Annotated in this window: 54 protein-coding genes (2 of these 54 only partly in view); 28 read left to right on the top strand and 26 right to left on the bottom strand. The window is 66.1% G+C overall.

Annotated features, from left to right (window positions below):
- A protein-coding gene (locus CFB49_RS28695; protein WP_089493000.1) for a cation:dicarboxylate symporter family transporter crosses the window boundary here: on the bottom strand, window positions 1–499 show its start. It extends 833 nt beyond the left edge of the window; only the first 499 of its 1,332 coding nucleotides appear in the window; it begins with the start codon at window positions 497–499; its stop codon lies beyond the left edge, outside the window.
- A gap of 262 nt (window positions 500–761) precedes the next feature.
- Between CFB49_RS28695 and CFB49_RS28690 the strand changes: the two genes are divergently transcribed.
- The 4 genes from CFB49_RS28690 to CFB49_RS28675 all read left to right on the top strand — a co-directional run bounded on the left by CFB49_RS28690 (window position 762) and on the right by CFB49_RS28675 (window position 4,481).
- Entirely contained in the window at window positions 762–1,706 is a 945-nt protein-coding gene (locus CFB49_RS28690) for a LysR family transcriptional regulator (RefSeq protein WP_089437351.1), read from the top strand.
- Between the two features lie 819 nt (window positions 1,707–2,525).
- On the top strand, window positions 2,526–3,239 hold the full coding sequence (locus CFB49_RS28685) for a PadR family transcriptional regulator (RefSeq protein ID WP_069619684.1): 714 nt from the start codon (window positions 2,526–2,528) through the stop codon (window positions 3,237–3,239).
- A gap of 38 nt (window positions 3,240–3,277) precedes the next feature.
- A complete protein-coding gene (locus CFB49_RS28680) occupies window positions 3,278–4,099 on the top strand; it encodes a siderophore-interacting protein (RefSeq protein WP_069619647.1) in 822 nt (273 codons plus the stop codon).
- A 148-nt stretch (window positions 4,100–4,247) separates the two neighbouring features.
- Complete coding sequence (locus CFB49_RS28675) at window positions 4,248–4,481, top strand: hypothetical protein (protein ID WP_069619648.1); 234 nt, start codon at window positions 4,248–4,250, stop codon at window positions 4,479–4,481.
- Between the two features lie 24 nt (window positions 4,482–4,505).
- Here CFB49_RS28675 and CFB49_RS28670 read toward each other — a convergent pair whose 3' ends face one another.
- Complete coding sequence (locus CFB49_RS28670; RefSeq protein WP_089492999.1) at window positions 4,506–5,087, bottom strand: phosphatase PAP2 family protein; 582 nt, start codon at window positions 5,085–5,087, stop codon at window positions 4,506–4,508.
- 436 nt (window positions 5,088–5,523) lie between these two features.
- On the opposite strand from CFB49_RS28670, the gene CFB49_RS28660 reads away from it, so the two are divergent.
- The 4 genes from CFB49_RS28660 to CFB49_RS28645 all read left to right on the top strand — a co-directional run bounded on the left by CFB49_RS28660 (window position 5,524) and on the right by CFB49_RS28645 (window position 8,967).
- The gene (locus tag CFB49_RS28660) at window positions 5,524–6,264 is read left to right on the top strand and encodes an acetoacetate decarboxylase (RefSeq protein WP_050017224.1); all 741 of its coding nucleotides are present in this window, start codon (window positions 5,524–5,526) and stop codon (window positions 6,262–6,264) included.
- A 52-nt stretch (window positions 6,265–6,316) separates the two neighbouring features.
- Window positions 6,317–7,102: a 3-hydroxybutyrate dehydrogenase gene (locus tag CFB49_RS28655; RefSeq protein WP_069619650.1), complete on the top strand. Its 786-nt coding sequence runs from the start codon at window positions 6,317–6,319 to the stop codon at window positions 7,100–7,102.
- A gap of 122 nt (window positions 7,103–7,224) precedes the next feature.
- Window positions 7,225–8,442, top strand: a complete 1,218-nt coding sequence (locus tag CFB49_RS28650; protein ID WP_069619651.1) for a patatin-like phospholipase family protein — start codon at window positions 7,225–7,227, stop codon at window positions 8,440–8,442.
- Between the two features lie 60 nt (window positions 8,443–8,502).
- Window positions 8,503–8,967: a hypothetical protein gene (locus CFB49_RS28645; RefSeq protein ID WP_089437346.1), complete on the top strand. Its 465-nt coding sequence runs from the start codon at window positions 8,503–8,505 to the stop codon at window positions 8,965–8,967.
- A gap of 50 nt (window positions 8,968–9,017) precedes the next feature.
- On the opposite strand, the gene CFB49_RS28640 is transcribed toward CFB49_RS28645, so the two are convergent.
- Window positions 9,018–9,902 carry a LysR family transcriptional regulator gene (locus CFB49_RS28640; RefSeq protein WP_069619653.1) on the bottom strand — a complete coding sequence of 295 codons (885 nt, stop codon included), beginning with the start codon at window positions 9,900–9,902 and terminating at the stop codon, window positions 9,018–9,020.
- A gap of 120 nt (window positions 9,903–10,022) precedes the next feature.
- On the opposite strand from CFB49_RS28640, the gene argC reads away from it, so the two are divergent.
- Complete coding sequence (gene argC / locus CFB49_RS28635) at window positions 10,023–10,964, top strand: N-acetyl-gamma-glutamyl-phosphate reductase (RefSeq protein WP_089492997.1); 942 nt, start codon at window positions 10,023–10,025, stop codon at window positions 10,962–10,964.
- Between the two features lie 65 nt (window positions 10,965–11,029).
- On the opposite strand, the gene CFB49_RS28630 is transcribed toward argC, so the two are convergent.
- On the bottom strand, window positions 11,030–11,953 hold the full coding sequence (locus tag CFB49_RS28630; RefSeq protein WP_069619655.1) for a LysR substrate-binding domain-containing protein: 924 nt from the start codon (window positions 11,951–11,953) through the stop codon (window positions 11,030–11,032).
- 115 nt (window positions 11,954–12,068) lie between these two features.
- On the opposite strand from CFB49_RS28630, the gene CFB49_RS28625 reads away from it, so the two are divergent.
- Window positions 12,069–13,154 (top strand): tartrate dehydrogenase, encoded by a 1,086-nt coding sequence (locus tag CFB49_RS28625; RefSeq protein WP_089492996.1) that lies wholly within the window; start codon window positions 12,069–12,071, stop codon window positions 13,152–13,154.
- A 42-nt stretch (window positions 13,155–13,196) separates the two neighbouring features.
- Here the strand turns inward: CFB49_RS28625 and CFB49_RS36505 are convergent, their stop codons facing one another.
- Window positions 13,197–13,388 carry a hypothetical protein gene (locus CFB49_RS36505; RefSeq protein ID WP_069619657.1) on the bottom strand — a complete coding sequence of 64 codons (192 nt, stop codon included), beginning with the start codon at window positions 13,386–13,388 and terminating at the stop codon, window positions 13,197–13,199.
- Between CFB49_RS36505 and CFB49_RS28620 the strand changes: the two genes are divergently transcribed.
- Entirely contained in the window at window positions 13,388–13,612 is a 225-nt protein-coding gene (locus CFB49_RS28620; protein WP_179234957.1) for a hypothetical protein, read from the top strand. The two genes, CFB49_RS36505 and CFB49_RS28620, sit on opposite strands and share 1 nt — an antisense overlap.
- Before the next feature lie 13 nt (window positions 13,613–13,625).
- On the opposite strand, the gene CFB49_RS28615 is transcribed toward CFB49_RS28620, so the two are convergent.
- On the bottom strand, window positions 13,626–14,105 hold the full coding sequence (locus tag CFB49_RS28615; RefSeq protein ID WP_050013484.1) for a nuclear transport factor 2 family protein: 480 nt from the start codon (window positions 14,103–14,105) through the stop codon (window positions 13,626–13,628).
- A gap of 64 nt (window positions 14,106–14,169) precedes the next feature.
- Entirely contained in the window at window positions 14,170–14,775 is a 606-nt protein-coding gene (locus CFB49_RS28610; protein WP_089492995.1) for a TetR/AcrR family transcriptional regulator, read from the bottom strand.
- A 169-nt stretch (window positions 14,776–14,944) separates the two neighbouring features.
- Here CFB49_RS28610 and CFB49_RS28605 point away from each other — a divergent pair, with 169 nt between their 5' ends.
- The gene (locus tag CFB49_RS28605; RefSeq protein WP_089492994.1) at window positions 14,945–15,592 is read left to right on the top strand and encodes a GNAT family N-acetyltransferase; all 648 of its coding nucleotides are present in this window, start codon (window positions 14,945–14,947) and stop codon (window positions 15,590–15,592) included.
- Entirely contained in the window at window positions 15,589–16,005 is a 417-nt protein-coding gene (locus CFB49_RS28600) for a hypothetical protein (RefSeq protein WP_089492993.1), read from the top strand. The genes CFB49_RS28605 and CFB49_RS28600 overlap by 4 nt, the downstream gene beginning before the upstream one ends.
- Window positions 16,006–16,374: 369 nt before the next feature.
- On the opposite strand, the gene tdh is transcribed toward CFB49_RS28600, so the two are convergent.
- Together tdh and CFB49_RS28590 are read right to left on the bottom strand one after the other, a co-directional pair.
- Window positions 16,375–17,403 (bottom strand): L-threonine 3-dehydrogenase, encoded by a 1,029-nt coding sequence (gene tdh, locus CFB49_RS28595; protein WP_011548747.1) that lies wholly within the window; start codon window positions 17,401–17,403, stop codon window positions 16,375–16,377.
- Window positions 17,404–17,416: 13 nt separating this feature from the next.
- Window positions 17,417–18,616 carry a glycine C-acetyltransferase gene (locus CFB49_RS28590; RefSeq protein ID WP_089437343.1) on the bottom strand — a complete coding sequence of 400 codons (1,200 nt, stop codon included), beginning with the start codon at window positions 18,614–18,616 and terminating at the stop codon, window positions 17,417–17,419.
- Between the two features lie 158 nt (window positions 18,617–18,774).
- Between CFB49_RS28590 and CFB49_RS28585 the strand changes: the two genes are divergently transcribed.
- From CFB49_RS28585 to CFB49_RS28575, 3 genes are all read left to right on the top strand, one after another.
- Entirely contained in the window at window positions 18,775–19,386 is a 612-nt protein-coding gene (locus CFB49_RS28585; RefSeq protein ID WP_089492992.1) for a helix-turn-helix domain-containing protein, read from the top strand.
- 141 nt (window positions 19,387–19,527) lie between these two features.
- Window positions 19,528–19,905: a DUF2471 family protein gene (locus CFB49_RS28580; RefSeq protein ID WP_089492991.1), complete on the top strand. Its 378-nt coding sequence runs from the start codon at window positions 19,528–19,530 to the stop codon at window positions 19,903–19,905.
- A gap of 102 nt (window positions 19,906–20,007) precedes the next feature.
- Window positions 20,008–21,030, top strand: coding sequence for a tyrosine-type recombinase/integrase (locus CFB49_RS28575; RefSeq protein WP_089492990.1), 1,023 nt, complete (start codon window positions 20,008–20,010; stop codon window positions 21,028–21,030).
- A gap of 136 nt (window positions 21,031–21,166) precedes the next feature.
- On the opposite strand, the gene CFB49_RS28570 is transcribed toward CFB49_RS28575, so the two are convergent.
- Window positions 21,167–22,348 (bottom strand): DNA-binding protein, encoded by a 1,182-nt coding sequence (locus CFB49_RS28570; RefSeq protein ID WP_089492989.1) that lies wholly within the window; start codon window positions 22,346–22,348, stop codon window positions 21,167–21,169.
- 1,822 nt (window positions 22,349–24,170) lie between these two features.
- On the opposite strand from CFB49_RS28570, the gene CFB49_RS28560 reads away from it, so the two are divergent.
- Window positions 24,171–25,538, top strand: a complete 1,368-nt coding sequence (locus CFB49_RS28560; protein ID WP_006480193.1) for a replication initiation protein — start codon at window positions 24,171–24,173, stop codon at window positions 25,536–25,538.
- Between the two features lie 93 nt (window positions 25,539–25,631).
- On the opposite strand, the gene CFB49_RS28555 is transcribed toward CFB49_RS28560, so the two are convergent.
- Both CFB49_RS28555 and parA read right to left on the bottom strand, forming a co-directional pair.
- A complete protein-coding gene (locus CFB49_RS28555) occupies window positions 25,632–26,693 on the bottom strand; it encodes a ParB/RepB/Spo0J family partition protein (protein WP_069619668.1) in 1,062 nt (353 codons plus the stop codon).
- Between the two features lie 23 nt (window positions 26,694–26,716).
- Window positions 26,717–27,379, bottom strand: coding sequence for a ParA family partition ATPase (parA, locus tag CFB49_RS28550; protein WP_006480195.1), 663 nt, complete (start codon window positions 27,377–27,379; stop codon window positions 26,717–26,719).
- A gap of 986 nt (window positions 27,380–28,365) precedes the next feature.
- Here parA and arsC point away from each other — a divergent pair.
- Window positions 28,366–28,722, top strand: coding sequence for an arsenate reductase (glutaredoxin) (arsC, locus tag CFB49_RS28545; RefSeq protein ID WP_089437526.1), 357 nt, complete (start codon window positions 28,366–28,368; stop codon window positions 28,720–28,722).
- 138 nt (window positions 28,723–28,860) lie between these two features.
- On the opposite strand, the gene CFB49_RS28540 is transcribed toward arsC, so the two are convergent.
- Both CFB49_RS28540 and CFB49_RS28535 read right to left on the bottom strand, forming a co-directional pair.
- Entirely contained in the window at window positions 28,861–29,079 is a 219-nt protein-coding gene (locus CFB49_RS28540) for a zf-HC2 domain-containing protein (protein ID WP_069619670.1), read from the bottom strand.
- Window positions 29,057–29,656, bottom strand: coding sequence for an RNA polymerase factor sigma-70 (locus tag CFB49_RS28535; protein WP_050013473.1), 600 nt, complete (start codon window positions 29,654–29,656; stop codon window positions 29,057–29,059). Before CFB49_RS28535 ends, CFB49_RS28540 begins: the two co-directional genes overlap by 23 nt.
- A 372-nt stretch (window positions 29,657–30,028) precedes the next feature.
- Between CFB49_RS28535 and CFB49_RS28530 the strand changes: the two genes are divergently transcribed.
- A complete protein-coding gene (locus tag CFB49_RS28530) occupies window positions 30,029–30,583 on the top strand; it encodes an NADPH-dependent FMN reductase (RefSeq protein ID WP_069619671.1) in 555 nt (184 codons plus the stop codon).
- A gap of 64 nt (window positions 30,584–30,647) precedes the next feature.
- On the opposite strand, the gene CFB49_RS28525 is transcribed toward CFB49_RS28530, so the two are convergent.
- Window positions 30,648–32,897, bottom strand: a complete 2,250-nt coding sequence (locus CFB49_RS28525; RefSeq protein WP_089492988.1) for a hybrid sensor histidine kinase/response regulator — start codon at window positions 32,895–32,897, stop codon at window positions 30,648–30,650.
- A 468-nt stretch (window positions 32,898–33,365) separates the two neighbouring features.
- On the opposite strand from CFB49_RS28525, the gene CFB49_RS28520 reads away from it, so the two are divergent.
- The 3 genes from CFB49_RS28520 to CFB49_RS28510 are packed head-to-tail and all read left to right on the top strand — an operon-like array spanning window position 33,366 to window position 35,291.
- Complete coding sequence (locus tag CFB49_RS28520) at window positions 33,366–33,734, top strand: response regulator (RefSeq protein ID WP_050013470.1); 369 nt, start codon at window positions 33,366–33,368, stop codon at window positions 33,732–33,734.
- Window positions 33,727–34,353 carry a chemotaxis protein CheC gene (locus tag CFB49_RS28515; RefSeq protein ID WP_050013469.1) on the top strand — a complete coding sequence of 209 codons (627 nt, stop codon included), beginning with the start codon at window positions 33,727–33,729 and terminating at the stop codon, window positions 34,351–34,353. Before CFB49_RS28520 ends, CFB49_RS28515 begins: the two co-directional genes overlap by 8 nt.
- Window positions 34,350–35,291, top strand: a complete 942-nt coding sequence (locus CFB49_RS28510) for a GGDEF domain-containing protein (protein ID WP_069619673.1) — start codon at window positions 34,350–34,352, stop codon at window positions 35,289–35,291. The genes CFB49_RS28515 and CFB49_RS28510 overlap by 4 nt, the downstream gene beginning before the upstream one ends.
- Window positions 35,292–35,306: 15 nt before the next feature.
- Here the strand turns inward: CFB49_RS28510 and CFB49_RS28505 are convergent, their stop codons facing one another.
- On the bottom strand, window positions 35,307–36,191 hold the full coding sequence (locus CFB49_RS28505; protein WP_089437339.1) for an alpha/beta fold hydrolase: 885 nt from the start codon (window positions 36,189–36,191) through the stop codon (window positions 35,307–35,309).
- 191 nt (window positions 36,192–36,382) lie between these two features.
- On the opposite strand from CFB49_RS28505, the gene CFB49_RS28500 reads away from it, so the two are divergent.
- The 5 genes from CFB49_RS28500 (at window position 36,383) to CFB49_RS28475 (ending at window position 41,787) form a co-directional block, all read left to right on the top strand.
- Entirely contained in the window at window positions 36,383–36,715 is a 333-nt protein-coding gene (locus tag CFB49_RS28500; protein WP_069619675.1) for a hypothetical protein, read from the top strand.
- Between the two features lie 259 nt (window positions 36,716–36,974).
- Window positions 36,975–37,823: a presqualene diphosphate synthase HpnD gene (gene hpnD, locus CFB49_RS28490; protein ID WP_069619676.1), complete on the top strand. Its 849-nt coding sequence runs from the start codon at window positions 36,975–36,977 to the stop codon at window positions 37,821–37,823.
- Window positions 37,824–37,836: 13 nt separating this feature from the next.
- Complete coding sequence (hpnE, locus tag CFB49_RS28485) at window positions 37,837–39,090, top strand: hydroxysqualene dehydroxylase HpnE (RefSeq protein WP_089437338.1); 1,254 nt, start codon at window positions 37,837–37,839, stop codon at window positions 39,088–39,090.
- Window positions 39,091–39,102: 12 nt separating this feature from the next.
- Window positions 39,103–41,076: a squalene--hopene cyclase gene (gene shc / locus CFB49_RS28480; protein ID WP_089492987.1), complete on the top strand. Its 1,974-nt coding sequence runs from the start codon at window positions 39,103–39,105 to the stop codon at window positions 41,074–41,076.
- A gap of 3 nt (window positions 41,077–41,079) precedes the next feature.
- Window positions 41,080–41,787 (top strand): phosphorylase, encoded by a 708-nt coding sequence (locus CFB49_RS28475; protein WP_089492986.1) that lies wholly within the window; start codon window positions 41,080–41,082, stop codon window positions 41,785–41,787.
- A 116-nt stretch (window positions 41,788–41,903) separates the two neighbouring features.
- On the opposite strand, the gene CFB49_RS28470 is transcribed toward CFB49_RS28475, so the two are convergent.
- Entirely contained in the window at window positions 41,904–42,923 is a 1,020-nt protein-coding gene (locus CFB49_RS28470; RefSeq protein ID WP_089492985.1) for an MlaA family lipoprotein, read from the bottom strand.
- The gene (locus tag CFB49_RS28465; protein ID WP_089437335.1) at window positions 42,916–45,549 is read right to left on the bottom strand and encodes an MMPL family transporter; all 2,634 of its coding nucleotides are present in this window, start codon (window positions 45,547–45,549) and stop codon (window positions 42,916–42,918) included. The genes CFB49_RS28470 and CFB49_RS28465 overlap by 8 nt, the downstream gene beginning before the upstream one ends.
- Window positions 45,550–45,875: 326 nt before the next feature.
- Between CFB49_RS28465 and CFB49_RS28460 the strand changes: the two genes are divergently transcribed.
- Entirely contained in the window at window positions 45,876–46,472 is a 597-nt protein-coding gene (locus tag CFB49_RS28460) for an MlaC/ttg2D family ABC transporter substrate-binding protein (RefSeq protein ID WP_069619683.1), read from the top strand.
- A gap of 378 nt (window positions 46,473–46,850) precedes the next feature.
- Here the strand turns inward: CFB49_RS28460 and CFB49_RS28450 are convergent, their stop codons facing one another.
- From CFB49_RS28450 to glcF, 8 genes are all read right to left on the bottom strand, one after another.
- Window positions 46,851–47,444 (bottom strand): type VI secretion system amidase effector protein Tae4, encoded by a 594-nt coding sequence (locus CFB49_RS28450; RefSeq protein WP_069621736.1) that lies wholly within the window; start codon window positions 47,442–47,444, stop codon window positions 46,851–46,853.
- Window positions 47,444–47,980, bottom strand: coding sequence for a hypothetical protein (locus CFB49_RS28445; protein WP_089492983.1), 537 nt, complete (start codon window positions 47,978–47,980; stop codon window positions 47,444–47,446). The genes CFB49_RS28450 and CFB49_RS28445 overlap by 1 nt, the downstream gene beginning before the upstream one ends.
- A 202-nt stretch (window positions 47,981–48,182) precedes the next feature.
- Window positions 48,183–48,827 carry a response regulator gene (locus CFB49_RS28440; protein ID WP_069621734.1) on the bottom strand — a complete coding sequence of 215 codons (645 nt, stop codon included), beginning with the start codon at window positions 48,825–48,827 and terminating at the stop codon, window positions 48,183–48,185.
- A 31-nt stretch (window positions 48,828–48,858) separates the two neighbouring features.
- Window positions 48,859–50,244: a cache domain-containing protein gene (locus CFB49_RS28435; protein ID WP_069621733.1), complete on the bottom strand. Its 1,386-nt coding sequence runs from the start codon at window positions 50,242–50,244 to the stop codon at window positions 48,859–48,861.
- A 161-nt stretch (window positions 50,245–50,405) separates the two neighbouring features.
- Window positions 50,406–51,971 (bottom strand): sensor domain-containing diguanylate cyclase, encoded by a 1,566-nt coding sequence (locus CFB49_RS28430; RefSeq protein WP_069621732.1) that lies wholly within the window; start codon window positions 51,969–51,971, stop codon window positions 50,406–50,408.
- 562 nt (window positions 51,972–52,533) lie between these two features.
- Window positions 52,534–54,708 carry a malate synthase G gene (locus CFB49_RS28425; RefSeq protein ID WP_089492982.1) on the bottom strand — a complete coding sequence of 725 codons (2,175 nt, stop codon included), beginning with the start codon at window positions 54,706–54,708 and terminating at the stop codon, window positions 52,534–52,536.
- 236 nt (window positions 54,709–54,944) lie between these two features.
- Window positions 54,945–55,349, bottom strand: a complete 405-nt coding sequence (locus CFB49_RS28420) for a GlcG/HbpS family heme-binding protein (protein ID WP_089492981.1) — start codon at window positions 55,347–55,349, stop codon at window positions 54,945–54,947.
- A 22-nt stretch (window positions 55,350–55,371) separates the two neighbouring features.
- A protein-coding gene (gene glcF / locus CFB49_RS28415; RefSeq protein ID WP_089492980.1) for a glycolate oxidase subunit GlcF crosses the window boundary here: on the bottom strand, window positions 55,372–55,683 show its 3' end. The gene runs 909 nt beyond the window's last position; 312 of the gene's 1,221 nt are visible here — the last part of the coding sequence; its start codon lies beyond the right edge, outside the window; its stop codon occupies window positions 55,372–55,374.

Below are 55,683 nucleotides of genomic sequence, written 5' to 3'. Positions count from 1 at the left end.
CGCCGACCGATACGTTCAACGCGAGCCCGGCCAGGATCGAGATGATCAGCACCTGCACGATGTCGCCTTTCGCGAACGCATCGACGAGCGTATGCGGAATGAGGCTCAGCAGATACGTGACGGCGGAGATCTCGCCCGCGTTCGACGTCGTCTTCAGCGCTTCGGCGCTCTCGGCGATGTTCGCGGCATGGAGGCCCGCGCCCGGCGGGAACACGTTGACCATCACGAAGCCGAGCACCATCGCGATCGTGCTGACCACCTCGAAGTAGACGAGCGATTTCACGCCCATTCGACCGAGCATCCGGAGGTCCTTCACGTGGGCCATTCCCTGGACCAGCGTGCAGAAGATGATCGGCGCGAGCATCATCTTCAACAGCGCGATGAACCCCTGCCCGAACGGCTTCATCGCGATCGCTGCCTTGGGCGCCAGCAGGCCCAGTACGATCGCGCACGTCAGCCCGATCAATACCTGGACGTGAAGTTTCTTCAAGCTTTTCATCAGTATTCCTTCCTATGTCGTTGTCGCTGATTCGTCGGGCGAGCGGAAAAACGCTCAGCAGCGTCGCGGCGAAGCGACGCGGCGGTGCCGCGAACGAGGCGAACGAGGAATGGAATGGCTGCGAGAACGGGATGGCATGGTGTCTCCAGAATCGTTATAGGTCGATTTGCTATTTGTTCTCAGCATAGAATCCGCCGACTTCTTTGACAAAGACCTTATGAACATGTATTTCTATGCCACGACGGCATAGCTCAAAAACGACATGGACATTCGAGAACTGCGCAGCTTCATCCACGTCGCCCGCGCCGGCAGCTTCAGCCGCGCGGCCGCGGAGCTGTATATCGCGCAACCGGCGCTGAGCCGGCAGATCGCCAAGCTGGAGGAGGAAATCGGCGTGGCGCTCTTCACGCGCTACGGCCGCGGCGTGCGCTTGACGGCCGCGGGTTCGCGCCTGCTCGAGCATGCCGAAATGATCACGCGGATGGTCAGCGAAACGGCGGACCAGGTACGGGCCAGCGCCGATGCCGAGCGCGGCTATCTCGCGGTCGGCCTGCCGCCGACGATCGGCCGGCTGATCGGCACCGATCTCGTGCGCGACTTTCACGCGCACTGGCCCGGCGTATCGCTCCATGTTCGCGAGGGGCTCAGCAACTCGCTGCAGGAATGGGTGCTCGACCGCCGCGTCGATCTGGCGGTGGTCTACAACCAGCCGCCGCTCGATGCGTTCGATATCGTGCCGCTCTTCAGCGAGCCGCTGATCCTCGTCGCGCCGCCCGATTCGGTGCTGGCGACCCGAAATATGCAGATTCGCGATCTCGCGAACGTGCCGCTGATCCTGCCCGGGCTGCCGCACAGCAACCGGCGGCTGATCGATCAGGCCGCCGTTCAGCACGGGGTCCGGCTGCGCGTCGAATTCGAAATCGACAGCGTCGCGCTGACCAAGCAGCTCGTTCGCGCGGGCGTCGGCTATTCGCTGCTCACGTATGTCGCGATCCAGGAAGAACTGGCGCGCGGCGAACTGAAAGCAATCGCGATCGAGCGCCCGGCGATTCGCTCGACGGTATCGATCAGCACGTTGCGCGAAAATCGTCCGTCGCGCCTCGTCGACGCGTGGATCCGTTTGCTCAAGGACACACTGTTCCGCTTTACGCGCGACCAGACCTGGAGCGATCAGGTCGTGTGGCTCGCGGCCGACGCCAATGACTAGCCGGCCGATCACGGACGGCCCCCATTCAGGCGAAGTATTCCGACACTCTCCAATTCCCCTCATCCCGAGCAACTGCCACCATGCGTGAACCATGCCCCTCGCGTTCGTCCGACACGACCGAACGCCCCTCGACTTCGACGGTGTCGAACCGCTCGCTGGAGCTGAGGCAAACTACTACAGGCAACTCAGAAATGCTGCCGACGTGCCTGCATTAACTTAAACCAACCGGCCTCCACGATTCCCGGTGCGGTTCAGCATTCCATCCAAGGCGCTAGCAAAGCTTCCCGAGACGCAGCAGGCGCAGATGCGGAACCTCTACGTGGCAATGTCACGTCCAACGAGCCTGCTATGTCTTGCGGCAAACGAGAGTCGTGTCCCGCACAAGGTATGCGATGCCCTTGCTAAAAAGGGCTGGCAGATCCAAACAGTGGCTTGAATTCCCTCATGGGACAGGCACATCAGCAGCATGGTCTAGGGGACCCAGTCCTACGGAACAAGGGTCCCCAAAGCCATACCTCCCCGCTGCATCACTCTTACCGCGTTATGAACCAGCCGCGAATCTAATACAGCCGTGGCCATGGACCGTCTCGTTGTCGAAAACCGAACGAATCGGGATAGCACGCGATGTCGACGCTTTAATAGCTGTTGACTAATGATTCGATGAATCAATATGTGAGAAAAAGCTCACAATCATTGAGACCCTACAGTCGCAAGCCGTCGGTCACAACGCCTCCCCATCCCGCCCCCAAATAATCCCCTTGACGCCCTATCTTCCGAAATATATCTTTAGATATGTTTTACGACACACAGGATACGATCATGCGACACAACCACTTCCGCGGCCATGCCCGATGCGACGGTCATGGTGCGCATGCCCGCCCGGACTGGTTCGCCGGTCTCTGGCACGCGATCGGCCGCCACCGTCGCGGCGGCCACGATGCATTCGGTGGCGGCCCGTTCGGCGGCCGGGGCGGGCGCGGCGGCTTTGGCGATTTCGGCGACGACGCGATGCCGCGCGGCCGCCAGTTCAGCTCCGACGATCTTCAGTTGCTCCTGCTCGCGCTGGTGGCCGAGCAACCAAGCCACGGCTACGAACTGATCAAGGCGCTCGACACGCGCTCGAACGGTTTCTACAGCCCGAGCCCCGGCATGGTGTATCCGGCGCTCACGTATCTCGACGAAGTCGGCTTCGTCGCGTCGCAGGCGGAAGGCAATCGCAAGCGCTATGCGCTGACCGACGCCGGCCGCGTGCATCTCGATGCCCAGCGCGAACGCGTCGACACGCTGTTCGCGCGCCTCACGCATCTCGCTCGCAAGATGGAATTCATGCGCCGCGCGTTCGCCGGGGAATCGGCGGGCGCCGACGCGCAGGACGAATCGCAGGCCGGCTGGCTGCCGGAGTTCGTCGAGGCGCGTCTCGCGCTCAAGCGCGCGCTGCTGCACAAGAGCGCCGCCGATGCCGACGAACAGCGCCGCATCGCGGCCATCATGCGCCGCGCGACGGCTGAAATCGAAGGCGGCGCCGGCGCGTGATCCGCGCCGCCCCGTCACAACCCAAGGAGAACGGATCGATGCAGAACACGTCCGAACGCACCGTCACCCGCGTGCGCCACACCCTCAAGTTCCGGCTGCTGCAGGTGCTGCGCGTGCATACCGTGACGCCGCATCTGCTGCGCGTCACGCTCGGCGGCGCCGATCTCGCGGATTTCGAATCCGCGTCGTTCGACGATCACGTGAAGGTCTTTTTCCCGCCGCCGGGCGCGGAGCGGCCCGCACTGCCGACGCTCGGCGCGAACGGCCCCGAGTTTCCGGAAGGCGAAGCGAAGCCGGCCGCGCGCGACTTCACGCCGCGCCGCTTCGATCGCGCCGCCTGCGAGCTCGATCTGGAATTCGTGCTGAACCACCCTGGCCCCGCATCGCAATGGGCCGCGCAAGCGCGTGTCGGCCAATGGCTCGGCATCGGCGGTCCGCGCGGATCATTCGTGGTCCCGACCGATTTCGACTGGCATCTGCTGATCGGCGACGATACGGCACTGCCGGCCATCGCGCGACGCCTCGAGGAACTGCCGGCCGGTGCGCGCGCGGCGGTCGTGCTGGAAGTCGCGGATCGCACCGCGCAGATCTCGTTCGAGACGCGCGCCGACGTGCATGAAGTCTGGCGCTTCCGCGCCGAAGCCGACACGGCGAACGGCGACGCGCTGGTGAATGCCGTCCGCGATCTGCCGCTGCCGTCGTCCGGCGACGGTTACGTGTGGGCGGCCGGCGAAGCGCTGTCGATGCGCGCGGTGCGCCAGCACCTGACCGGCGAACGCGGCATCGACAAGTCGCGCATCCGCGCGGCGGCCTACTGGAAGCGCGGCGCGGCGGCCGTGCACGAAACGCTGGAAGACTGAGCGGAGGCGCCCGGTTGCCGGGCGATTGACACAATCGTGGCGCCCACGCAGCAGCAGGCTTGGCACCGGCATCGCGGCTGGTATATATCTGTGTCTGCGCGCCGCTGTCGGGCGACAGCCGCCGCAGCCCGCCCAGGAGCGCCCGGTCATGACAAAAGAAAGCCACGCTTCGCCTTTCCTTCGCCACCTGAAGATCGCCGGCTATTGCGGCCTCGCCGCGGTAGTCGTCGCGCTGTTCGTCGCGATGTGCGCGATCCTGACGGAAAGCGCCCTCGACCGCGATACCGCGCGGCATCCGGCCGATACACCCGAACTGCGCGACGCGGCCGGCGGCCCGTCCGCGTCGGTCGAATCGGCCCGCACACCCGGCTCGTCCGGCTGACGGCGGCCTGCCGCTTCCTTCCGCTTACGGCGCCTGCCGGCGCCCCATCACGACCGCGTGCACCGAATCGCCGAGCCGTTCGAGCAGCGCGGTCACGCGTTGCCCGTACAGGTGCGCGGCCAGCGCGCCGACCGTGCCGACCAGCACGCCGCCCGCCATGTCGAACGGCCAGTGCACACCCGCATAGACGCGTCCCCATGCGATCGCCACGGCCATCGCGGCCGTCACGAAGCCGGTGACCCGCGTCGTGCCGCCGAGCAACAGGCCGACCGCCATGCTCCATGCGAACGTCATGTGATCGCTTGGAAACGAGCTGTCCGGCGCGTGCGGAATCAACTGCGTACCGACGCCGGCCGTGAACGGGCGCGGCGAGAACCAGACATGCCCGAGCGCTTGCGCGACCCCGAGCGCCACACAGACGCCGACGCCGGCTTCGATCGCCTGGCGCCGCGCGGGGCGTGCACCGAAGGCCCAGGTCAGCAGCAACATCGCGGGCAGCGCATAGACGAGCCAGTCGGCGGCGAAGATCGCGAGGCGGGCAACGCCCGGGTGCGGCGCAACCCCGGCGTTGATGGCGGAAAAGAGGGCGAGATTGAGGTTCTGCATGAATCCGGTTGCGTGAGGCATAAACGATCGGCCGGTTGCCCGGCCGGAGACGAACGATGCTAGGACGTGACCGCTTAGGCGGTGCTTTAAAGACGACAGCCGACCGGACAAGGCCCGCGCGGCGAACGCACTTAGAACCTGCACTGCAACACAAGTTCACGCAATTGTCATATTCCCGCGTCCGCGCCTCCCGCAAAAGCTCACCACGCCTCCCGTAAAGACTCACCTTTTTCACATGATGGCGTCATCGACACGTGCGACGCTGGCGCTGCCGGGGGCCGACAGCGCCGTTTTACACCGTTCGTCTCAATATTTACGCGTCAAATAATTCGAAATCGGCAACAATTAATTCCATATGCGGCATCGCACAACGGCAACGCACAGGCATACGATTACGACCACTCATCCACGAAGCGATCAACAACAAGGAGTCCGCATGAAACCCAGCGATGTCCGATCGAAAGCGTTTGCGATGCCGTTGACCAGCCCTGCGTTCCCGATGGGCCCGTACCGTTTCGTCGATCGTGAGTTTCTGATCATCACGTACCGCACCGATCCGGACCGCCTTCGTGAAATCGTCCCCGAGCCGCTGCAAATCACCGAGCCGCTCGTGCATTACGAATTCATCCGCATGGCCGATTCGACCGGCTTCGGCGATTACACCGAAAGCGGCCAGGTGATCCCCGTCGAGTACGACGGGCAGCCGGGCGGCTATACGCTCGCGATGTATCTCGACGATCACCCGCCGATCGCCGGCGGCCGCGAGCTGTGGGGCTTCCCGAAGAAGCTCGCGTCGCCCACGCTGCACGTGAACACCGATCACCTCCTCGGTACGCTCGACTACGGCAAGGTGCGCGTCGCGACCGGCACGATGGGCTACAAGCACAAGGAACTCGACATCGACGAGCAGACGAAACGGCTCGCCGGCCCCAATTTCCTGCTGAAGATCATCCCGCACGTCGACGGCACCGCGCGCGTGTGCGAACTGGTGCGCTATTACATGCAGGACATCAAGATGAAGGGCGCATGGACGGGCCCCGCATCGCTCGAGCTGGCGCCGCACGCGCTCGCGCCGGTGGCCGACCTGCCCGTGCTCGAGATCGTCGAAGCCCGGCACATCGTCGCAGATTTGACATTGGGCCTCGGCGAAGTCGTCTACGATTACCTGGCCCAGTAATACGTCCGCAGTCCTTTCTCCCTGTCAATCCTTTCACCACGGGAATTCGAACATGAGCAACCTGAATGGCAAGACCGCAGTCGTCACGGGCGCCGCGAGCGGCATCGGCAAGGAAATCGCGCTGGAGCTGGCCAAGGCAGGCGCGGCCGTCGCGATCGCCGACCTGAACCAGGACGGCGCGAACGCGGTCGCCGACGAGATCAACAAGGCAGGCGGCAAGGCGATCGGCGTCGCGATGGACGTGACCAACGAGGACGCCGTGAACAGCGGCATCGACAAGGTGGCCGAGGCGTTCGGCTCGGTCGACATCCTCGTGTCGAACGCGGGCATCCAGATCGTCAACCCGATCGAGAACTATTCGTTCTCCGACTGGAAGAAGATGCAGGCGATCCATGTGGACGGCGCGTTCCTGACGACGAAGGCCGCGCTCAAGCACATGTACAAGGACGATCGCGGCGGCGTCGTGATCTACATGGGCTCGGTGCACTCGCACGAGGCGTCGCCGCTGAAGTCCGCGTATGTGACGGCCAAGCACGGGCTGCTCGGTCTCGCGCGCGTACTGGCGAAGGAAGGCGCGAAGCACAACGTGCGCTCGCACGTCGTGTGCCCGGGCTTCGTGCGCACGCCGCTGGTCGACAAGCAGATTCCGGAGCAGGCGAAGGAGCTCGGCATCAGCGAAGAGGACGTGATCAAGAAGGTGATGCTCGGCAACACGGTCGACGGCGTGTTCACGACGGTGCAGGACGTCGCGCAGACGGTGCTGTTCCTGTCGGCGTTCCCGAGCGCCGCGCTCACCGGCCAATCGTTCGTCGTCAGCCACGGCTGGTTCATGCAGTAACGCCGGCGTTTCCCCGACGGTAGGCGACTTCCGCGCCACCGCCCTTCTCGAGATGGCGTGCCGTCGATCGACGTCACGCCATCCATCACCGCCGTCCACGGCGGGATTTCTCGGAGCAACTGATGAAACCGCACGCGCGTACAGAAAAGCAGGCCGTCGATGCGGCGGACCTGCGCCACGAAGCCGGTGCGCCGGCCGCTGCGCGGTCGCTGCCGTACGAAACGATCGCGCTCGTCCTGCAAGGCGGCGGCGCGCTCGGCGCATATCAGGCCGGCGTATTCGAAGGGCTGCATGAAGCAGGCATTCCGCTCGACTGGATCGCGGGCATCTCGATCGGCGCGCTCAACACCGCGCTGATCGCCGGCAATGCGCCGGAGCATCGCGTCGAGCGCCTGCGCGAATTCTGGGAAACGATCTGCCAGCCTGCGTTCTTCCCGACGATTCCGGCCGCGTTCGAATTCGCGCTGTTCAACAGCATCGATCAGATCCGCACATTCTTCACCGCGTCGCAGGCCGCCAGCGCGATGATGCAGGGCCAGCAGGGCTTCTTCGTGCCGCGCTTTCCGCCACCGCTGCCGGGCGTGTCCGACCATCCGGAAAAAATCAGCTGGTACGACACATCGGCGCTGCGCACGACGCTGCTGAACCTGTGCGATTTCGACCGGATCAATTCGGGCGAGACGCGCGTGTCGGTCGGCGCGGTCAACGTCGGCACCGGCAACTTCGTGTACTTCGACAACTCGCGCATCCGTCTCGAGCCCGAGCATTTCATGGCGTCCGGCGCATTGCCGCCCGCGTTCCCGCCCGTCGAGATCGACGGCGAGTACTACTGGGACGGCGGCGTCGTGTCGAACACGCCGCTGATGGAAGTGCTGCGCGCCCGGCCGCGCAGCGACACGCTCGCGTTCCAGGTCGATCTGTGGAGCGCGCGCGGGCCGTTGCCGCGCACGATGGCCGACGTCGCCGAGCGCACGAAGGACGTGCAGTATTCGAGCCGCACGCGGTTCGTCACCGACACGCTGCAGCGCGAGCAGCGCTACCGCAACGTGCTGCGCCACGTGCTCGAACAGGTGCCGGAAGAACAGCGCAAGAACGACCCGTGGTGCGTCGAGGCCGAAGCGATGTCGAGCGGCAAGAAGTACAACATCCAGCACCTGATCTATCAGCAGAAAGCGTACGAGCATCACTACAAGGACTATCAGTTCGGTCTGTCGACGATGCGCGACCACTGGTCCGCGGGTCTCGACGACATCCGCAAGACGCTCGCGGTGAAGGACGGCCTCGCGCTGCCCGTCAACGACGCGGGCTTCGTCACGCACGACATTCACCGCCGCCGGTAATGCCGTGTGCAACGGGCCGCCACGCCGCATGCGCCGGCCCGTCCTTCTTTCCGATCCGACATGCCGATTTTCATTGCGCTATTCGCGCTCATCGCCCTGGGCTGGGGCGCCGTTCATCTGTTTCACGTCATCGCCGCGCAGTTCGGCCAGCCGGTCGCGATCGTGACCGCCGTGCTGGCCGCCGCGCTCCTGATCGCGCTGATCGCGTGGTGGCTGAAGCGCCGTCGCGACATCGCACCGAACACGAAGGAAGAAGGCTGGACTCACATCGTGCATCGCGCGTGGGGCGAGTTGCGCGTGTCCGCGACGCAAGGGCTGCTGTGGCTGTCGCACGACGGCGCGGACGGCCGCTATACGCTGTCGCAGCTCGACGGCTGCGAGGCCGCGCCGATCGACGGCCGCTGGCATCTCGTCGTGCGCGTGCGCGACGCCGTGCGCGGCGAATGGAAGCTGCCGATGATGGACAAGCGCGATGCGCAGCGCTGGGCGCGCGTGCTCACGCTCGCGAAGGACAACCGGCTTTGAACGCGCGTCCGGGCCGCACGGCTTGCGCGCGTCAGCCGCACGACGGCCCGCTATCGCGCACGGAGCGCCCGCAGCGCATCGAGCACGTGCTGCGTCGCCCGTTCGATCGGGCCGGCTCGATGCGCAATCCCCAGCTCGCGCCACAACGCCGGGCGTAGCGGCCGCATGACGATGCGCGCATCCGGCAGCGGGGCGCCCGCCTCATGCGGCAGCAACGTCGCGCCGTACCCTGCGGCGACCAGGCTCTTGATCGCGTCGTTGTAGTTGAGTTCGATTCGCGGCTCGGGCCGGTGGCCGCCGAGCGCGAACCATTCGGTCGTGAGCCGCGACAGGCGCGTCGTCGCATCGTTGAGAATCAGCGGCCGCGCGGCCAGATACGCGGGCGTCACACGGGCCGGAAGCGGCCAGTCCGCGGGCAGGAAGGCCATCACCGGATCGCGCCGCCACGGCCGGATCGACAGCCCCGCGACCGGCGCTTGCGGCAGCGCGACCAGCCCGACATCGAGCGTGCCTTGCGCAATGCGCGCCAGCGTGTCCTGCGACGTGAGCACCGCGATCTGCACGTCGATATCCGGATGCTGCGCACGCAATCCGGCCACCGCCTGCGGCAACAGGTGTGCGATCGCGCCGGTCGATGCGCCGAGGCGGACGCGCCCGGTCAACCCCTGTACCTGTCGCTGCACGTCGTCCAGCGTGGATTCGACTTCCGCCAGCAGACGCCGCGCCCGCTCCACCAGCACTTCGCCGATCGCCGAAGGGCGCACGTTGCCGCGCGTGCGGGACAGCAGCGGCGCGCCGATGCGGCTTTCCAGCTCGGCGACGTGCAGACTGACGGTCGGCGGGGCGAGATGAAGCCATTGCGCCGCCGCCACGAAGGATCCGTGGTCCGCGATCGCGACCAGCGTACGCAGGCGGTCCAGACTGATCTCGCGCATCACACACCTCTCGTTCAGAAAAGCTGAATCGGACGGTCAGCAAATTCAACTTTTCCTATTCTAGGCGTTCGGTGGACGATACGGCTTCCCCGACGACCGAACGCGACGCACACGACCATCATGAGCTTCCCCACTGTCTTCATCGACGGCGACCAGGGCACCACCGGGTTGCAGATTCACGCGCGTCTGCGCGACCGCACCGACGTGCAGCTGCTCACGCTTCCCGCCGCGGAACGCAAGGACCCTGCGCGGCGCACCGACGCACTCAACGCGTGCGATATCGCGATCCTGTGCCTGCCCGACGCGGCCGCGCGCGAAGCGGTCGGCTTCATCCGGAACCCGGCCGTTCGCGTGATCGACGCAAGTTCGGCCCATCGCACGCCGCCCGACTGGGTCTACGGCTTTCCCGAGATGGCCGACGGACAGGCGCAACACATCGCGCATGCGAAGCGCGTGACCAATCCGGGCTGCTACCCGACCGGCGCGATCGGCCTGCTGCGCCCACTGCTGCAGGCCGGGCTGCTGCCGCGCGACTACCCGGTGAGCATCCACGCGGTGTCCGGTTACTCGGGCGGCGGAAGGGCCGCCGTCGACGCGTTCGAATCGGGCGACGCCGCCGCACACGCGTTGCCGCTGCAGGTCTACGGCCTCGCGCTCGAGCACAAGCACGTGCCCGAGATCCGGCAGCATGCGGGGCTCGCGCACCGCCCGTTCTTCGTGCCGGCCTACGGTGCGTATCGGCAAGGCATCGTGCTCACCATCCCAATCGAGCTGCGCCTGCTGCCGGCCGGGGTGACCGGTGAGCGGCTGCATGCGTGTCTCGCGCACCATTACGCGAACGCGCGTCACGTCGACGTGATGCCGCTCGCGGACACACGCGCGGCAACGCATCTCGATCCGCAAGCGCTGAACGGCACCAACGACCTGCGGCTCGGCGTGTTCGTCAACGCAGACGGCGGCCAGGTGCTGCTGTCCGCCGTGTTCGACAATCTCGGCAAAGGGGCATCCGGCGCCGCCGTGCAGAATCTCGACTTGATGCTCGGTGCGCGACACGCGGCATGACGCGCCCGCAGGCATCGTCGACGGTGCCTGCGCATGCCCCCGTAAAAGCTCACCTTTAGCCGGTTTCAGGCCGTATCGTCACCCGCGGCGGCATTCAGGCCGGCCAGCGTCTCCACCAGAAAATCCACGCACACGCGCACCTTCGCCGACGCCGCGACGCGCTCCGGATACACGGCCCAGATGTTCGCGGGCTGGACCGCTTCCGGCAGCACGCGGCACAACGCGCCGCTCTCGATCAGCGGCCCGGCCTCCCAGATCGAGCGCAGCACGATCCCGCGCCCGGCCAGCGCCCATTGCACGGCCACCTCGCCGTGGTTCGTGGACAGCGCGCCGCCGACCTTCACCGTCGTCGTTTCGCCGCGCACGGTCAGCCGCCATACGCCGAACGGATGATCGCGCTCCTTGATCGCGAGACAGTCGTGCGACGCCAGATCCGCGAGCGAGCGCGGCGTCCCGCGGCGGGCGAGATAGTCGGGCGATGCGCACAGCACGCGATGGTTCGCGGCAAGGCGGCGCGCGATCAGGTGATCGGCGATGTCGTCGCCGATGCGAACGTCGAGGTCGTAGCCTTCGCCGGCTACATCGACGAGCCGGTCGAACAGATCGAGCCGCACGTTCAGTTGCGGATAACGCGCGCTGAAGTCGAGCAGCGCCGGCGCGACGACGTGCCGGCCGAAGCCGAAGCTGCTCGACATGCGCAGCGTGCCGCGCGGCACCGTGCGCGTGGTCGACACGTCCTCGACGAGATGATCGACGTCGTCCAGAATCTTTTCGGCGCGCGCGAACACGCGTTCGCCGGCTTCGGTGACCGTCATCCGGCGCGTCGAGCGATGCAGCAGGCGCGTGCCGAGCTGCGCCTCGAGCATCGCGACGCGCTTGCTGACATACGCGGGCGACACCGCGAGCTGCTCGGCAGCCGCGCTGAAGCTCGCGAGGCGGACGACCAGGCTGAACACGCGCAAGTCGTCGAGGTTCGGCGATTTATTCACGATTCGTGGAAAGTCGATTAACTTTTAAGCGATTTTAATCCAGATGGAAATAAATAGAATGACGTGACGGGCCGTTGCCTTCCCGGCAGCCGGCCAACCAGCCAAGGAGATTTGCATGACCGACAGGACTTACAGGATTGCCGTGATCCCCGGCGACGGCATCGGCCGCGAAGTGATGCCCGAGGGCGTGCGCGCGCTCGACGCCGTGACCGCGCGCTTCGGCATCCGCTTCGACTTCGTCGAGATCGACTGGGCGAGCTGCGACTACTACGCGCAGCACGGCACGATGATGCCGGACGACTGGAAAGCGCAGCTGTCGGGCATGGACGCGATCCTGTTCGGCGCGGTCGGCTGGCCGGCGACGGTGCCCGATCACATTTCGCTGTGGGGCTCGCTGCTGAAATTCCGCCGTGAATTCGACCAGTACATCAACCTGCGGCCCGCGCGCCTGTTCGACGGCGTGCCGTCGCCGCTCGCCGGCCGCCGCCCGGGCGACATCGATTTCATGATCGTGCGCGAGAACACCGAGGGCGAATATTCGTCGGTCGGCGGCACGATGTTCGAAGGCACCGAGCGCGAAGTCGTGATGCAGCAGTCGATCTTCACGCGGCACGGCACCGAACGCGTGCTGAAATTCGCGTTCGAACTCGCGCAGCGGCGCGCGAAGCGCGTCACCGTCGCGACCAAAAGCAACGGCATCGCAATCAGCATGCCGTGGTGGGATGCACGCGCGGCCGAGATGGCCGAACGCTATCCGGAGATCGCGGTCGACAAGCAGCACATCGACATCCTGTGCGCGCGCTTCGTGCTGCAGCCGGACCGCTTCGACGTCGTCGTCGCGTCGAACCTGTTCGGCGACATCCTGTCGGATCTCGGGCCGGCCTGCACGGGCACGATCGGCATCGCGCCGTCGGCGAACCTGAACCCCGACCGCACGTTCCCGTCGCTGTTCGAACCCGTGCACGGTTCGGCGCCCGACATCGCGGGGCAATACATCGCGAATCCGGTCGCGATGATCTGGTCGGCGGCCATGATGCTCGACTTCCTCGGGAACGGCACGGGCCGTGAACGCGACGCGCACGATGCGATCGTCGCCGCGATCGAGGACGTGCTGCGCACGGGGCCGCGGACGCGCGATCTCGGCGGCAACGCGGGCACGCAGGAAGTGGGCGAGGCGATCGCCGCGCGGATCGCGGGCTGAGGTCGAGGGTCATGCCCGGCGCGCATGCCGGGCGGCGCTTCGTCAATCGGTCTGCGCCGAGCGACGCACGATGCGGTTGCCCACGTGTGCGAACGCCGCCGATGCGCCGGCGTGAAGTCGAGCGGTGAGCGACGACACATCGCAACGCGCACTGCTTGCGCGGTTTTTCATCGCAAGCCGAAGGATGATCCGATCGGTGAGTTGCACGTGTCGCTCGCGCACACCGATCGTCAATGCACGATCGCTTCGACACGGTCGGTGAAATGCATCGCGCGGCGACGCGCACCGCTGCACTTCGACGTATGCACCGCTTTACCCGTGCGATGTCGCGTCGACCTGTTCAACGCACACAGTTCGACGCGACATTTCACCTCGTCCCGAAAAATCTCACCTTCAGCGGAAGGCTCCCGAATTTCCTCACCGTTGAACCGCCGGTGATGCGTTCGCCAATCCTTTGAACGGGCGCGAGCTTCACAGCCCGAGGTCGGACAGCCCTGGATGATCGTCCGGACGACGGCCGAGCGGCCAGTGATAAAGACGGTCCGCCTCGCGAATCGGCAGATCGTTGATGCTCGCGTGACGATGCGCCATCAGGCCGTTTTCGTCGAACTCCCAGTTCTCGTTGCCGTACGAACGGAACCAGTTGCCGGCATCGTCATGCCACTCGTACGCAAAGCGCACCGCGATGCGATTGCCGTCGAACGCCCACAGCTCCTTGATCAGCCGGTAGTCGAGTTCGCGCGCCCACTTCCGCTGCAGCAGCGCGACGATCTCGTCGCGGCCCGTCACGAATTCCGCGCGGTTGCGCCAGCGGCTTTGCGGCGTATAGGCGAGCGACACGCGTTGCGGGTCGCGCGTGTTCCATCCGTCCTCGGCGGCACGCACTTTCTGGCGCGCCGTTTCAAGCGTGAAGGGCGGAACGGGCGGACGAACTTCGGGGGAAGCGGACATGGATTGCTCCTGTTCAGGGTTCTGGCTGCGAACGCACGCAGCCGGTTCGGATTCGCTGCGTCGGCTACCGCGATACGGTATCGAGCAGCAGTTCAGCCGTCGCGCGCGCATCGCGCGCGGCGTTTGCATCGCCGCTGACGAGCGCCACGCCGATCGCGCCGTCGATCAACACGAGCCACTGACGCGCGATGCGCGCGAGCCCGCGGCGCGCGACGCCGGTTTCGTCGGCATAGGCGTCGAAGCGTTCGCGCACGAACGCCAGCAGGCGTGCCTTGTGCATGCGGGCGACGACGCGCACGGGATCGTCGGCGTCGGGTATCTCGCCCGACGCATTCAGGAACGCGCAGCCGTGAAAGTCGGGCTGCCCGAACCAGTCGCGCAGCACGTCGAACATGCCGAGCAGTTGCGCGCGCGGCGCGTGGCCGCGCGCCAGCGTGGCATCGACGAACCAGCGCATCCAGCGCTCGTCGCGGTGTTCAAGCGCGGCGACGACCAGCGCCTCCTTCGATTCGAAATGCGAATAAAAGCTCTTTCGTGCCGCGCCGGATCGCTTGACGATCGCATCGACGCCGGTCGCATGGATGCCGCCCGAATAGATCAGCGCTTCGGCCGCGTCGAGCAGCCGGTCGCGAACGCCCGGTTCGCCGAAGGAGTCGAGAGGTGTATTCATGGGTTTACGGTAGAACGATCGTTCTCCGTCGTCAATACCCGGATGAAAAGGCCCTGTCGGTGGAAGGGCTGAAGCGCGATCGGACGGCGCGCGTTTACGACATTTTTTCTTGAAGCCGATAGGGGACGCTCACTACACTTCGGTCACCCTGTCTACGCACAAGGACATCATGCAGCGACCGGAATCCGCGCGCCCCGCGCGCCCCGCGCGCGCCTATGCGGCTTATGCGAAGCGACTCGATGGCCGCGTCGTCGTGCGGCGCTTCGATCCGCGCAGCGATTCGTACGACGTACTGACCGCGCTGCTGCATCGCGCGTTCGCGCCGCTCGGCACACTGGGCTTCAATTGCCCGGGCGTCGATCAGCCGGCGTCGGCGACGCGCGAACGCATGCTCGCCGGCGAGTGCTTCGTCGCGCTCGGCAACGCGCATCTGGTCGCGACGATGACGATGCAATCGCACGATCCCGATTCCCGCTGCGATTCGTTTCGCAGCCGGCGCGTCGCGACGCTCGGCCAGTTGGCCGTCGATCCCGTCTGGCACGGCCGCGGCATCGGCCGTTCACTGCTCGCGTTTGCGCAACATCGGGCCGCCGCGCGCGGCGCGACACACCTCGCACTCGACGCGCCGCATGCGGTGGTCCGGCTCGTCGATTTCTATCGCCGCGAAGGATTTCAACTGGTCGACGTGATGCGTTTTCCAGGACACAACTACGACAGCGCGATCCTGTGCAAGGCGGTCAGTATCGCGAACGCCCGCATGTGTGCGGTCGGCACGACGCAGATCGAGGTGGCGCGGCAAGCCGGTGCGGTGTCATGAGACACGAGGCGCCGAAGCGCGACCACGGCGACGATCACGCCCGGTTCGACGCCAGGCAGGCACGTGTGCGTGCCGCGCTGCGGCTGCGCGGCGTGATGAAGCTGACGATCGTCACGATCGCGGTTGCGCAGGCGCTGGCGTTCGCGTTCGAAAGCCTGCTGGCCGCGGCCGGATTCGCGCCGGACGCCGCGACGGCGCTGCTGTTTCGCTTCGTGACGTGTACGCTCGTCAGCTTCTGGCTGCAGGCCGATGCATTGCATGCGTATCAGTACGCGGCGCAGCACGGGTTCATCACGATTCCCGGCACGCATGGCGATCCGGTCGACATTGCGCCGCAATGCCCGAAGCGCTGGCTCGTCGTGTTGTATCTTCAGCTCGAACCGCAATGGATGAAGGGTGAACGGAGCAAGTAACGATCGGCGCACCGTTGGGGGCCGTGCGCCGAGCGCCGAGCGCATGAGTGAGTCGCAACGATATTCGCGGGCTCACGGTTGAGGTCCCGATTCCATTCGGCGTCGCGTGCGGTGCGTCGCGAACGATCGCCCGGCATGTGGAAGGGTGCGGAAGGGACAAAGCGAAGCAGAGACAGACGGGTGAAGCAAACGTACGATTGCCCTTCACCGATGCGAAATCGCGCTGCGATTCAGCGCGCGAACACACCTCCCGAATAATCTCACCTCAAGCGCTGAATCACGTGTGTCGACGCGCGACGGTGCACGCGCAAATGAAAACGGGGCGGCCGGCCAACGTGCCGCGCCGCCCCGTCTCTGTCGACATCCGGCTCAGGCCGTCCAGTCGAGAATCACCTTGCCGCTTTCGCCGGACAGCATCGCGGCGAAGCCTTGCTCGTAATCGTCGGCCGCGAAGCGATGTGTGATGATCGGCGACAGGTCGAGGCCGCTTTGCAGCATCGCGACCATCTTGTACCAGGTCTCGAACATCTCGCGGCCGTAGATGCCCTTGATCTCGAGCCCCTTGAAGATCACCTGGTTCCAGTCGATGGCCGTCTGCGCGGGCGGGATGCCGAGCAACGCAACCTTGCCGCCGTGGTTCATCGCCTCCAGCAGGCTCGTGAACGCGCTCGGCACGCCCGACATCTCCAGACCGACGTCGAAGCCTTCGGTCATGTGCAGGTCGGCCATCACGTCACGCAGCGACTCGCGTGCGACGTTGACCGCACGCGTCGCGCCCATCTTGCGCGCGAGCTCCAGCCGATAGTCGTTGATGTCGGTGATGACGACGTTGCGCGCGCCGACGTGCTTCGCGATCGCGACGGCCATGATGCCGATCGGGCCCGCGCCGGTGATCAGCACGTCTTCGCCGACGAGGTTGAACGACAGCGCCGTGTGCGTCGCGTTGCCGAACGGATCGAAGATCGACGCGAGATCGTCGGAGATCTCCGGCGGAATCTTGAACGCGTTGAACGCCGGAATCGCCAGGTATTCGGCGAACGCGCCTTCGCGGTTCACGCCGACGCCCACCGTGTTGCGGCACAGATGCCGGCGCCCGGCGCGACAGTTGCGGCAGAAACCGCAGGTGATGTGGCCTTCGCCGGACACGCGATCGCCGATCGCGAAGCCGCGCACTTCCTGCCCCATCTCGACGATCTCGCCGACATATTCGTGACCGACGTGCATCGGCACCGGAATCGTCTTCTGCGCCCAGTCGTCCCACTTCCAGATATGGATGTCGGTGCCGCAGATCGCCGTGCGGCGGATCTTGATCAGCACGTCGTTGTGGCCGACTTCGGGGCGCTTCACGCGCGTGAGCGTGAGGCCGGGGCCGCGTTCGAGCTTTGCCAGTGCTTTCATTGTCGCGCCTCCGTCAGATGATGCCGAGCGACTTGCCGACGCGCACGAACGCGGCGACCGTCTGGTCGATCTGTTCGGGCGTATGCGCGGCGCTCATCTGCGTGCGGATGCGCGCACGGCCGCGCGGCACCACGGGGAACGAGAAGCCGATCACGTAGACGCCTTCGCCGAGCAGCTTGTCGGCCATGTTCGTCGCGAGCTGCGCGTCGCCGAGCATCACCGGGATGATCGGATGTGCGCCGGGCACGAGCGTGAAGCCGGCCTCGGTCATCTGCTTGCGGAACCGCGCGCCGTTCTCGCGCACGCGCTCGCGCAGCTTCGCGCCTTCGTCGCTGCCGAGCAGCTCGAGCACCTTCAGCGATGCCGCGGCGATGCTCGGCGTGAGCGTATTCGAGAACAGATACGGACGCGAGCGCTGGCGCAGCAGCTCGATCACCTCGCGACGCGCGGCGACATAGCCGCCCGACGCGCCGCCGAGCGCCTTGCCGAGCGTGCCGGTGATGATGTCGACGCGGCCTTCGACGCCGCAGTGCTCGGGCGTGCCGCGGCCATGCGTGCCGATGAAGCCGACTGCATGCGAATCGTCGACCATCACGAGCGCGCCGTAGCGATCGGCGAGATCGCAGATGCCTTTCAGATCGGCGATGATGCCGTCCATCGAGAACACGCCGTCGGTTGCGATCAGCTTGTGGCGCGCGCCCGCGGCGTCGGCCTCCTTGAGCTTCGCCTCGAGGTCGGACAGATCGTTGTTCTTGTAGCGCAAACGCTTCGCCTTGCACAGGCGAATGCCGTCGATGATGCTCGCGTGATTCAGCTCGTCGCTGATCACCGCGTCGTTCTCGTCGAGCAGTGTCTCGAACAGCCCGCCGTTCGCGTCGAAGCAGCTCGAATAGAGGATGCTGTCCTCGGTGCCGAGAAACGCGGCCAGCGCGCTTTCCAGTTGCTTGTGGACGGTTTGCGTGCCGCAGATGAAGCGCACCGATGCCATGCCGAAGCCGTCCTGGTCGAGGCCGGCCTTCGCCGCGTCGATCAGGCGAGGATCGTTCGCCAGACCCAGATAGTTGTTCGCGCAGAAATTGAGCACGCCGGCGCCGCCGGCGAGCCGCACGGCTGCCGCCTGGGGACTCGCGATCTCGCGCTCGGTCTTGTAAAAACCGTCCGCGCGGATCTGGTCGAGCGTCCCGCGCACCTGGGCGAGAAAGGCATCACGCATCGCAAAGCTCCTGACAGGGTTTCGCATTCCGCGGCGCACGGCTCGTGGCGGCGCAACGGCCTGCTACTGTTATAGTCGGTCGTTCGGTTGACCGCATTTATCCGATATTCCGAACTAGAATTCGAAATATCGAACAACTCTAAGCGAACGGAATCCAAATGGCAAGTTCCTCCGGCTCGCGGCGCACGCCTGCCGACGCCGCCCCGCAGCCGCCGGCCGCGACCCCGCCGCGCGTCGGCGAGCAGATCCAGCGGCTGCGCAACGAGCGCAAGCTGACGCTCGACGACCTGTCGCGCGCAGCCGGCGTATCGAAATCCATGCTCTCCGAGATCGAGCGCGACAAGGCCAACCCGACGATCGCCGTCGCATGGCGGCTGACGAACGCGCTCGGCATCACGCTCGACGAACTGTTTTCGCAGCCGAAGGCGCCCGAGACGATCCGCGTGGACGGCCCGCACGACATTCCGACGCTCGCCGGCCACGACGGCCGGTACCAGTTGCGCGTATGGGGCCCGATCGAACTCGCCGGCAAGTTCGAGTGGTACGAGCTGACGCTACCGGGCGGCGGCGCCCTGATATCGAACGCGCACGAACCGGGCACGCGCGAGCACCTCACCGTGCTGCAGGGCGCGATGGAAATCGAGGCCGCCGCGGCCAGCCGCCGACTGAAGGCCGGCGACACCGCGCGCTACCCCGCCGACGAGCCGCATGCGATCCGCAATCCCGGCAAGGCCGAAGCGCGGGCACTGCTGATCGTGATCCATCGCTGACGGCGCGTATAGCTGGCCAAAAGGTCAGTCGCAGGCCTGTTGCGGAAAATACTGTATGTTTGTACAGTATACGGACATTCCGCCATGCATGGGCCGGAGCCGGCGCACCGAGGCGCCCGTCCCGGTCGACAGGAGCCTGCAATGACAGAAGAACAAGATTTGGCCGCGCTCAGCTTCAAGGCTGCCGCGCATGACCTCGAATTGATCGTTCGCCATATCGCCGGGCGCTACATCCGTCAGCGCGTGCCGCTGACGTGGCGCCTGCTGCATGCGATCGAAGCCGAAGCGCTCGCCGATCTCGGCTTTGCCAGCCGGCACGACGCGGGCATGCGTCAACTGTTCGAACGGCCGTCGGACATGACGTTTCCCGAAACGGACGATCCGATCGACTTCGGGCGCTCGAATGCGCTGCCCGCGGTCTTTTCGTTCGCCGTTCTCGCGTACGAAGCCGCGGCAAACGCGCAGGGCACCGCGCGTCCCCCACGTCCGCACCGCCAGTCCAAGGCGTGGGGCGACTGACGGCCCAGCCCGGCCGCCGCGCATGGCGGCCGGTTCACCCGCTTGCTGCCCGATACGTTGCGGAAAAGGGCTACCATATACGCAACTAACGGAATTACTACCATGTCTCTTCCCGCCTCTCCCCACACGACCTCGCCGGAAGAAAAGGATCTGTTCGACCGCGATGCGTCCGACTGGGTCGCCTCGCCCGAAGCCGCGTTCGACGCGTGGCTGGCGATGCAGGACTATCGCCGCTCGTCGGCCGACGTCTATCGCGCACAATGGGGCGCGTTTCTCGCGTGGATGCGTGCACATCAAAAGAATCTGGCGACGGTCGATACGCCGACCATCGCGAATTTCGTCGGCGAACTGCCGATCAAGAAAACGCAGCGAATGCGCTATCTCCGGCTCATCGAGCGTGTGCTCGATCATGTCCGCCGCACCGAGTACGCGTCGACCAATCCGGCCCGCTTCATTGCTCAGGATGGCGAAGCGAATTGGCGCAAGGCGCGCGACAACGAACCGACCGGTTTCCTCACGCCTGCGGAACGTGCGACGTTGCTCGCGTATCTGTTTTCGCCGATCGGCGTATCGGGTTCCGCGTACTGGAAGGAGCGCCGCGACCGCGCGCTCGTCGCCGCGTTTCTCGGTGCCGGCATCAAAACCGGCGAAGCGCGCGCACTTACGATTAGTTGCATCAATACGAGCGGCACGTCGCTGCGGATCGAGTCGACGCATCCGGACTACTCGCGCGACACCCATCTGGCCTCGTTCGCCATTGCATTGCTCGAAGCCTGGCTCACCGAACGCAAACGCCAGGAGATTCCGGGAGAGCTCGTCTTCCCCGCATCACATGCCGGGCGGCCGATGCACAAGGCGACGATGCTGCGCGCGATCGATGCGATCGTCGAATCGGCCGGGCTCACGTCGTCACGCACGGCGCGCGCCAGCCCGCAAACATTGCGCAATACCTACGCGGCCGAACTGTTCGAGCACGACGTGCCGCCAGAGCGCGTCGGCAAATGGCTGGGCTTCATGCGGCCGATCTCGTCGAATCGCCTGCATCGTGCATGGAAAAACTGGCGTGACGGGCTGGCCGACAACAACGGTGACGGTGACGCGTCCGACGGCGACGAAACTCACTGATCGGGAAACGGCTGCTCACGCGAAACGATCCGTGAGCAGCCTTGCGTGGCACTGCCTCACCATTTCATCGCTCCCGAAAAACCTCACCTCAAGCTTCCCGGATCCTCTCACCTGTGCGGCGGCGCCGGCGTCCGGGTCAGGTCTGCGCAAAACGCGCGACGGCTTCGAAGCGGGACGGCCATGCGCCCGACGCGTGCTCGCACTCGGGGCATGCGACTTCAAAACCCTCGTTCCCGTGTGACAGTTCCGGTTCGCCGTCGCAATGCGGGCACCGGGTCGGCGCCGGAATCTCGTGATCCAGGGAGGTGCCGATCGCGGCATACGCGTCCGCATCGAGTCGTCCCGCGTCGGCCAGGCGCCGAATCAGTGCGGCGATTTCCGGACTCATTCCGCGGTTCGCGCGCAACGAATTCATGTCGCGCGTGGCGCGCTCCAGTTCGTCGCTCTGGGCACGCAACTGTTCTTCGAGCCGGTCGGCACGCGCCTTGGCCGAACTCAACTGCTGCAGGAAATCGAATTCCTTGCGCTGGACGTCGCGCAACCCGCTCTGGTAGGTCGACGCCATGCTGCGCAACGAATCCAGTTCGACCAGCATCGGCTTGACGCGGCGTTCGGCTTCAGCCACCGCATCCTTGATTTGCTGCGCGTAATGCTCGGTGCGCTGCTGTAGTTCGGCTTGCAGCGCATCGATGCGGTCGCGTAGTGCGGCGTTCTGAGCCTGTTCGGCATCGATCCGGCCGGCAGCCGTGGCCAGTTCCTTTTCCAGCCGAGCGACTGTGGTGAGCAGCGTTGCTTCGCTTGCCGAGCCGTGGGTGGTCTGCGACGCAAGCTGAACCTCGAGTTCCGTTACCCGCGCCTGTAATTGCTCGTTTCTCGCTTCACCGCGCGCGAGCGCGCTCTCAAGCGTTTCCTGACGGACGGCGGCGTCGCGCAACCGTTGTTCCGCGTCGGCCATGTCGGCACGCACTTGCTCGCGATCCGCATCGAGGCTGTCGCGCGCGACTTTCAATGCCTCTTCATAGAGTGCGCCGAGCAACGCGCCGGCCTTTTCCTCGACTGCCTTCGGGATCGCCGCGCCGTCGAGCCGGATCTTCGAGGCTGAACGGATGCGCTCCCAGAAATGGTCGATGTCTTTCGGGATGTCGCTGGCGCTGCCGGTCTGGGTGAGATCACGGACGTTGGCGGCCGACGGCCGGATGCCGAGATCGAAGAACAGGCGCTTGCACGCATGCAGCGACAATTCCTGACGTCGTGCACCGCTCGCGCGCAGCGATTCCAGTTCTTCCCGAATGACTTGACGCATTTCGTCCAGGGTCATGGCCATACTCGTAGACAATGAAATGTGGCAATAATAACGAAATACGTGTTCTTTGATACTTCTTTCGAGGGTCCGTTGTGAATTTACGTCGTTTTGCACAGAAACAGGATCTGTGAGCCCATCCCGCTGAAGGTGGCCTGGAATTCCGTGAAACAAAGCGAAGAAAGTCCGCCAAGTCCTTGTGCTGCAAGTGATTTTCCGCGAACCCCGAATTCGAGCATTTGTTTCACATGACGGCAGATCCGATTGCCTGTGGGTGTTCGGGGGTTGGGGTGTCTGTGGAAAACTCGTCAGCCGATGGCTTGAGAGTATTAGAAGTAAACACCCTTGAACCCTTAGTTAAAAACGTTAACGCCACGGCACAGCCTTATGGTGCAAGGCTTTCCGGCCGACAAGGTGAAGTTTTACGGGAGCCAAGGTGATCTTCTGCGGGAGCTGACGTGATGGGGTTCAGGGAGCTGCGTGAGCCGATGCAGGAAGGGTCGTGAGCGGATTCGGGATCACAGTAAAACAAGCGTTTTCCCACAGGTGAGGGTTTTCGGGGCTGCACAGCCGCGGAACCCGCACTGTGCCTGACTGCACAGTTTTCTGCCTGTGCAGACATAGGTGAGAATTTGCAGGACGTGCTTCGCGCCCTGATTCTGCCCATCTTTTGGGCAGATTGGGCGAAAGGTGAGGTTTCACGGGACTCGACGGGAATTTGCTGTGAGGATTTCCGGGAAGCGAACGCCATTTTGCACAGCAAAAGTGCTTTGGGGCACCTGTGATGCCCCAAAGGTGAGGCTTTTCGGGAGGGAAATCCGGGTTTTCCTGCTCCAATCCCCTTAAGGTGAGCTTTTTCGGGGCATCGATCACAGGCCGCGATCTCCGTCACAGGTGAGGCTTTCCGGGAGCCGTATTTGCTTAAAAAATGGTCAAAGGTGAGGCTTTTCGGGATTCTTGACGGGCCTGATTCGTCGAAAAGCCCGCCAGGACTGGCGGATATCTCATTTTTGCTGTGCCACTTTTTGGCACAGGTGAGACTTTTCAGGGGCCGACATCCGGTTGTCATATGACGGATTCCCGTCGAAAGGTGAGGTTTTTCGGGAGGTCTGCGCGATGCACAGCCAAATGCCTTCTGTGTATAAGTATCGGAAGAGATTGAGATTTTTGATACCGGGCCGGTTACGGTGAGGTTTTTCGGGAGTCATTTCCGGACCCGCTGCGGTGCCGCACTTCTTCTGTAAGGTGAGCGTTTTCGGGAGTCGTTAGCAGCCAGTCCCGCGTGTGTCGGACGTTCGTCGGCATTCGGACGAATCCACATGCTGTGCTTAAGGTGAGAATTTTCGGGACCCGATACGATTCGCGCGCTGTACAATGCGCGCCCGGGCGGGTCAAGCCGCCGCCAATCGGGCCGCGCGTGCCGGTATCGATCGCGATTTTCCACGTGTCCAAGCCGAACCGATGTTCCGGCGGGCCGCGCCTGTACATGCATACAGGCCGATGGGCGGTGGTCCGGGACGAACGGTGAGGTGCAATCGCGACCCTGTGTCGAACTCACGGTTGCGCAGTCGCAAAATTACGACAAATCGAAAGGTGAGCCGATACGGGAACCAATTTCGCACGTGTCCTGCACAGGTGAAATTCTGTGAATCGGCGCATGCCGCGGCACGTCTGGACGAGTCCGGAACGCCGTACGGGCGGACCGGTGAGCGTTTTCGGGAGCGGTTCGGGTGAGTGCCGTTTTGCCGGCGCGCTTCACCGGCTATGGTGAGCATGTCGTTCTGGACGCACATCACCGCAGGCGCTATCCTTCCGGGAAACTTCTCCTCCGACCCGACGTATGGCCACGACGAAGCGCGCCAAGAAAACCGATGTGGATGTGGTGAGTGCCAGTTCAGCCGAATTGCGAAAGGCCGTCGAGGCGATCGCCATTCAGCCGAAGAGCGGCAAGATCACGCTCCTCACTCGCAAGCTGTTCAATGTCCTGCTGGCCGTCGCGCAGCAGGCCGACGACTCGGGCGACACGTATCGCGCGCTGCTGTCGGACATCGTCGCCAACTCCGCTTTCGATTCGAACGACACCGCGTTGGTGAAGGAACACCTGCGCCGCATGGTGTCGGTGCAGGTCGAATGGAGCACGGGGACGTCGAGCCAGAAGCCCGGCCGCAAGTGGGGGATCTCCACGCTGATCGCCGATGCGGAAATTCTCGAGGATCCGACCACCCGCCGCGTGTGGGTCGAATTCTCGTTCGCACCGAAGATCAAGAAGAAGCTGCTCGACCCGGTCCAGTATGCGCGCCTGAGCCTGCAGTTCCAGAGCCAGCTGCGCAGCAGCGCCGGGCTCGCGCTGTACGAAATCTGCGTGCGCTACCTGACGAACCCGAGCCACCTGACGATGCGTGAGCCGTGGGAATGGTGGCGGCCGATCCTGTCGGGCACGCCCGACACGGAAGCCGGCGACGAAGCGAAGCGCGAGTACAAGTACTTCAAGCGCGACTACCTGCGCCCGGCGATAGCGGAAGTCAACGCGGTCACCAACATCTTCGTCGAGCTGATCGAGCACCGTGAAGGGCGTCGGGTGGCCGAGATCCAGTTCCGCGTGACCGAGCGCAAGCAGCCGATGCTCGCGCTCGACGAACACCCGAACGTGTTCGACAGCACGCTGGTCGACCGGATGGTGAAGCTCGGGATCCCGCTGAAGGAAGCGCAGACGCTCTATGCGGACAGCGAGGAAAACCGGATTCGCGCTGCGCTGCAGATGACCGAGCAGCGGATGCGCAGCACGACGCTGCCGCCGGTGCGCAGCGCGCCGGCGCTGTTCAAGGATGCGCTGAAGAAGGGTTATGCACCGCCGGTCGAGTCGGTCGACGCACTGCCGGCGGGCACGCCGTCCGCGAAGGTCGCGGCTGCCCAGCCGGACGATCTGAAGGCACGCCTGCTGAGCGAGTTCGCGGCGTTCCGCCGCAAGGAAGCGAAGGTGTTGTACGAAGAGCAGGGCGACGCGGAGCGCGAAGTGGCGCGCGAGTCGTTCGAGTCGGAGGCATTGCCGACGATGGGCTCGCATCTGCGCGACGACTGGCGCAAGCGCGGCCTCGATTCCAAGCTGGCCGAGACGGCCTTTTTCGACTGGCTGGCCCAGAAGACCTGGGGCGAGCCGACGGACGGCGACCTGCTGTCGTTCACGCTGAACCAGTCGCGGGCCGCTTGACGCCCGCTCAGGCCCGCTGACGGGCCGCCGCCGGTCTCCACCCCTTGGTCGGGTGGGGCCGGCGTCCTCACCAGGCCCTGCCGGCCGCCTCCCTCACTCCGACAACAGCATCCGTTCGAGCTGCTCGAGGATCGCGTCGCGCTTGTCCTTCGGGAGGCCGCGCAGGCGCAGTTCGATGCGGTCTTCGCCATACGACTTCAGGTCGCCCACCGACTTGCCGCCGAGCTTGATCTCGAGACGCTGCGCATAGCGTTGACGGCCGGCCGCCTTTGGCGTTTCCTGCGCCGCGACGCGGCCCTTGACGATGTCCGACACCTGGCGCGTGCTGAGATCGTCCGACACGATCTTGTTGATCAGCCGCAGCGTCGCCTCGGTGCCGCGCGCATTGTGATAGCGGCCGACCTGATACGCCATGTTCGATCCGAAGCGATCGGGGCGCGCGACCATTTCCTGCATGATCGCTTCCGGCAATTTGCCGATCGACAGCGCGACGGCCACCGTCGACTCGTCGAGGCCGAGGTGCTCGGAGAGTTCTTTCTGGCTCTGGAAATGCTTGTCGTCGAGGAAGCGGCGCCACACGACGGCGTTGTCGAACACCGTCTGCGAATCGCGCTGAACGTTGAGGTCGTAGCCGAGCTTGTAGCTCTGGATGCCGATCGGCACGTCGATCACGATCGCCTTGACCGACTCCTTGTTCGCTTCCTTCAGCGCCCGCACGCGGCGGCCGCCGTCGCTGACGAAATACGTGCCCGGATTGTCGTAATCCGGAATCACGTGGATGGCCTGCTGCTGCCCCTGCTTCGCGAGGTTGACCGCGAGTTCGGCAATCGACGATTTCAGATAGAAGTGCCGCGGGTTGAACGGGCTGTGCTTGATCGTCTTCAGCGGCAGCTCGATCACTTGCCCCGGCGCATAGCGATTCTCGAGGCGCCACGCGCGATATTGCGGCGATTCGTCGATCGACGGGTCGATCGTGAATTCCGGAGCAGGCGGCGGAGCGATGTCCTTCTTCGCGGATTTGGTCGATGCCGGGGGCGGCGTCTCGGACTTGACGATGCCGTCGATCGCATTGAGCCGATCAAGCGCCGTGCGCTTCTCGCTCGTCGTGATATCCGGGCGCGCTTGGAATCCTTTGGCAAATTGGGAAGGTTTCATGTGACTCCTTTATGCGCATAAAGTCAGGGCAGCATGGCGACGATTTCGTCGGCACATGCGCGAATTTCGGCGGCCGCCAGCTTGCCGCCGCGGTCGTTCATCTGCAGCACGGTCTGACCGAGCGCCATCGCTTGCTTGTACGCTTCCCGAGTCGGAATCTGTGTCTTCAGCAGCGGGAAGCCGAGTTCCTCGAGCGCACGCTTGAGCTCGCGGGTCAGCATGCGCTTCTCTTCGGTCTTGTTCAGCAGGAATACCGCGCGGAGGTCTTCGTTCATCACCTGCGCCTGCTGAATCAGTTTGACCAGTCCGACGCTCGACCAGTAATCGGCCGGCGACGACGATGTCGGGATCACGGCAATCGATGCGGCCAGCAGGACGACGCCGGAGACTTTCTCGGTGATCGACGGCGGGCAGTCCACGACGATGATGTCGTAGTCGTTGATGAACTTCTTGATCTCGCGATGGATCTGGCCGTCGGCTTCGGCCAGATTGACGACCGGAAACGGGATGCCGTTGTCGCTGTCGCCGGATGCGCTCGACCAGTGAACCAGCGTGTTTTGACGGTCTGCGTCGATGACGAGGACGCGCTTCCCTTTTTCATGGAACGCGGCGCCGAGATGCATGGCAATCGTGCTTTTGCCGACACCACCTTTTTGTTGAGTGACTGCAATGATTTCCGCGGCCAATTTTCACTCCTGTTTTGGTCGTTGGAATTCTACAGGACGATATTTGAATTTCAATGAAATTGTCGTTCGACAACTACGCGTTGGCCATTCGGACTATCGGTTTATGCGCATAAACGAGATGGCGGAGATGGGCGGCGCGTGTTGGCGGTGTGGTGGATATGACGAGACTGATGCCGAGCGGTCGTCGCGGTGCTCGATGGCTGCGTCTTCATGGGCTACATCGCCGGGGCTGTTCGTCGCAGAGATATGTCTCGGTACACTGCCCTTTCGCTGGATGGGCAGCGTTGCCTGCGAGCCGCGGAGTTTGTGCGCATAAACTCTGCAGAGGTCGCGGCGATCAACTTCGTTGGGAACCCGCCGCGCATTCGCGAGCGGGATGAGCGGTCTGCGAGGCTGAGCTGGATGTGCGCCGTCGATATCCATCGCGGAACCGATGTGCATCGAGGCAACGCCGTCTCGGCGCGCGGCGTTTATGCGCATAAACCAGACGCAAGGATGGCCCGCGGTGAAGGGCCGAAGGCACGAGCCTCGCCCGCGTCAGACGCGCAATGATGTCGTGCCGGGTCGATGGATTATCGATACAGTCATCGCCCGGCGCCGTTTCGTCTCGACATCCATCTACGTCAGCGTGCGTCTTGCACCGCGCCTCACAATCGCAGGCTTTATGCGCATAAACGCACCCGACGTGTCCCGCAATCACGCCCTTTCGCCACCGAGACCGCCCCTCACAGGGCATTGGTCAGGCTGATCACAGTTGCCGGTCCCGCGAAGCCGTTGCCGGGACTTTATGCGCATAAACATAACCGCATCTTTGAAGCGTCTCCCAGACACCAGACGCTCCGTCCCCCGATCACAGCACATCGCTAAACCGAACCGCCTCGGCGACCTGTCGAAAGGAAAACCACTCGATCTCGGTTGAACTGCCCCACCGAGCCCGTCAATGCAGACTAGCTACAATACAGGGCTCCACTATCCAGGCTTGAATGATGATCACGATTTACCACAACCCCCGATGCTCGAAGTCCCGCGAGACGCTCGCGTTGGTCGAGTCGCTGAATACCACCGGCGCGCCGCTGAACGTCGTCGAGTACCTGAAGACGCCGCCAACGGTCGAGGAAGTGGAAACGCTGCATCGGCAGCTCGGCCGCCCGGTTCGCGACATGCTGCGCGACGGCGAGGAGCCGTACAAGACGTTGAATCTGGCTCGCGCGGATCTGAGCGACGCCGAAGCCTACGCGGCAATCGCCGCTCATCCGATCCTGCTGCAACGCCCTATCGTCGTATATCGCGGCAAGGCGGCGATCGGTCGCCCGCCTGAATCGGTGAACGCGCTGTTCGAATAATTCTTGGCGGGCGTATTTTTCTTATTGCATCAGCGCCACCGAGTCCGGCCCGGCACACGCAACGGCAATCCAGGCCGACGCGACCGCCAGGCCGCACGCGCTAGTGGCCGGCGGAACGATACGTCGACATCCCGGCGCCTAGTCGCCGCCCGACGACGGTCCCTCATCATCGTCCGACTCCCGCCCCGCCGCCGCTTTCGCGGCCGTCCGCAACAGCGCGATCTGTCCGCGATAGGCGCGGCATCCGCTGCAGGTCGGCAGATGCACGCGCACCTGCAGACGCTCGTGCAGCGTCAGATGCCGATCGAGCGCATCCGACAGCAGTCGTGTCACGTCAGTACATTTCCCCGGCAGCATCTTCGGTCGTCAGTCCTTTTTCGCTCAGGCAGGTTCGCAGGCGCGTGCGCGCACGGTACAGCAGCACGCTGCAATGATTCGTCGTCAGCGTCAATTCGCTGCAGATATCCACAATCTCGACATCGAGGAATTCGCGCATCATGAATACGCGTCCGATCTGCTCCGGCAGATGGTCGAGGCAGACCTGGAACAGCGTCCAGAATTGCTGTTGCTGCAACAGCGTTTCGGGCTTCGGCCACGGTCGCGGTTTCGCATGCGCGGCCCAATGCCCGTTGTCCTTGAACAGTTCGCGATCGAGTACGGATTCGCCGTCGAGCTCCGCATCGAGCGCGGTCAGGCTCACCATCCGCTGCCGCGCGCGCAGCACGTCGATCAGCTTGTTGCGCAGGATCCCGAACACCCAGGTCTTGTGGGCCGACAGCCCCGCGAACTCGCCGGCATGCGACCACGCGGCGGCCAGCGCTTCCTGCACGGCGTCTTCGGCCGCGTCGGCATCGCGGAGCTGGAGTCGTGCGAAGCGCAGCAGGTCGCGCCGCAGTTGCGCGAGATAGGCGGGATCGTCGTGTGCGGACGGCATGTCTGGTTGCAGTGTCTCGAAGCAATGGCAATCGCGCGAGCGCCACGGGAGCGGGCGTCGCGGTGCGAGCAGCTTACTGGGCGCGGTCCGCGCCTGCAACGCAATGTTCCGTCACGAATTCACGGAACCGGCCGCCGCGCTGCGCTATGCTTGCCGAACCCCGTGTCGCGCGTCGACCACGCCGCGCGGCGGGCAATCTGTAACGTCAGAGCATAACGGTCGAGTTATCCACAATTTCTGTGGAAAACCTTGTGGAAAGTCGGCCGGACGGCCCCGTGGGACGGCTCGCGGGCTGGCTTGCCTATAAACAGACCTTTGTCGCCCATTCGGAAGCAATCGATCCGATTCCTCACTCACCGGAAGGAGAATGCCATGTCCTATCGTATTGCGGTCGTCGTCGGCAGCCTGCGTCGCGCTTCGACGAATCGCGCGCTCGCGCACGCCGTGATCTCGCTTGCCCCCGCCGATTTTTCGTTCGAGTTCGTCGAGATCGGCGAGCTGCCGCTGTACAGCCAGGACTACGACGCGGATTTCCCGGAAGTCGCGAAGCGCTTCAAGCAGTCGATCGAAGCCGCCGATGCGCTGCTGTTCGTCACGCCCGAGTACAACCGGTCGATTCCGGGCGTGCTGAAGAATGCGCTCGACTGGGGCTCGCGCCCGTGGGGTTCGAACTCGTGGTCGGGCAAGCCGGGCGCGGTGCTCGGCACGTCGCCGGGCGCGGTGGGTACCGCGCTCGCGCAGCAGCACCTGCGCAACGTGCTCGCGTACCTCGACGTGAAGACTCTCGGTCAGCCCGAGATGTTCATCAAGCACGACCCGGCGCGCATCGACGAACAGGGGCAGATCGTCAGCGAGGACACCCGCAAGTTCCTGCAGGGCTTCGTCGATCGCTACGCGAGCTGGGTGCGCCTGCTGAAATCGGCGTGACGTCGTCGGCCTGATCGCCGCGCCCGTTCACGCGGTCGCGTCGGCGCCGCCCGCACACCGCGGGTCACGTGCCGGCGTGTCGCGCGTCCCGCGCTTCGCGGATGCCCAGCAGGATCTCGTCGAGCAGCGCGATGTCGAACGGCTTCGACAGCACGCGGACGTTGACGGTGCGCGTGCGGTCGAGCTCCTCCGCATAACCCGTGACGAGAATCACGGGCAGCTTCCCCGGCCGCTTTTCGACCGCTTCGGCCAGGTCGATGCCGTTCAGGCGGCCCGGCATGTGGATGTCCGAAATCACGAGGTCGAACGCGTCGTTCGCGGCGGCGCCTTCGATCAGGCGCAATGCATCGTCGGCGGTGGGCGCATAGGTGACGCGATGACCGAGCAGCGACAACAGCGCTTCCGTGCCGGCCGCGACTTCGCCGTTGTCCTCGACGAGCAGCACGTGCAGGCCGGCGAGCGCGCCGTTACCCGCATCGTGCGCGGCGGCCGCGGGCCGCGCGACGACATCCTCGGCACGCGCGCGCGGCAGGTACAGACGCACCGACGTACCCGCGCCGACCGCGCTGTCGATCGTCGCGAGGCCGCCCGAGCGTTCGCAGAACGCGAATACCTGCGGCAGGCCGAGCCCCGTGCCCATCCCCTGCGCCTTCGTCGTGAACAGCGGTTCGAAGGCGCGTGCGAGCACGTCGGGCGCCATGCCCGAACCCGTGTCGTCGAGCGAGATCTGCACGAAATCGCCCGTCAGCGGGAAACCGTCCTCGCGGCGCAGCGTGACGTTGCGCGCGCCGACCGTGAAGCGTCCGCCGGTCGCCATCGCGTCGCGCGCGTTGACCGCGAGATTGATCACCGCGAGCTCGAGTTCCGCGACGTCGACGCGGATCGGCCAGACGCCCGGCTCGATCGCGACGACCAGCGACGACTTCGACCCGAGCGACGTCTTCAGCAGCTCGCGGCACGTGCCGACCCATTGCCCGATGTCGATCGTCTCGTTGTGCAGCGGCTGCTTGCGCGCGACGCCGAGCAACTGGCGCGTGAGCGACTGCCCGTTCTTCAGCGCGCGTTCGATCGCGTCGAGCTCCTTGTCGAGATGCTGGACGCCGCGCCGCCGCGCGATCTGCACGTTGCTCGAGATGATCATCAGCAGATTGTTGAAGTCGTGCGCGACGCTGCCGACGAGATTGCCGAGCGCCTGCATCTTGCGCGACTGCCGGTACGCCGATTCGATCGAGCGCCGCATCGACGCTTCGGCCTGCCAGCGGTCCCATGCCTCCTCTTCCGCCTTCAGCCGCTTCAGCGACAGCCAGATCACGGACCACAGCGCGACCGACGGCGCGAACATCGAGATGAACAGCACGCTCAGGTGTTCGTACCATTCATGCCAGATCGCCGACGTGCGGTAGGCGCACGTCACATAAACGGGGTAGCTGCCGACCTGGCGATACGCGACGATCTCGCTGCTTGCGCCGTCGTGGCCCACGCGCACGACGCCCGCGCGTGGATCGTTGTGCGCGTTGCCGAACGTGACCGAGCGATCGGTGTGCGCCAGCGACGGCGGCGGCGGATACGATGCGATCACCGCGCCGTCCGAGCGCGCGAGCGCCATCGTCATCGGCGTGCTCGCGCCGCCGAGCAGGTCGCGGTAGAACGCGTTGAAATACGACGACTTCAGCGCGATCGACACCATGCCGGCGAACGAACCGTCGCTATGGCGTCGCGCGACGCCGGTGTTGAACACGGGAATGTTCTCGAGCTTGAGCGGCCCCATCATCAGTCGCGAGATGTGTTCGATGACCTTGCCGTCGCGGATGCCGGCGAAGTCGTCGCGGTTCGCGATCGACGCATACGGCGCCGGATAGTAGAGGCTGTTGGCGAGCAGCATCCCGCTCGCGCCGAAGATCGACACGGCGGCCACTTGCGGATAGCCGCCGCCGATCGTGTTCAGCGCCTCGTGGATGTCGGATTCCCTGCCGCGCACGGTCGCGTCGTCCATGTCCTGCACGAGGTCGACGATGCGCGCATCGAGCGTTTCGCTCAGGTCGAACACCTTGAGCGCGTGCTCCTCGGCCACGCGCACCGTGCGCATCGTCACGTCGCTCGCGGCGGCCTCGCGCGCCTTCAGGTCGCTGTACGCCATCACCACCACGTAGATGCACGGCAGCACGATCGCCGCGACGAGCAGCACGATCAGCGTCACGCGGCGCACCGCGAAATCGTGCTCGGGTGCGCCGGCCACGTAGCTGCCGTCGTCCTGCCAGTCGTCGGCTGGAGGGGGCGCGGGGGTGTGGGAGTCGGCAGGCCGTTCGGACGTCATCGAAAAAAGCGGGTGAGGCAGAGGTGCCTGCCATCATAAACGAGTTGCGACGGCCCGCCGCGGCGCCGTCCGGGCGCAATCCTGCCGTATATGACAGCGGTAAACCGTCAGATTGAAAACGCGACGAATCCGGCAGCGCAAACGTACACAAGGAAAAATTTTGCGTACTTATCTCGAAAATGGTCGTAGCTATTTTCGGAATGATGCGCGATCGGACCAATTCCGTTCGAAATGGCGAAAATGGCGAGTTGCATCGCCTCCGGTTTACTCCGAGAATCGCGCCTTGCTTTCCCTATGACAGATACATGCGCCCGCCGGCGATTGCCGCGCGGTGCGTCGCGCGCACCTGCGTCGCGGCGCCCGTGCGCGGCCGCAAGGCGGTTGCCCGCGCCGAAACGCATGGCACTAAAGAAATGCGCCGCGCGGTCGTTAACGCGAGAGAGACCATTCCGTATACCGCATCGCCCCATGCCTTTGCCGATTGTAATTGCCGACGATTCGCTGCTCGCTCGCAAACTGCTGACAAAGGCGCTGCCGGGAGATTGGGACGTCGACATCGCATATGCAGCGAATGGTCGTGAGGCCTTGGCGCTCTATCGTGACGGCAAAGCTTCCGTGATGTTTCTGGATCTGACGATGCCCGACATGAGCGGATATCAAGTCCTGGAAACACTGCGCCACGAAGATCTGAACACGTTCGTGATCGTGGTATCCGCCGATATTCAGCCGCAGGCGCAAGCACGCGTGCGCGAATTGGGCGCGATCGCATTCGTTGCCAAGCCCGTGACGTCGGAGGCATTGCTGCCCATTCTCAAGGAGTATGGGTTGTATGCCTGAATCGGTGTTCACGGCGGAGCAACGCGACGCGTTGCAGGAAATCGCCAACCTTGCAATGGGCCGCGCCGCCGCGCGGCTTGCGTTGCTGCTCGGGCACTTCATCGAGCTGTCGGTGCCGCGCGTGCGCGTCGTGAAAGCGGCCGACGCGAGTGACGCGCTGCGCGAGATGACGGGCATCCACGACAACGTGACCGCCGTGCGCCAGGGCTTCCGTTCCGACATCAAGGGCGAGGCGATCGTGCTGTGCCGCACGGCGGGCGTCGCGCGGCTGATGTCGGTCGTCGACCGTACGTTCGGCGACGGCGTGTACGGCGGGATGGCGACGCCGGACGAACTCGTGTTCGACGTCGCGAACGTGCTGATGGGCGCCTGCGTCGCGTCGATCCTCGACGAACTCGGCCGCAAGCCGGTGTTCTTTCCGCCGGGGCTGCTCGGCGCGAACGTGTCGTTCGACGACGTCTTCCAGCCGAACGAACTGGGATGGAGCGTCGCGCTGTTGCTCGAGGTGAACTTCGGGCTCGAGAACCACATGTTCCGCGCGCATTTCGTGATGTTGATGGCCGAGGATTCGATCCGGCTGATGGGCGACGCGCTCGACGCGTTGCTGTCCGCGCTATGACGGCCGCCGCCCCGTCGCTGAGCGACCTCGTGATCGAGCGGGTCGGCTTCGGCCTGTTCGTGCTCGACCGTTCGATGACGGTCCTGATGTGGAATCGCTTCATGCAGGACCACAGCGGGATCCCGGCCGCCGACGTGATCGGCCGCAACATCTTCGACCGCTTTCCCGACCTGCCGCGCGCGTGGCTGTCGCGCAAGCTCGAGAGCGTGTTCCAGCTCGGCAGCTTCGCATTCAGCTCGTGGGAGCAGCGGCCCTACCTGTTCCGCTTCGAGCACGATCGGCCGATCACGGGCGGCGTCGACTACATGCAGCAGGACTGCACGTTCATGCCGCTCACGCGCGGCCGCGACGTCGAGGCCGTGTGCGTGACGATCTCGGACGTCACGCATGTGAGCGTGATGCAGCGAGAGCGCGAGGAAGCGGTCGCGAAGCTGCGCGAGCACGCGAATCTCGACGGGCTGACCGGCATCGCGAACCGGCGCTTCTTCGAGGCGCGGCTCGGCGACGAATTCGCGCGCTGGCAGCGCTACGGCGGCGACCTGTCGGTGCTGCTGTTCGACCTCGACCACTTCAAGACGATCAACGACCGCTTCGGGCATGCGGCGGGCGATGCGGTGCTGCGCGAGACGGCGCGCCGCGTCGCGTCGATCGTGCGCGCGCAGGACACGTTCGGCCGTTTCGGCGGCGAGGAATTCGCGCTGCTGCTGCCGTGCACGAATCTCGACGAGGCGATGCGGGTGGCGGACAAGGTGCGCGAGGCGATCGGCAGCATGCCGGTCGATGCCGAGGGCGTCAGCGTGCCGGTCACGGCGAGCGTCGGCGGCGCGTGCGCGAAAGCCGGCGCGCCGAGCTGCGACGTGCTCGTCAACGAGGCCGATGCCGCGCTCTATCGGGCGAAGCGGCTCGGGCGCGATCGGTCGGTCGCGTACGCCGACTGACCGCGCCCGCTCGGCTCAGCTTTTCGCGATGTCGGCGAGCACGCCGGCCAGCACGGCCGGCTGCGACACGAACGGCGAGTGGCTGCTGTCGAGCTGGTGCACGTGGGTCGGGTTGCCGGGCGCGAAAGCGTCGGCTTCGTCGATGAAGCGCTGCTGCAGCGCGGGCAGGATCACGCGATCGGCCAGGCACTTGATGTAGTGACGGTCGATCGCGCCCCAGCGTGCGGCGGTCGTCGGGATCGCGGTCGCGAACGGCGCGGCCGGCACGTCGCAGCTCATCAGGTTCGCGACCGCGTCGAAATCGGCCTGCGGCACGTCTTCGTACAGCGCGCGCTTCATCGATTCGCGATACGCGGCGTCGCCGCTGTGCGGATCGACGCGCAGCGCGCCGGCCACGCGCGGGCTCGCGAGCATCAGCGGGCCGAGCTGCTCCCCGTTGTTTTCCGGCGCGCGCACGTAGTCGAGGCCCGGCACGCCCGAGGCGGGCATGAAAGCCGCGAGATAGACGATCTTCGCGATCTTGTCGGGCGCGCGTTCGGCGGCCGCCGTGATCGCGAGGCCGCCCATGCTGTGCCCGACCAGCACGACCTTGCCGCGGCCGAGCGCGTACGCGTCGTCGACGGCCTGCGTCACCTGCGTCGCGTAGTCGTCGAGCGTCGTGTTCGCGACCGGCGACGGCTCGGCGCCGAACGCGTCCTTGTCGAGCGGCCGGGCGAGATACGACGCGGGAAAGCGTGCATGGATGCCGTGCGCGGGCAGGTCGCGGGCGATCGACAGATAGCCGCGCGCGGCCAGCGCGGCCGCCACGTGGGCATAGCACCACGCGCCATGCCACGCGCCGTGCACGAGCACGAAGACGGGATGATCGGACTGCGGGGTGGCGGGGTCGTTCGTCTCCATGGTGTCCGTATTTTTTTCGAGAAAGGTGTCATCTTAGACGAACCGGCCGGCATCGAGATGCGCTCGCGCGGCGCGTTTCTTGACCGGCAACGATCCGTCCCTTTGTGTCGCGCAGGCCACATTTCGTTCGGATCCGATTTGAATTTGTGCCGAAGCGCGCTAATTTGTTGCTTTGCCTGCGATTGCGCCCCATGAACGTCGACTATCTCTTCTACCGGAAGCCGAACAAACCCGGCCCCTATTCGCTCGACGACCTGGGCGACATCGCGCCGCCGATCGGCCCGGGGGCCTTGGTGCGTGAGGGGATCGCGCGCGTGTTCGAGCAGATCGACTGGCAGGAATCGCCCGACGTGCCGGGCGCGTGGTTCGGTACGGGCGGCGCGGTTTTCCAGTTCACCGCGGAGCCCGACGGCCGCGTGACGAGCTTCATGGGCTCGCGCCTCGAGCGCCGCTCGATGCTGCAGCTCACGCGCGAAATGGGGCTCATCGCGCTCGATCTGCAGCGCGACATCGTCTACGGCTGACGTGCTTTCGGGCGGCCGGTCGCAAAGGCCGGCCGCACCGGCCCGCCGGTGGCGCTCGCCACCTCGCCGGACATGGCGCGCGTCCGCCATCGAACTTCAAAGATTGCTATACTTTCGCCCAATTCCGGCTTCCGGCCGGTAATTTGTGCCTGTCTGCGTCGATCGTTCGCATATCTCGCACGCATTCGACGCCCTGACCATCCCAGCCGGGCATGGCTTCTTCAATCGCCCCGCGTGGGTGTCTCCGTGGAGCTTCGTCTTGGCCGTTTCCCATTCCGTCGTGGACGAACAAGAAACCGACGCCGCTGCCGTCACATCGGGCAGCTCCTTCTATCTGGCGATGCGCATCCTGCCGGCCGTGCAGCGCGATGCGATGTTCCAGGTCTACGCGTTTTGCCGCGCGGTCGACGACATCGCCGACAGCGACCTGCCGCGCGCCGAGCGCACCGCGGGCCTGAATCGCTGGCGCGCGGACATCGACGCGTGCTTCGCCGGCCGCCCGCCGCGCCACCTCGCCGCGCTCGATCGCGAGATCCGCGCGTTCGACCTGCAGCGCGACGATTTCCACGCGATGATCGACGGGATGGCGATGGACGCGGTGGAAGACATCTGCGCGCCCGACGAGCCGACGCTCGACCTCTTCTGCGATCGCGTGGCGAGCGCGGCCGGCCGGCTGTCGGTGAGGATTTTCGGGATGCCGGAAGCCGAAGGGATCACGCTGTCGCACCACCTCGGCCGCGCGCTGCAACTGACGAACATCCTGCGCGACATCGACGACGACGCGGCGATCAACCGGTGCTACCTGCCGCGTGAGCTGCTCGCGCGCGAAGGCATCGCGATCGCCGATCCGGCGACGATCGTGCGCGATCCGGCGCTGCCGCGCGTGTGCGCGACGCTCGTCGAGCGCGCGCTCGAGCACTTTCGCCAGGCCGACGCGGTGATGGATACCTGCCCGCGTGCGCAGGTGAAGGCGCCGCGCATCATGTCGGGCGCGTATCGCTGCATTCTCGAGGCCGCGATCGCACGCGGCTTTGCTGCGCCGCGCGCGCCGCTGCGCAAGCCGAAGGCGCGCATGCTGATGATCGCCGCGCGCTACGCGCTGTTCTGAGTCGGCCGACGCGATGCCCAGAACCGTCCACGTGATCGGCGCAGGACTCGCGGGCCTGTCGGCCGCGGTCGAGCTGCAACGTCGCGGGCGGCGCATCGTGCTGCACGACGCGCATGCGCACGCGGGCGGTCGCTGCCGCTCCTGGTTCGACGGGACGCTGAACACGACGCTCGACAGCGGGCTGCACACGGTTTTCGCGGGACAGCCCGCGACGCAGCGCTACCTGCGCGCGATCGGCGCGGCCGATCAGCTCGCGGGGCCCGCGCTGGCTGAATTTCCGGTCATGGACCTCGCGTCGCAGCAGCGCTGGACGCTGCGTTTCGGCAACGGCCGCTGGCCGTCGTGGCTGTTCGATGCCGCGTCGCGCGCGCCGGGCACGACGCCGCTCGACTACCTCGCGCTGGCCCCGCTCGCGTTCGCCCGCACGGGCCGCTCGCTCGCGCAGACGATGCGATGCGACGGCGTGCTGTGGGATCGCTGGCTGCGACCGTATTTCCTCGGGGTGCTGAATATCGAGCCGCGCCACGCGAGCGCCGAACTCGCGCGCGCCGCACTGTGCGGCACGTTTGCCGCGGGCGGCCCCGGCTGCCGTCCGCTCGTCGCGCGCCGCGGGCTCGGTAGCGCGTTCGTCGAACCCGCGCTGCGGATGCTGCAATACGGCGGCGCGCAGATCCGCCTGAATTCGCGGCTCGACGCGTTCGAATTCGGCGCGCACGGCAATGCGGTCGATGCGGTGTCGGTCGGCGGCGAACGCATCGATCTCGCGCCGGGCGACGCGGTCGTGCTGGCCGTGCCGCCCGAGGTCGCGCAGCCGCTCGTGCCCGAACTCACCGCGCCCGACACGTTCAGCGCGGTCGTGACCGCGTATTTCGCGGTCGAATCGCCGGCCGGCCCTCCGCTGCAGACGACCGTCGTCAACGGCGTCGTCGATGCGGTGCGGACCGGCGATGGCCTGCTCGCGGCGGCGATCCGCGATGCGGGCCGCTGGCTCGACATGCCGCGCGACACGCTCGCGCGGCGCATCTGGGAAGACGTCGCGCGCGTGACCGGCGCGAACCCGGAAACCATCCCCGCGTGGCAGCTCGTCGTCGAGCCGCGCGCGGGCTTTGCGGCGGTGCCGTCGCAGGAAATGAAACGTCCGGCCGTGCGTACGCGCTGGACCAATCTTGTACTCGCGGGCGACTGGATTGCCACCGGCCTGCCCGCCACGATCGAGGGCGCGATCCGTTCCGGCCAGCTGGCCGCGGACGTGCTCCAGACGCAATAAAGAGAGGGACCGATGAACGATCTCACCGAAATGGCTACCTTGTCCGCCGGCGCCGTGCCGGCCGACGTCGACGCGGCTGTCGCGCGCGCGACCGATGCGCTGCTGGCCGCGCAGCAAGCGGACGGACACTGGGTCTACGAACTCGAAGCCGATTCGACGATTCCCGCCGAATACGTGCTGCTCGTCCACTATCTGGGCGAGACGCCGAACCTCGAGCTCGAACAGAAGATCGGCAAGTATCTGCGCCGCATCCAGCAGGCCGACGGCGGCTGGCCGCTGTTCACCGACGGCGCACCGAACATCAGCGCGAGCGTGAAGGCGTATTTCGCGCTGAAGGTGATCGGCGACGACGAGAACGCCGAGCACATGCAGCGCGCGCGCCGCGCCATCCACGCGATGGGCGGCGCCGAGATGTCGAACGTGTTCACGCGTATCCAGCTCGCGCTGTACGGTGCGATTCCGTGGCGCGCGGTGCCGATGATGCCGGTCGAGATCATGCTGCTGCCGCAGTGGTTCCCGTTCCACTTGTCGAAGGTGTCGTACTGGGCGCGCACGGTGATCGTGCCGCTGCTGGTGCTGAACGCGAAGCGTCCGCTCGCGAAGAACCCGCGCGGCGTGCGCATCGACGAGCTGTTCATCGACCCGCCCGTCAACGCCGGGCTGCTGCCGCGCCAGGGGCACCAGAGCGCCGGCTGGTTCGCGTTCTTCCGCGTGGTCGACCATGCGCTGCGCGCGGTCGACGGCCTGTTCCCGAGCTACACGCGCGAACGCGCGATCCGCCAGGCCGTGTCGTTCGTCGACGAGCGCCTGAACGGCGAGGACGGCCTCGGCGCGATCTATCCGGCGATGGCCAACGCGGTGATGATGTACGACGTGCTCGGCTACGCGGAAGATCATCCGAACCGCGCGATCGCGCGCAAGGCGCTCGACAAGCTGCTCGTCGTGCACGACGACGAAGCGTATTGCCAGCCGTGCCTGTCGCCCGTGTGGGACACGTCGCTCGTTGCGCACGCGCTGCTCGAGACCGGCGATGCGCGTGCGCAGGAAGCCGTGCTGCGCGGCCTCGAATGGCTGCGTCCGCTGCAGATCCTCGACGTGCGCGGCGACTGGATCTCGCGCCGCCCGAACGTGCGGCCCGGCGGCTGGGCGTTCCAGTACGCGAACGCGCACTACCCGGATGTCGACGATACGGCCGTGGTCGTGATGGCGATGGATCGTGCGCAGAAGCTCACGGAGTCGGACACGTATCGCGAATCGATGGCGCGTGCGCGCGAATGGGTCGTCGGCATGCAGAGCAGCGACGGCGGCTGGGGCGCGTTCGAACCGGAAAACACGCAGTACTACCTGAACAACATCCCGTTCTCCGATCACGGCGCGCTGCTCGATCCGCCGACGGCCGACGTGTCGGGCCGCTGCCTGTCGATGCTGTCGCAGCTCGGCGAGACGCCGCTGAACAGCGAGCCGGCCCGCCGCGCGCTCGACTACATGCTGAAGGAACAGGAGCCGGACGGCAGCTGGTACGGCCGCTGGGGGATGAACTACGTGTACGGCACGTGGACGGCCCTGTGCTCGCTGAACGCGGCCGGCCTGACGCCGGACGACCCGCGCATGAAGCGCGCGGCGCAATGGCTGCTGTCGATCCAGAACAAGGACGGCGGCTGGGGCGAGGACGGCGACAGCTACAAACTGAACTACCGCGGTTACGAGCAGGCGCCGAGCACGGCGTCGCAGACGGCCTGGGCGCTGCTCGGCCTGATGGCGGCGGGCGAGGTGAACAACCCGGCCGTGGCGCGCGGCGTCGACTACCTGGTCGCGCAGCAGAACGAAGAAGGCTTGTGGGACGAGACGCGCTTCACGGCGACGGGCTTCCCGCGCGTGTTCTACCTGCGCTACCACGGCTATCGCAAGTTCTTCCCGCTGTGGGCGCTCGCGCGCTACCGCAACCTGAAGCGCGCGAACGCGACGCGCGTGACGGTCGGGATGTAACGCGTGCCGGCGACGCAACACAACGGCGCATTGCCCGTCATCGCGGTCACGGGGATGGCATTCGAGGCGCGCATCGCGCGCGGCGACGGCGTCGAGGCCGTGTTCGCCGCGCGGGCCGACCGGCTCGAGCGCGCACTGGCCGAAGCGACCGCGCGCGGTTGCGCGGGCATCGTCAGCTTCGGCACCGCGGGCGGGCTCGCGCCCGACCTCGCGCCGGGCGCGCTCGTGATCGCGGACGCGATCGACGGGCCGTTCGGCCGCGTACAGACCGATGCGAGCTGGAGCGCGCGGCTCGTCGCCGCGCTGCATGACACGCCGGTGTGGGCGCGCGTCACGCGCGGCACGATCGCGGCGGTCGGCGCGCCGGTGGTCAGCGAACAGGAAAAGACGTCGCTGCATCGCGCGAAGGGCGCGCTGGCCGTCGACATGGAGTCGCACATCGCAGCGGCCTTCGCGGCCGCGCGCGGCGTGCCGTTCGCGGTGTGCCGCGCGATCGTCGATCCGGCGTGGCGCACGCTGCCGCGCGCGGCGACGGCCGGCCTGCGCGACGACGGCAGCACGGCGATCCTGCCGATCCTGCGCGAACTGCTGAAGCAGCCGTCGCAGCTTGGTCCGTTGCTGCAGGTCGCGGGCGATGCGCGCGCGGCGCGCACGACGTTGATCCAGGCGCGGCATGCGTTCGAGCGTGCGGGGGCGATGCGGATCGTCTGAGCGGCGTTCGCTGCTGTCGTATCCCCCGCTTCCCGGTTTGCTGCCGTTTCGTGCGGACAAAAAAAGAGCGCTGCTGATGCAGCGCTCTTTGCTTTTGCGTGGCCGCCGTTGCGGCGTTACTGCGCGGCCGGGCTGCTTGCCGGCAGCGTCGGCATTGCCGGCGCGATCGGCGCACCGTTGGCGGCCGGCGCCGTCGTCGCACCGACCGAAGCGGCCGCCGGTGCAGCCGCCGGCGCAGCAGCAGGCGCACTCGCCGGCATCGCATTATCCGCACCCGGATCGTCGTACTGCGGCAGGCCCGGCGCGGCCGGCGTGTTGTTCGGCGCCGCGCCCGATGCGCCGCCCGACTCGCCCGGATCCTCATAGTTCGGCAAGCCGCCCGGCGTGGTCGGCGTGGCCGCCGGCACCGCGCCCGCTTCACCCGGCTCCGCGTAGTTCGGTGCCGCGGCCGATGCCGACTGGCCGCGATACGTCAGCGACTTGCGCTGCTGCAGATACGCATCGCGGACGAACGAATACGGATCCAGCGCGGCCTGCTTCAACAGGTCGGTCGCCCCGAGCAGGTCCGAGCGCGCGCTGATGAACTGCGCGATGTACATCGGATTGCGCGCGGCCGGCTCGATGTAGTTCAGCAGGTTGAAGCGCACGTCCACCGCGCGGCCGACGCCGTCGCGGATCGTGCTCGGCCCGAACACGGGCAGCACGAGGTACGGGCCGGACGGCATGCCCCAGCGCGCCATCGTCAGCCCGAAATCCTGGTGATGCTTCGGCAGCCCGGCCGGCGTCGCGATGTCGATCAGGCCGGCGACGCCGAACAGCGAGTTCATCGCCACGCGCATCAGATCCTGCGTCGCATCGGTGATGCGCAACTGCAGCAGGTTGTTCGCCATGTTGCCGAGATCGCCGAGGTTCGAGAAGAAGTTGCTGATCGCAGTGCGCACCGGCGTCGGCGTGACCTTCTGGTAGCCCTTCGCGATCGGCTGGGCGATGTTCGTGTCGACCGTGTCGTTGAACTTGTACATCGCCCGGTTCATCGGCTCGAGCGGGTCGTTGGGATTGCGGTTCGGTCCCGTCGCGCAGCCGGTCAGCATCGCGCTGGCGGCGACGGTCGCCGCAATGATTCGCACCTTATTCATTGATTCCTTGCGATTGGTTCTTGGCGCGTTTGACGCGCGGTTTGCCCATCAGGACGGGCTGGAACACCACGGCGCCGATCAGCGTACAGGTCAGGGCCAGCGCGAGCAGCTTGCCCATGCTCGACGTGCCCGGATGGTGCGACAGCCACAGGCTGCCGAAGGCGGTCGCCGTCGTCGCGGCGCTGAACAGCACGGCGTGCGTGAGGCTCGAATGCAGCAGCCCCGTCTGCCCCGCGCGCCATGCCATCACGAAATACACCTTGAACGCGACGCCGACGCCGAGCATCAGCGGCAGCGCGATGATGTTTGCGAAGTTCAGCGACATGCCGAGCACGACGCACATCTCGAGCGTCACGATGCCCGACACGAGCAGCGGCACCAGCGTGCGCAGCACGTCGCCAAAGCGGCGCAGCGTGACCCACAGCAGGACCGTGATCGAGATGATCGACCACAGCGCCGCGTGCAGGAACGCGTTGATGATCGTGTCGGCCGAATGCAGGATCGAGATCGGCCCGCCGGTCGCGCCCGGTTCCGCCGCCTTCACGGCCTTGGCGAAACGGCGCAGCATCGTGTCGTCGCCCGGGTCGACGCCCTTCGGCACCTTCGGCGAGATCTGCACGAGCGAGTGGCCGTCCGGCGCGACCCAGTCGCGCACGATCTGCGGCGGCAGCGATTCGCGCGTGATGTCCTGCGGCTGCAGCAGCGCGGCGAGCTGGTTGAGCGCGATGCGCAGCGTATCGGAGAACGCGCGTTCGGCACGGTCGCGCGTCGCGCTGTCGGCGGCGGCGAGCTTCGCGAGCGACGCGGACAGGTGCTGCGCGGCCGCGGCGCCCGGGCCGGGGTGATCCTCGGCCGCATAGCTCAGCAGATCCGACACGCGCTTGAGCGCGGCCACGCGTTGCGCGTCGGTCGCGGGCGGCGCGGCCGGCTGCGTCAGCGCGGGCAGCAGTTCGCTCGCGGCCACGGCGATCGCCGCGCGCTTGGCCGGCTGGTCGGCGGGGATGAAGGTCGACAGCGTGGTCGTGCGGCCGACTTCGGGCAGCGCGTCGAGGCGCTTCGCGGCCGCGTCGGCTTGCGCGAGCGATGGCGCGAGCAGCGTGACGTCGTTGACGGCGGCTTCCGGCGAATCCTTCAGCGCGAGCAGCGTCGCCATCGATTCGCTGTTCGGGTCCTTCAGGTGCAGCGGGTTGAAGTCGAAATGCAGGAACGCGAGCAGCGGCAGCGCGCCGATCACGACCGTCAGCGTGCCGATCAGGATCGGCTTGCGATGGCGATCGAGGTAATCGTCGACCGGCGCGAGCCACGGGAAGCCCGGCGTCCTCGATTCGCCCGGCGGCGCGAACAGGCGCAGCAGCGCGGGCAGCAGCGTGAGCGTGGTCAGCAGCGCGACGAACATGCCGACGCCCGCGATCAGGCCGAGCTCGGACACGCCGCGATACGCAGTGGGGATGAACGAGAAGAAGCTCGCGGCGACGGCCGCGGTGGCGAGCGCGAGCGGCATGCCCATCGAGTGCGCGGCGCCGATCAGCGCGTGGTCGATGCGCTCGTCGCGGAAGCGTTCCTCGCGGTACTTCACGCCGTACTGGATCGAGAAGTCGACGCCGAGGCCGACGAACAGCACCATGAACGCGACCGAGATCATGTTCAGCGAGCCGACCATCGCAAGGCCGAGCGCGGCCGTCACGACGAGGCCGACGAACAGCGTGACGAGCACCGAGCCGATCATCCGCTTCGAGCGCAGCGCCAGCCACAGGATGACGAGCACGGCGAGCAGCGTGAGCACGCCGTTGAGCGCGGCGCCGTCTTCGACCGACGCGAATTCGTCGTCGGCGAGCGGCTGTTCGCCGGTCAGGCGCACGGCCGCGCCGTAGCGCTTTTCGAGGTCGAGCGAGCGGGCCGCGTCGCGGATCACCTGGCTCGTTGCCGCGCCGGCCTTTAGCGCACCGTAGTTGACCACCGGCTGCACGGTGACGAACGCGCGCGCGGGCTGCCGCGCGGCGTCGTTGTCGACCAGCGCGCGCCACGAGAACGCGGCCGGCTTGCCGGCCAGCACGTCGTCGACCGTCGCCGCGCTGCGCGCGAGCAGCTTCGCCATCGCGGGCAGCTTCACCTGGCCGGTGAGGAGCGGCTGGCCGAGCGTGGTGGACAGCGTGGTGGCGAGGCCGGTGAGGCTCGGGTTCTTCGCGAGTTCGTTGACGAGCGGGCGCGCGCTCGCGAGCTGCGCGGTCGTATCCGAGACCTCCTGCGGCGACAGGAACAGCAGCCCGTTGTGCTCGAAGAACGGGCCGCCGCCCGGTTCGGCGACCGGGCCGATGCGGCCGGCGTCGGCGTCCTTCTGCAGCGCTTCGGTCAGCGCATGCGCGGCGGCCGTCGCGAATTCGGGCGCGGGCGCCTCGACGACCGCGAGGATCGTGCCGTTGCGTTGCGGGAACGCCTTGTCGACCGCCTGGCCGAGCGCGGCCCATTGCGGTTCCGCATCGACGAGCTTGCTGATGTCGGTGTTGATCTTGAAATGCTGCGCGACGTAGACGCCGCTGCAGGCGGCGATGACGAGCGACAGGACGACGACCCAGACGGGGCGGCGCACCGACCACGCAACGAGTCGGACGATGAGAGATGTCACCATGTGGCGGTGGGGAGCGGCTGGCTAGGGCAAAGTAGCCAAGTATACCGGCGCAGCGCGGCGACGGTCGTGACGTTGCGGAGAATCGGGGCGGGAAGGATATTTGCTCCCGGCGTGGCAATCGGATCGCGCGGCCGGATCATTTGTATGCAGATATTTACATAATCGCCGCGGCGATGCGTCGACGCGCCGCCAAGCGCCTGTGACAAACGACGCTGAAAGGTAACAGTCGGTCACCGCGCGGCAACGCGGCGGCAGGCCCGGTATACTTTGCTCCACCGGCCGATGCAAAGAGCCGGCCGTTTTTTCCCATCGAGTGCGAAATTCGTATGAAACGTCATCTGTTTGCTTTCGTCGCGGCGGCCGCCGTGTCGGTTTCCGCTTTCGCGCAGAGCGCGCCGGTCGATATCGTCCGCACGGCGGTCGAGGGCACCGTCAATGCGATGAAGGCCGATCCGGCCGCGCGCGGCGGTGACATGGCGAAGATCACGCAGGTCGTCGAGCAGCGCTTCCTGCCCGTGACCAACTTCGAGCGCACGACCCGCATCGCGGTCGGCGACGCGTGGAAGCAGGCCACGCCGCAACAGCAGCAGGAGCTGTACAAGCAGTTCCGGTTGCTGATGACGCGCACCTACGCCGCGTCGCTCGCGCAGCTCGGCAACCAGGACGCGAAGTTCTCGTTCAAGGCCGGCGGCGCGTCGGGCGCCGATGCGCTCGTGCAGTCGACGGTCACGACGCCGGGCGACAGCCAGTCGGTCGGCTATCGTCTCGGCAAGGTCGGCAACGACTGGAAGATCTACGACATCGACATGTCGGGCGCGTGGCTGATCCAGGTCTACCAGGGCCAGTTCAAGAGCCAGCTCGCGGCGGGCGGGATCGACGGGCTGATCGCGTATCTGCAGAAGCACAATTCGCGGACGAACTGACGGCTGTTGCGCGTTGTTCGGATGCAAGGAAGGCGCCTTCGGGCGCCTTTTCTATTCGTAGGTCGGTCGAACGAGGGTGGCTACGGCGAGTAGGCTGACTCAGCGAATCACATACGAAGCGAGAAAAAACAGCATCGTAGGGGTAATCCGTTGGCTAACGGGATTTCCTGCGAGTCACGACAATTGCGCCGGCCATTGCGAAAATTAAAATCAATCCGCCCCATGTGACGAAAAATAGATTCGCGATCTCCGGGTCCGTGTCGAAGAGGCTTCCCTCGCCATGCAGGACGAATGCCCCGTACACGTAGAGCGCTCCCCAGCAGAACATTGTCGCGAGCGCTCCACCGACAAGTGCGCCTGCTACCACAGTCACGAGTTTCATTTGACGGGAAAAAACAAGATGGTTTTCGAATTTCGGAAATCCGACCAGATGCCCGGTAGGACTATATTCCATGAGATCCGCACGCCTGATCCGAAGCCGGTGAGTTTGCTCCCGTTCCAGAGGTCGACGTGACCGCCGCTCAAGTTGTCCGGTGAGTCGCCATCCTGAAGCCAATAGCCGTCGAAGAATATGATTCCGGTCCGACCGGATACCCTACTCGCCCAATTCGGGCCCGTGATGTTCTCGGGGGCCAGTACTCCCGCGATCGGCCGCAGCTTCAACCACTCCGCAAACTCGTATGCGCGAGTCGCGGTCGGTTTGCCGTCGATCAGAAGGCGGCCCAGCGCCGGTTTGCCTGGCATCGGCCGAACCCACTTCTGCGAAAACGACTTCATTGCGATGCCGACCTTGTGCAGCGTCACGCTCATCCGGATCGCACACTGGTTCTTGTACTGTCCGTTCGGATCATCGTACGGGTTACCGTGAGCGTAGTTCTTCCACAGCTCGGAAAACGTCACCGACTTCAGCTCGACTTCCTTGTACGAGTTTTGCACGGCGGTCGTCCTGACGACTGTTTTTCCGTTCGGCATTAAGCGTCTCCGTCCGATCTCGCGAGCGCTTCGTCGCCCCAATAGACCGTGTACTCGTCGCTGTCGGTCGTATGGATGCGCGGCAGGCACCCGGTGCTGTCGAGCCTGCCTGAATGAATGCGCCCGTCCGATGTTTCGATGATGTAGGGATAGTCTGGTGACGCGCCGTTTCCGACGGCGCGGACGCATTCGTCGTAGGCACCTGCGGCTAAGCTCGTGACATTGCCTGCCCGGTTCAGTCCGGAAGTAACGATGCCTGCCGCTTCCGCCTGGTCGTCGCACCATGAATTGCCGGAGAGCAGCGCGACGATGCGCGGTGGTGACGAGCATCGACATTGAACGATGTCGCCGTCGGCCGCCGTCTCACCCATGAATTCAATGCGCTTGGGGCCGCCCATCTCTTCGCAGAACGCGAGGCCGCCGATCAGCGCAACCTGATGGCCAGCGTCGCCAAACGTGAACGGCGGCCCTGCGTAGGCGAAAATGTGTCCGCCGGTTTCCAGCGTGTCACCGACAACGGCGATACGGCGCATCATGATTTCGCTCCTCGATCCAGGTCACCGATATCAGCCGGTGATGCCGGGGGCCGCATGACGAGTTCACGCGTGTCATGCGAATCACGAGCACGGTGCTCGTTTCGGCAAGCGAAAGAATTCCATCGCCCCAGGGTGAGGTCGATTGGACAAGTATGAAATTTGAAAGTGAATTGCGCGTCGCGCGAGCAATCCGAGTTCGCGCCTACCGCCGCCGATGCTCGACCGCGAACTTGATCAGCTCGGCCTGCCCTTCGATCTCCAGCTTGCGTTTCAGGTTGAGCCGGTGCGTCTCGACCGTGCGCACCGACAGCCCCGTCTGTTGCGCGATCTGCTTGCTCGACAGCCCTTCGGCCAGCGCGTCGAGGATGTCGCGCTCGCGCGGCGTCAGCCGGTCCAGCGGCGATGCCGTCGCGCTGGCCTGGATCATCCGCGCGGCCAGCCCTTCGCTGAAGAAGGTCTGCCCGGCCAGCACCACGCCGATCGCGCGGACGATCTCGCTCGCGGGCGAATCCTTCAGCAGGTAGCCGCTCGCGCCGGCGCGCACCGCCTGCGTCACGTACTCGATGTTGTCGTGCATCGACAGCATCAGCACGCGAATGCCCGGAAAACGCTCATGGAACACGCCCGCGAGCGTGATGCCGTTCATTCCGTTCATGCCGACGTCCATCAGCGCGAGATCGGGTTCGAGCGATGCGGCCAGCGCGAGCGCCTCGTCCGCGTTGCCGGCCTCGCCGACCACGGACAGGTCGGCCGCTTCGAGCCGCATCCGCAAGCCGTCGCGCACGAGCGGGTGATCGTCGACGAGCAGCAGTCGCGCGGCGGGCCGGGCGGTATCGGGGGCGCTCATGGGCAAAGGTCTCCGGGTAGGGTGTGCGTGCTCAGGCGGCGGCGCGCCGCAGCGGCACGCGCGCGGCCACGACGGTATGGCCGACCTGCGACGTGATCGTCAGCGTGCCGTCGAGCGCGTCGAGGCGCTCGCGCATGTTGCGCAGGCCGATGCCGCGGCGCGCGTCGGCCTGCGAGCGTTCGGCGTCGAAGCCGCAGCCGTTGTCGGCGATGGTCAGCGTGACGGATTGTGCGCCGACGTCGAGCGTGACGGCCGCGCGCGACGCCCGCGCATGATGCACGATGTTGCTCAGCGCTTCCTGCGCGATCCGGAACAGCGCGGTGTTGACGGCTTCGGGCAGCGGCCGCGTGCCGCCGTGCGCGACCTGCGTGTAACCGATGTCGATGCCGCTTTCCGCGCCCAGCTCGCGCACGAGTTGCTCGAGCGCGGCCGCGAGGCCGAGATCGTCGAGCATCGACGGGCGCAGCGCGTGCGAGATGCGTCGGACTTCGCGCAGCGTGTCGCCGAGCCGCCCGACGCCCGACGCGAGCGCCTGTTCGGCTTCGGGCACGCGCGACGTGCCGCGCTCGAAGCGCGCAAGCGCGGATTCGAGCATCAGCTTCGCGGACACCATCATCTGGCTGATCCCGTCGTGCAGTTCGCGCGACAGCCGCGCGCGCTCCTGCTCCTGCGATTCGACGACGCGCTGCGCGAGCAGCTTGAGCTTCGCATCTGCGCTGCGCGACTCGCTGACGTTCAGTACCAGCGCGCACACGGCGATCGCCGCCGCGCCGGTGAGCGCGATCGCGGTGAGCCAGCTCATCGTGCGCTCGATGTTCGCGGACGCGCGCGCATCGATGCGCTGCAGCGCGGTGTCGACGTCGTCGAGATAGATGCCGGTGCCGACCATCCAGCCCCAGCGCTCGAGCGCGACGACGTAGCCGAGCTTCGGCGCGACGCGGCCCGTCGACGGCCGCTGCCATGCGTAACGCACGTAGCCGCCGCCCTGCGACGCCGCGCCGATCAGCTTCTGGATCGTGAGCGCGCCCTGCGGGTCGCGCATCGACCAGAAATTGTGGCCGACGCGCTCGGGCTCGCGCGGATGCATCAGCGAATTGCCGTGCAGGTCGTAGACGAAGAAATAGCCGTCGGGGCCGAAATCCATCTTCTGCAGCATCGCGAGGGCCTGCGTGCGCAGCAGCGCGTCGTCGCGCGCATTGCGGCCGCTCGCGTCGTAGAGCGGCATGATCGCGCTCGTCGCGAGCTCGACGTAGTGCTTCAGCTCGACTTCCTTGCTCGACAGGTACGCGGCCTGGATCGTCGCGTGCTGCGTGCGCGCGAGCGACGTCGCCTGCTGGCGCACGCCGAAGCCGATGCCGGCGATCGCGAGCAGGAACGGCACGATGGCCAGAAGGAAGATCTTTGCCTTGAGTCTCATGGTGGTGCGAAGCGGCCGGCCTGCGCGGGCGGCTAGGCGCGGCCGGCTAGGCGCGCAGGCCGGGCGCATCGGCCGCGCGGCGGCGCGGTGGCATATCGAGCCGGTATTGTCGGCGATTTTGCATGCGGGCGGCGGCGGCCGTCCCGCCGCTGCCCGTGCGCTCAGGCGCGCCGCGATTCGCGAGTGTCGGGCGACGTGGCCGCCTGCACGGCGATGCGGTTGCGCCCGCCTTCCTTCGCCCGATACAGCGCATCGTCGGCCCGCTTCAGCGCGGCCTGGATGTTGTCGTCGTGTTCGGGATAGCTGGTCGTCACGCCGATGCTCACCGTCAGGCGGCCGACCGTGCCTGCGTCGTGCCGGATGCCGAGATCGAGGATGCCCGTGCGGATGGTTTCGGCGATCGTCACCGCGCCGTCCGTATCGATGTCCGGCAGCACGACGACGAATTCCTCGCCGCCGTAGCGCGCCGCATAGTCGGCCGGGCGGCGCAGGCAGCCGGCGATGCAGTGGCCGACCGCGGCGAGTGCGTCGTCGCCGGCCTGGTGGCCCTGCGTGTCGTTGTAGCGCTTGAAGTCGTCGACGTCGATGAACAGCAGCGACAGCGCATGTTGCGAGCGCGCGGCGCGGCGCCATTCGCGCGCGAGCGTGACGTCGAGCATCCGGCGGTTGTCGAGACCCGTCAGGCCGTCGGTGCGTGCGAGCGCCTGCAGCTCGGTTTCCGCGCGATGGCGTTTGCGCAGTTGCACGTCGAGGAGCAGCGACAGGCCGACGAAGCCGATCGCGAGCGCGACCATCGCGGAGCCGATCGGAATCGCACGGTCGTACCACGCGGCGTAGGTGTCCGCTTCCGAGCGCGCGACCATGACGATGAGCGGCAGGTGCTCGAGGTGCCGGAACACGTACAGGCGCCGCACGCCGTCGATCGTCGCGGTATCGGCGAAGCTGCCTTCGTTGGCGGTCATGAAGTGCCGGAACGTGCTCGCGCGGCTGATGTCGCGGCCGACGATCTTGGGGTCGTACGGCTCGCGCGCGACCATCCTGCCATCCGTGTTGATCAGCGCGACCGAGCCGCGATCGCCGAGCGACAGGCGCGAGAACAGGTTCTGGAAATATTCGAGCCGGATCGACATCACCGCGACGCCGCCGAACGATCCGTCGGGCCGCGTGATCCGCCGGCTGAGCGCGATGCTCGGCGAGCCGCCGCGCAGCCGCGAGTGATACGGGGGGCTGACGTACAGGCCGACGTCGGGGTTGTCGCGGTGCACGGTGAAGTACGGTTCGTTGGCGAAGTTGGCCTTGCGCGGCACGTCGCTCATGCCGTCGACCGCGATGTCGCCTTTCGCGTCGAGCACGTAGATGCCGCCGAGGTACTTGGCGGTCGTCGCGCGGTCGAACAGCACCTGGCGGCGCAGCGCCATCGGCAGCCGGGTCACCGCCGGGTCGTTCGCGCCTTCGACGACCGCCTGCAGCGACAGCGAATAGATCTCGATGTTGCGTTCGATGTCCCACGACGCCATCAGCGCGAGGTTCTGCTGCATGCTGCGCGAGCGGTCGCGCGCGTCGATGCGGCCTTCGTACAGCACGATCCCGCACAGCAGCAGCAGGATCAGCGCAATCAGCAGCCCCGTATAGAAGATCAGGTGCGGCAGGAGGGACCGGCGCAGATGAGCGGCGACACGGCTCGTCACGCCGGATTCGCTGGGCATTGCGTAGTCGGTTTCTGCCATGGTCCGTGGATCGGGGGCATCGTCGCCGGGCGGCGGGCCGATGCGATTGTTCGTATGACTACCGGTGGCGATCCGGTGCGCGCCCTTCCCGTGCCAGCCTTCCGTTCAGCGGAGAAACCGGGCACCGATTATCGACAATCGCGGCCCGAGAAACCGATAAACCGGGTATTCACAGGTAACGTCTGCTGCAATTCGACCATCTGACGAATCGCGACGTGAATTGAACGGAGTATAACGCGCGTGTTTGCGCGCGCGGAAAATGTTGCAACCCATTGATCGGGATCAAATTTCAGCGTAATCCCGGGCTTGCAAATATCGGGCGGAGCGTTGCCGCGCAAGGCTTTGCGGCAGCGCGGAAAACGTCGCGCGGCGTACGGCCGCGGACGCACGGGGATTAACGCCGGGCGAGCACCGCACGCGAAAGCGCGCGACATGTACCGATTATTGGTTTCAACGGCCGGGTGCCCGCGAATATGAGAACGGGCAGCCGCGCGGGCTGCCCGTTTTGCAAGATCGGCGTACGACCGGCGCCCGGCATGCGGGCGAGCCCGCATGCGCGGGTTCAGGCGCCGTGCTGTTGCGCCTTGAACGTGAGCCGGAACCGATGCAGCAGCGGCTCGGTATAGCCGCTCGGCTGCGACGTGCCTTGCAGCGCGAGCGCGCACGCGGCCTTGAACGCGGTCGACTGGTCGTAGCCGGGCGCCATCGGGCGATAGTTCGGGTCGCCCGCGTTCTGCTGGTCGACGACGCGGGCCATGCGCTTGAACACGTCGAGCACGAACGCCTCGGTGATCACGCCATGGCGCAACCAGTTCGCGATGTGCTGGCTCGAAATGCGCAGCGTCGCGCGATCTTCCATCAGGCCGACGTCGTGAATGTCCGGCACCTTCGAGCAGCCGACGCCCTGTTCGACCCAGCGCACGACGTAACCGAGGATGCCCTGCGCGTTGTTCTCGACCTCGCTCAGGATCTCGGCCTCGCTCCACGCGGCGCGTTCGACGACCGGCACGGTCAGCAGCCCTTCGAGCAGCGCGTCGCGCTCGCTCGCGTACGGCGTCTTTTCGAGTTCCTGCTGGACGGCCTGCACGTCGACGAGGTGGTAGTGCAGCGCGTGCAGCGTCGCGGCGGTCGGCGACGGCACCCAGGCGGTGTTCGCGCCGGCGCGCGGATGCGCGATCTTCTGCTCGAGCATCGCATGCATCAGGTCCGGCATCGCCCACATGCCCTTGCCGATCTGCGCGCGGCCGCGCAGGCCGGCCGACAGGCCCGCGAGCACGTTGTTGCGCTCGTACGACTGGATCCACGCCGACGATTTCATGTCGCCCTTGCGGATCATCGGGCCCGCTTCCATCGCGGTGTGCATCTCGTCGCCGGTGCGGTCGAGGAAGCCGGTGTTGATGAACGCGACGCGCGCGGCGGCTGCCGCGATGCACGCGGCGAGGTTCACGCTGGTGCGGCGCTCCTCGTCCATGATGCCCATCTTCAGCGTGTTGCGCGGCAGCGCGTACAGATCCTCGATGCGCGCGAACAGCGTGTCGGCGAACGCGACTTCGGCCGGGCCGTGCATCTTCGGCTTCACGATGTAGATCGAGCCCGTGCGCGAGTTGCGCTTCGCCTTCAGGTCGTGCAGCGCGCACAGCGTCGTGACGACGCCGTCGAGGATCCCTTCCGGAATCTCGTTGCCGTCGCGATCGAGCACCGCGCCGTTGGTCATCAGGTGGCCGACGTTGCGCACGAACAGCAGCGAGCGGCCGTGCAGCGACAGCGTGCCGCCGGCCGGCGTCGTGTACTCGCGATCGGCGTTCAGGCGGCGCGTAAACGTCTTGCCGCCCTTCGCGACTTCCTCGACGAGCGTGCCCTGCATCAGGCCGAGCCAGTTGCGGTAGAGCTGGACCTTGTCGTCGGCGTCGACCGCCGCGACCGAATCCTCGCAGTCGATGATCGTGCTGACCGCCGCTTCGAGCACGACATCCTTCACGTTCGCGAGATCGGCGCGGCCGATCGGCGTCGACGCGTCGATCTGGATCTCGAGATGCAGGCCGTTGTGCTTCAGCAGGATCGCGGACGGCGCATCGGCCGCGCCCTGGTAGCCGACGAACTGCGCCGGCTGCGCGAGCGCGACGTTGCCCTTCGCGGTTTCGACCGCGAGCTGGCCGTCCTGCACGCGGTAGCGCAGCACGTCGCGGTGCGAGCCGCTCGCGAGCGGCGCCGCGTTGTCGAGCACGTTGCGCGCATAGTCGATCACGCGTTGGCCGCGCGTCGGGTTGTAGGCCGCGGTGCGTTCGGCGCCGCCGTCTTCGGGCAGCGCGTCGGTGCCGTACAGCGCGTCGTACAGGCTGCCCCAGCGGGCGTTCGCGGCGTTCAGCGCATAGCGCGCGTTCGACAGCGGCACGACGAGCTGCGGGCCGGCCTGCGTGGCGATCTCGCTGTCGACGTTCGCGGTGGCTGCCGCGACGTTCGACGGGACCGGCACGAGGTAGCCGATCTGTTCGAGGAACGCGCGATACGCGGCATGGTCGCGTACCGGGCCCGGGTGCGCGCGATGCCACGCGTCGAGTTCCTGCTGCAGGCGGTCGCGCTCGGCGAGCAGTGCGCGGTTGCGCGGCGCGAGGTCGTGCACCAGCGCCGAGAAACCGCTCCAGAACGCGGCCTTGTCGATGCCGGTGCCCGGCAGCGCTTCGTTTTCAATGAACTGGCTCAGCGCTGGCGCGACTTGCAGTCCTGCTTGGTCGATCATCGTGATTCCTCCCGGGGAATTGAAAAACGCGCGCGCGTTGGCTGTAGGGCCTGTTCACGCTAATAACGGGCTTGCGCAGGCCCCACGAATGCATTTTTCCAAATGGGGAACGTGCCTTTCCGCCCGCATGGCGGCGTCGTGCGTCGCTTGTTTGGCACGGCCAAACGGCGCTCCTTACTCCTTGCCCTGCGGGCGGAAAGGCACGTTCGCAAGCCTGTTATTAGCGTGAACAGGCCCTATGCCACGACGCTTTGTGTACCAGCGCGGGCGATCTGCGCGTCCTGTTCGGACTTTACGCCAGACACACCGATCGCGCCTGCAATCCGGCCGTCGACCGTGACCGGCACGCCGCCTTCGAGTAACCCCGTCAGCGGCGCGCTCAGGAACGCGGTGCGGCCACCGTTGATCATATCCTCATACGCCTTCGTCTCGCGACGGCCGAGCGCCGCCGCGCGCGCCTTGTCCTGCGCGATGGCGCTGCTGGCCGGCGATGCGCCGTTCAGCCGCGCGAACGCGAGCAGGTGGCCGCCATCGTCGACGACGGCGATCGACATGGCCCAGCCGTGGCGTTCCGCTTCCGCGCGGGCCGCGGCGAGCATGCGCTCGGCATCGGCCAGTTCGAGTTCGGGTTTCGTTTGCATGGCTTTCCTCCGGAATAGGTGGTCAGTCGACCAGCCGGTTGTCGACGAGCTCGATCCAGTGGCGCACGGGCGTGCGGCCCGCGCCGTTCAGGTGAGTCTGGCAGCCGACGTTGGCGGTGACAATCAGGTCCGGCTGCGCGGCTTCGAGCGCATCGAGCTTGTTGTCGCGTAATGTCGTCGCGAGTGCGGGCTGCGTCAGCGAATAGGTGCCGGCCGAGCCGCAGCACAGATGGCCGTCGGCGACATTCGTCAGATCGAAGCCGAGCCGCGTCAGGATGCTTTCCACCGTGCCGCCGAGGCGCTGTGCGTGCTGCAGCGTGCACGGGCAGTGGAC

Source organism: Burkholderia sp. AU17457, assembly GCF_002223255.1.
GTDB lineage: Bacteria > Pseudomonadota > Gammaproteobacteria > Burkholderiales > Burkholderiaceae > Burkholderia > Burkholderia sola.
Note: the sequence above shows the minus strand (reverse complement) of the source record. Positions and strands in the feature narration are given on the sequence as shown.

Coding starts and splice junctions, on each gene's coding strand:
- CFB49_RS28690 (WP_089437351.1), top strand. CDS start 762: ATGGACATTCGAGAACTGCGCAGCTTCATCCACGTCGCCCGCGCCGGC.
- CFB49_RS28685 (WP_069619684.1), top strand. CDS start 2,526: ATGCGACACAACCACTTCCGCGGCCATGCCCGATGCGACGGTCATGGT.
- CFB49_RS28680 (WP_069619647.1), top strand. CDS start 3,278: ATGCAGAACACGTCCGAACGCACCGTCACCCGCGTGCGCCACACCCTC.
- CFB49_RS28675 (WP_069619648.1), top strand. CDS start 4,248: ATGACAAAAGAAAGCCACGCTTCGCCTTTCCTTCGCCACCTGAAGATC.
- CFB49_RS28670 (WP_089492999.1), bottom strand. CDS start 5,087: ATGCAGAACCTCAATCTCGCCCTCTTTTCCGCCATCAACGCCGGGGTT.
- CFB49_RS28660 (WP_050017224.1), top strand. CDS start 5,524: ATGAAACCCAGCGATGTCCGATCGAAAGCGTTTGCGATGCCGTTGACC.
- CFB49_RS28655 (WP_069619650.1), top strand. CDS start 6,317: ATGAGCAACCTGAATGGCAAGACCGCAGTCGTCACGGGCGCCGCGAGC.
- CFB49_RS28650 (WP_069619651.1), top strand. CDS start 7,225: ATGAAACCGCACGCGCGTACAGAAAAGCAGGCCGTCGATGCGGCGGAC.
- CFB49_RS28645 (WP_089437346.1), top strand. CDS start 8,503: ATGCCGATTTTCATTGCGCTATTCGCGCTCATCGCCCTGGGCTGGGGC.
- CFB49_RS28640 (WP_069619653.1), bottom strand. CDS start 9,902: ATGCGCGAGATCAGTCTGGACCGCCTGCGTACGCTGGTCGCGATCGCG.
- argC (WP_089492997.1), top strand. CDS start 10,023: ATGAGCTTCCCCACTGTCTTCATCGACGGCGACCAGGGCACCACCGGG.
- CFB49_RS28625 (WP_089492996.1), top strand. CDS start 12,069: ATGACCGACAGGACTTACAGGATTGCCGTGATCCCCGGCGACGGCATC.
- CFB49_RS28620 (WP_179234957.1), top strand. CDS start 13,388: ATGCACGATCGCTTCGACACGGTCGGTGAAATGCATCGCGCGGCGACG.
- CFB49_RS28615 (WP_050013484.1), bottom strand. CDS start 14,105: ATGTCCGCTTCCCCCGAAGTTCGTCCGCCCGTTCCGCCCTTCACGCTT.
- CFB49_RS28610 (WP_089492995.1), bottom strand. CDS start 14,775: ATGAATACACCTCTCGACTCCTTCGGCGAACCGGGCGTTCGCGACCGG.
- CFB49_RS28605 (WP_089492994.1), top strand. CDS start 14,945: ATGCAGCGACCGGAATCCGCGCGCCCCGCGCGCCCCGCGCGCGCCTAT.
- CFB49_RS28600 (WP_089492993.1), top strand. CDS start 15,589: ATGAGACACGAGGCGCCGAAGCGCGACCACGGCGACGATCACGCCCGG.
- tdh (WP_011548747.1), bottom strand. CDS start 17,403: ATGAAAGCACTGGCAAAGCTCGAACGCGGCCCCGGCCTCACGCTCACG.
- CFB49_RS28590 (WP_089437343.1), bottom strand. CDS start 18,616: ATGCGTGATGCCTTTCTCGCCCAGGTGCGCGGGACGCTCGACCAGATC.
- CFB49_RS28585 (WP_089492992.1), top strand. CDS start 18,775: ATGGCAAGTTCCTCCGGCTCGCGGCGCACGCCTGCCGACGCCGCCCCG.
- CFB49_RS28580 (WP_089492991.1), top strand. CDS start 19,528: ATGACAGAAGAACAAGATTTGGCCGCGCTCAGCTTCAAGGCTGCCGCG.
- CFB49_RS28575 (WP_089492990.1), top strand. CDS start 20,008: ATGTCTCTTCCCGCCTCTCCCCACACGACCTCGCCGGAAGAAAAGGAT.
- CFB49_RS28570 (WP_089492989.1), bottom strand. CDS start 22,348: ATGACCCTGGACGAAATGCGTCAAGTCATTCGGGAAGAACTGGAATCG.
- CFB49_RS28560 (WP_006480193.1), top strand. CDS start 24,171: ATGGCCACGACGAAGCGCGCCAAGAAAACCGATGTGGATGTGGTGAGT.
- CFB49_RS28555 (WP_069619668.1), bottom strand. CDS start 26,693: ATGAAACCTTCCCAATTTGCCAAAGGATTCCAAGCGCGCCCGGATATC.
- arsC (WP_089437526.1), top strand. CDS start 28,366: ATGATCACGATTTACCACAACCCCCGATGCTCGAAGTCCCGCGAGACG.
- CFB49_RS28540 (WP_069619670.1), bottom strand. CDS start 29,079: ATGCTGCCGGGGAAATGTACTGACGTGACACGACTGCTGTCGGATGCG.
- CFB49_RS28535 (WP_050013473.1), bottom strand. CDS start 29,656: ATGCCGTCCGCACACGACGATCCCGCCTATCTCGCGCAACTGCGGCGC.
- CFB49_RS28530 (WP_069619671.1), top strand. CDS start 30,029: ATGTCCTATCGTATTGCGGTCGTCGTCGGCAGCCTGCGTCGCGCTTCG.
- CFB49_RS28525 (WP_089492988.1), bottom strand. CDS start 32,897: ATGACGTCCGAACGGCCTGCCGACTCCCACACCCCCGCGCCCCCTCCA.
- CFB49_RS28520 (WP_050013470.1), top strand. CDS start 33,366: ATGCCTTTGCCGATTGTAATTGCCGACGATTCGCTGCTCGCTCGCAAA.
- CFB49_RS28515 (WP_050013469.1), top strand. CDS start 33,727: ATGCCTGAATCGGTGTTCACGGCGGAGCAACGCGACGCGTTGCAGGAA.
- CFB49_RS28510 (WP_069619673.1), top strand. CDS start 34,350: ATGACGGCCGCCGCCCCGTCGCTGAGCGACCTCGTGATCGAGCGGGTC.
- CFB49_RS28505 (WP_089437339.1), bottom strand. CDS start 36,191: ATGGAGACGAACGACCCCGCCACCCCGCAGTCCGATCATCCCGTCTTC.
- CFB49_RS28500 (WP_069619675.1), top strand. CDS start 36,383: ATGAACGTCGACTATCTCTTCTACCGGAAGCCGAACAAACCCGGCCCC.
- hpnE (WP_089437338.1), top strand. CDS start 37,837: ATGCCCAGAACCGTCCACGTGATCGGCGCAGGACTCGCGGGCCTGTCG.
- shc (WP_089492987.1), top strand. CDS start 39,103: ATGAACGATCTCACCGAAATGGCTACCTTGTCCGCCGGCGCCGTGCCG.
- CFB49_RS28470 (WP_089492985.1), bottom strand. CDS start 42,923: ATGAATAAGGTGCGAATCATTGCGGCGACCGTCGCCGCCAGCGCGATG.
- CFB49_RS28465 (WP_089437335.1), bottom strand. CDS start 45,549: ATGGTGACATCTCTCATCGTCCGACTCGTTGCGTGGTCGGTGCGCCGC.
- CFB49_RS28460 (WP_069619683.1), top strand. CDS start 45,876: ATGAAACGTCATCTGTTTGCTTTCGTCGCGGCGGCCGCCGTGTCGGTT.
- CFB49_RS28450 (WP_069621736.1), bottom strand. CDS start 47,444: ATGCCGAACGGAAAAACAGTCGTCAGGACGACCGCCGTGCAAAACTCG.
- CFB49_RS28445 (WP_089492983.1), bottom strand. CDS start 47,980: ATGATGCGCCGTATCGCCGTTGTCGGTGACACGCTGGAAACCGGCGGA.
- CFB49_RS28440 (WP_069621734.1), bottom strand. CDS start 48,827: ATGAGCGCCCCCGATACCGCCCGGCCCGCCGCGCGACTGCTGCTCGTC.
- CFB49_RS28435 (WP_069621733.1), bottom strand. CDS start 50,244: ATGAGACTCAAGGCAAAGATCTTCCTTCTGGCCATCGTGCCGTTCCTG.
- CFB49_RS28430 (WP_069621732.1), bottom strand. CDS start 51,971: ATGGCAGAAACCGACTACGCAATGCCCAGCGAATCCGGCGTGACGAGC.
- CFB49_RS28425 (WP_089492982.1), bottom strand. CDS start 54,708: ATGATCGACCAAGCAGGACTGCAAGTCGCGCCAGCGCTGAGCCAGTTC.
- CFB49_RS28420 (WP_089492981.1), bottom strand. CDS start 55,349: ATGCAAACGAAACCCGAACTCGAACTGGCCGATGCCGAGCGCATGCTC.